Source organism: Arthrobacter sp. efr-133-R2A-63, from assembly GCF_030209795.1.
GTDB lineage: Bacteria > Actinomycetota > Actinomycetes > Actinomycetales > Micrococcaceae > Arthrobacter > Arthrobacter bambusae_A.
Window position 1 is genome coordinate 1 of sequence record NZ_JARVRG010000030.1, and the last position, 56,783, is coordinate 56,783.

At 64.5% G+C, this 56,783-nt stretch carries 55 protein-coding genes (1 of these 55 running past the window's edge); 37 read left to right on the forward strand and 18 right to left on the reverse strand.

Annotation, left to right across the window (positions count from 1 at the left end):
- From QRN45_RS16265 to QRN45_RS16340, 16 genes are all read left to right on the forward strand, one after another.
- The coding region (locus QRN45_RS16265) for an ATP-binding cassette domain-containing protein (RefSeq protein ID WP_284764009.1) at positions 1-566 on the forward strand (566 nt) is incomplete at its 5' end.
- A gap of 31 nt (positions 567-597) precedes the next feature.
- Complete coding sequence (locus QRN45_RS16270; RefSeq protein WP_078106892.1) at positions 598-2,028, forward strand: aldehyde dehydrogenase family protein; 1,431 nt, start codon at positions 598-600, stop codon at positions 2,026-2,028.
- 22 nt (positions 2,029-2,050) lie between these two features.
- Positions 2,051-4,000: a 3D-(3,5/4)-trihydroxycyclohexane-1,2-dione acylhydrolase (decyclizing) gene (gene iolD, locus QRN45_RS16275; protein WP_078106891.1), complete on the forward strand. Its 1,950-nt coding sequence runs from the start codon at positions 2,051-2,053 to the stop codon at positions 3,998-4,000.
- On the forward strand, positions 3,997-4,794 hold the full coding sequence (locus QRN45_RS16280) for an HpcH/HpaI aldolase family protein (protein ID WP_284764011.1): 798 nt from the start codon (positions 3,997-3,999) through the stop codon (positions 4,792-4,794). The genes iolD and QRN45_RS16280 overlap by 4 nt, the downstream gene beginning before the upstream one ends.
- 29 nt (positions 4,795-4,823) lie before the next feature.
- The gene (locus QRN45_RS16285; RefSeq protein WP_284764014.1) at positions 4,824-6,035 is read left to right on the forward strand and encodes a Gfo/Idh/MocA family protein; all 1,212 of its coding nucleotides are present in this window, start codon (positions 4,824-4,826) and stop codon (positions 6,033-6,035) included.
- Between the two features lie 2 nt (positions 6,036-6,037).
- Positions 6,038-7,054: a LacI family DNA-binding transcriptional regulator gene (locus QRN45_RS16290; RefSeq protein ID WP_241707224.1), complete on the forward strand. Its 1,017-nt coding sequence runs from the start codon at positions 6,038-6,040 to the stop codon at positions 7,052-7,054.
- Positions 7,055-7,125: 71 nt separating this feature from the next.
- Complete coding sequence (locus QRN45_RS16295) at positions 7,126-8,058, forward strand: hydroxyacid dehydrogenase (protein ID WP_241707225.1); 933 nt, start codon at positions 7,126-7,128, stop codon at positions 8,056-8,058.
- 91 nt (positions 8,059-8,149) lie between these two features.
- On the forward strand, positions 8,150-9,181 hold the full coding sequence (gene iolG / locus QRN45_RS16300; RefSeq protein ID WP_241707226.1) for an inositol 2-dehydrogenase: 1,032 nt from the start codon (positions 8,150-8,152) through the stop codon (positions 9,179-9,181).
- Between the two features lie 2 nt (positions 9,182-9,183).
- Positions 9,184-9,963 carry an SDR family oxidoreductase gene (locus QRN45_RS16305; RefSeq protein WP_284764018.1) on the forward strand — a complete coding sequence of 260 codons (780 nt, stop codon included), beginning with the start codon at positions 9,184-9,186 and terminating at the stop codon, positions 9,961-9,963.
- Positions 9,960-10,847, forward strand: a complete 888-nt coding sequence (locus QRN45_RS16310; RefSeq protein WP_241707228.1) for a sugar phosphate isomerase/epimerase family protein — start codon at positions 9,960-9,962, stop codon at positions 10,845-10,847. Before QRN45_RS16305 ends, QRN45_RS16310 begins: the two co-directional genes overlap by 4 nt.
- A complete protein-coding gene (locus QRN45_RS16315) occupies positions 10,844-11,869 on the forward strand; it encodes a Gfo/Idh/MocA family protein (protein ID WP_264637204.1) in 1,026 nt (341 codons plus the stop codon). The genes QRN45_RS16310 and QRN45_RS16315 overlap by 4 nt, the downstream gene beginning before the upstream one ends.
- Positions 11,869-13,362, forward strand: coding sequence for a CoA-acylating methylmalonate-semialdehyde dehydrogenase (locus QRN45_RS16320; protein ID WP_284764022.1), 1,494 nt, complete (start codon positions 11,869-11,871; stop codon positions 13,360-13,362). The genes QRN45_RS16315 and QRN45_RS16320 overlap by 1 nt, the downstream gene beginning before the upstream one ends.
- 130 nt (positions 13,363-13,492) lie before the next feature.
- A complete protein-coding gene (locus QRN45_RS16325) occupies positions 13,493-13,948 on the forward strand; it encodes an SRPBCC family protein (protein ID WP_284764024.1) in 456 nt (151 codons plus the stop codon).
- The gene (locus QRN45_RS16330) at positions 13,945-14,487 is read left to right on the forward strand and encodes a GNAT family N-acetyltransferase (protein WP_284764026.1); all 543 of its coding nucleotides are present in this window, start codon (positions 13,945-13,947) and stop codon (positions 14,485-14,487) included. The genes QRN45_RS16325 and QRN45_RS16330 overlap by 4 nt, the downstream gene beginning before the upstream one ends.
- Positions 14,488-14,518: 31 nt before the next feature.
- Positions 14,519-14,722 (forward strand): helix-turn-helix domain-containing protein, encoded by a 204-nt coding sequence (locus QRN45_RS16335; RefSeq protein WP_284764028.1) that lies wholly within the window; start codon positions 14,519-14,521, stop codon positions 14,720-14,722.
- 7 nt (positions 14,723-14,729) lie between these two features.
- The gene (locus tag QRN45_RS16340; RefSeq protein ID WP_241707234.1) at positions 14,730-15,194 is read left to right on the forward strand and encodes a Clp protease N-terminal domain-containing protein; all 465 of its coding nucleotides are present in this window, start codon (positions 14,730-14,732) and stop codon (positions 15,192-15,194) included.
- A 15-nt stretch (positions 15,195-15,209) separates the two neighbouring features.
- Here QRN45_RS16340 and QRN45_RS16345 read toward each other — a convergent pair whose 3' ends face one another.
- From QRN45_RS16345 to QRN45_RS16355, 3 genes are read right to left on the reverse strand one after another with little or no spacing between them, the layout of a single operon-like run.
- Complete coding sequence (locus QRN45_RS16345; protein WP_241707235.1) at positions 15,210-15,611, reverse strand: VOC family protein; 402 nt, start codon at positions 15,609-15,611, stop codon at positions 15,210-15,212.
- Between the two features lie 9 nt (positions 15,612-15,620).
- Positions 15,621-16,988 carry a sensor histidine kinase gene (locus QRN45_RS16350; protein ID WP_284764030.1) on the reverse strand — a complete coding sequence of 456 codons (1,368 nt, stop codon included), beginning with the start codon at positions 16,986-16,988 and terminating at the stop codon, positions 15,621-15,623.
- A complete protein-coding gene (locus QRN45_RS16355) occupies positions 16,985-17,704 on the reverse strand; it encodes a response regulator transcription factor (protein WP_284764032.1) in 720 nt (239 codons plus the stop codon). Before QRN45_RS16355 ends, QRN45_RS16350 begins: the two co-directional genes overlap by 4 nt.
- A 168-nt stretch (positions 17,705-17,872) precedes the next feature.
- On the opposite strand from QRN45_RS16355, the gene QRN45_RS16360 reads away from it, so the two are divergent.
- Positions 17,873-18,385, forward strand: a complete 513-nt coding sequence (locus tag QRN45_RS16360) for a hypothetical protein (RefSeq protein ID WP_241707238.1) — start codon at positions 17,873-17,875, stop codon at positions 18,383-18,385.
- 112 nt (positions 18,386-18,497) lie between these two features.
- Here the strand turns inward: QRN45_RS16360 and QRN45_RS16365 are convergent, their stop codons facing one another.
- Together QRN45_RS16365 and QRN45_RS16370 are read right to left on the reverse strand one after the other, a co-directional pair.
- The gene (locus QRN45_RS16365; RefSeq protein ID WP_264637213.1) at positions 18,498-20,084 is read right to left on the reverse strand and encodes an MFS transporter; all 1,587 of its coding nucleotides are present in this window, start codon (positions 20,082-20,084) and stop codon (positions 18,498-18,500) included.
- A gap of 253 nt (positions 20,085-20,337) precedes the next feature.
- The gene (locus QRN45_RS16370; RefSeq protein WP_284764034.1) at positions 20,338-21,141 is read right to left on the reverse strand and encodes a putative protein N(5)-glutamine methyltransferase; all 804 of its coding nucleotides are present in this window, start codon (positions 21,139-21,141) and stop codon (positions 20,338-20,340) included.
- Between the two features lie 319 nt (positions 21,142-21,460).
- On the opposite strand from QRN45_RS16370, the gene QRN45_RS16375 reads away from it, so the two are divergent.
- Both QRN45_RS16375 and QRN45_RS16380 read left to right on the forward strand, forming a co-directional pair.
- Positions 21,461-21,688 carry a hypothetical protein gene (locus tag QRN45_RS16375; RefSeq protein ID WP_078106874.1) on the forward strand — a complete coding sequence of 76 codons (228 nt, stop codon included), beginning with the start codon at positions 21,461-21,463 and terminating at the stop codon, positions 21,686-21,688.
- Between the two features lie 72 nt (positions 21,689-21,760).
- Positions 21,761-22,021, forward strand: a complete 261-nt coding sequence (locus QRN45_RS16380) for a hypothetical protein (RefSeq protein WP_078106873.1) — start codon at positions 21,761-21,763, stop codon at positions 22,019-22,021.
- Between the two features lie 82 nt (positions 22,022-22,103).
- Here QRN45_RS16380 and QRN45_RS16385 read toward each other — a convergent pair whose 3' ends face one another.
- Positions 22,104-24,578 (reverse strand): ATP-dependent DNA ligase, encoded by a 2,475-nt coding sequence (locus QRN45_RS16385; RefSeq protein ID WP_284764036.1) that lies wholly within the window; start codon positions 24,576-24,578, stop codon positions 22,104-22,106.
- Positions 24,579-24,616: 38 nt separating this feature from the next.
- Between QRN45_RS16385 and ku the strand changes: the two genes are divergently transcribed.
- Positions 24,617-25,507, forward strand: a complete 891-nt coding sequence (ku, locus tag QRN45_RS16390; protein ID WP_078106871.1) for a non-homologous end joining protein Ku — start codon at positions 24,617-24,619, stop codon at positions 25,505-25,507.
- Between the two features lie 230 nt (positions 25,508-25,737).
- Here the strand turns inward: ku and QRN45_RS16395 are convergent, their stop codons facing one another.
- From QRN45_RS16395 to QRN45_RS16410, 4 genes are all read right to left on the reverse strand, one after another.
- Positions 25,738-26,004, reverse strand: a complete 267-nt coding sequence (locus QRN45_RS16395) for a DUF7218 family protein (RefSeq protein ID WP_241707242.1) — start codon at positions 26,002-26,004, stop codon at positions 25,738-25,740.
- Positions 26,005-26,031: 27 nt separating this feature from the next.
- Positions 26,032-26,460, reverse strand: coding sequence for a hypothetical protein (locus QRN45_RS16400; protein ID WP_284764038.1), 429 nt, complete (start codon positions 26,458-26,460; stop codon positions 26,032-26,034).
- A 65-nt stretch (positions 26,461-26,525) separates the two neighbouring features.
- Entirely contained in the window at positions 26,526-26,702 is a 177-nt protein-coding gene (locus QRN45_RS16405; protein WP_234754057.1) for a CsbD family protein, read from the reverse strand.
- 92 nt (positions 26,703-26,794) lie between these two features.
- Complete coding sequence (locus QRN45_RS16410) at positions 26,795-26,965, reverse strand: DUF2207 domain-containing protein (protein ID WP_139359614.1); 171 nt, start codon at positions 26,963-26,965, stop codon at positions 26,795-26,797.
- Positions 26,966-27,294: 329 nt separating this feature from the next.
- Here QRN45_RS16410 and QRN45_RS16415 point away from each other — a divergent pair, with 329 nt between their 5' ends.
- Positions 27,295-27,774 (forward strand): Dps family protein, encoded by a 480-nt coding sequence (locus QRN45_RS16415; protein WP_078106867.1) that lies wholly within the window; start codon positions 27,295-27,297, stop codon positions 27,772-27,774.
- Positions 27,775-27,804: 30 nt separating this feature from the next.
- Positions 27,805-28,758, forward strand: a complete 954-nt coding sequence (locus QRN45_RS16420; protein WP_241707244.1) for a DNA topoisomerase IB — start codon at positions 27,805-27,807, stop codon at positions 28,756-28,758.
- 95 nt (positions 28,759-28,853) lie between these two features.
- Here the strand turns inward: QRN45_RS16420 and QRN45_RS16425 are convergent, their stop codons facing one another.
- The 6 genes from QRN45_RS16425 to QRN45_RS16450 all read right to left on the reverse strand — a co-directional run bounded on the left by QRN45_RS16425 (position 28,854) and on the right by QRN45_RS16450 (position 35,258).
- Entirely contained in the window at positions 28,854-29,132 is a 279-nt protein-coding gene (locus QRN45_RS16425) for an HPr family phosphocarrier protein (protein ID WP_059388405.1), read from the reverse strand.
- Positions 29,133-29,165: 33 nt separating this feature from the next.
- Positions 29,166-30,875: a phosphoenolpyruvate--protein phosphotransferase gene (gene ptsP / locus QRN45_RS16430; RefSeq protein ID WP_284764040.1), complete on the reverse strand. Its 1,710-nt coding sequence runs from the start codon at positions 30,873-30,875 to the stop codon at positions 29,166-29,168.
- 34 nt (positions 30,876-30,909) lie between these two features.
- Positions 30,910-32,937: a PTS fructose transporter subunit IIABC gene (locus tag QRN45_RS16435; RefSeq protein ID WP_284764041.1), complete on the reverse strand. Its 2,028-nt coding sequence runs from the start codon at positions 32,935-32,937 to the stop codon at positions 30,910-30,912.
- Between the two features lie 2 nt (positions 32,938-32,939).
- Positions 32,940-33,947: a 1-phosphofructokinase family hexose kinase gene (locus tag QRN45_RS16440; protein WP_241707247.1), complete on the reverse strand. Its 1,008-nt coding sequence runs from the start codon at positions 33,945-33,947 to the stop codon at positions 32,940-32,942.
- Positions 33,944-34,756 (reverse strand): DeoR/GlpR family DNA-binding transcription regulator, encoded by an 813-nt coding sequence (locus tag QRN45_RS16445; protein ID WP_241707248.1) that lies wholly within the window; start codon positions 34,754-34,756, stop codon positions 33,944-33,946. The genes QRN45_RS16440 and QRN45_RS16445 overlap by 4 nt, the downstream gene beginning before the upstream one ends.
- A 310-nt stretch (positions 34,757-35,066) precedes the next feature.
- Positions 35,067-35,258 carry a hypothetical protein gene (locus QRN45_RS16450; protein ID WP_264637221.1) on the reverse strand — a complete coding sequence of 64 codons (192 nt, stop codon included), beginning with the start codon at positions 35,256-35,258 and terminating at the stop codon, positions 35,067-35,069.
- A gap of 720 nt (positions 35,259-35,978) precedes the next feature.
- Here QRN45_RS16450 and QRN45_RS16455 point away from each other — a divergent pair.
- Positions 35,979-36,716 carry a GAF and ANTAR domain-containing protein gene (locus QRN45_RS16455; protein WP_264637222.1) on the forward strand — a complete coding sequence of 246 codons (738 nt, stop codon included), beginning with the start codon at positions 35,979-35,981 and terminating at the stop codon, positions 36,714-36,716.
- A 9-nt stretch (positions 36,717-36,725) separates the two neighbouring features.
- Here QRN45_RS16455 and QRN45_RS16460 read toward each other — a convergent pair whose 3' ends face one another.
- Positions 36,726-37,157, reverse strand: a complete 432-nt coding sequence (locus tag QRN45_RS16460; protein WP_264637223.1) for an SRPBCC domain-containing protein — start codon at positions 37,155-37,157, stop codon at positions 36,726-36,728.
- Positions 37,158-37,475: 318 nt separating this feature from the next.
- Here QRN45_RS16460 and QRN45_RS16465 point away from each other — a divergent pair, with 318 nt between their 5' ends.
- The 14 genes from QRN45_RS16465 to QRN45_RS16530 all read left to right on the forward strand — a co-directional run bounded on the left by QRN45_RS16465 (position 37,476) and on the right by QRN45_RS16530 (position 55,746).
- Positions 37,476-39,527, forward strand: a complete 2,052-nt coding sequence (locus tag QRN45_RS16465) for a hydantoinase/oxoprolinase family protein (protein ID WP_284764045.1) — start codon at positions 37,476-37,478, stop codon at positions 39,525-39,527.
- 10 nt (positions 39,528-39,537) lie between these two features.
- Positions 39,538-41,211 (forward strand): hydantoinase B/oxoprolinase family protein, encoded by a 1,674-nt coding sequence (locus QRN45_RS16470; RefSeq protein ID WP_241707253.1) that lies wholly within the window; start codon positions 39,538-39,540, stop codon positions 41,209-41,211.
- A gap of 25 nt (positions 41,212-41,236) precedes the next feature.
- Positions 41,237-42,259 carry a sugar ABC transporter substrate-binding protein gene (locus QRN45_RS16475; protein ID WP_241707254.1) on the forward strand — a complete coding sequence of 341 codons (1,023 nt, stop codon included), beginning with the start codon at positions 41,237-41,239 and terminating at the stop codon, positions 42,257-42,259.
- Positions 42,260-42,379: 120 nt separating this feature from the next.
- Positions 42,380-43,906, forward strand: a complete 1,527-nt coding sequence (locus tag QRN45_RS16480) for a sugar ABC transporter ATP-binding protein (RefSeq protein ID WP_284764047.1) — start codon at positions 42,380-42,382, stop codon at positions 43,904-43,906.
- Positions 43,907-43,915: 9 nt separating this feature from the next.
- Entirely contained in the window at positions 43,916-44,899 is a 984-nt protein-coding gene (locus QRN45_RS16485) for an ABC transporter permease (protein WP_284764048.1), read from the forward strand.
- Positions 44,900-45,006: 107 nt separating this feature from the next.
- A complete protein-coding gene (locus tag QRN45_RS16490; RefSeq protein ID WP_264637227.1) occupies positions 45,007-46,371 on the forward strand; it encodes a hydantoinase/oxoprolinase family protein in 1,365 nt (454 codons plus the stop codon).
- Positions 46,356-47,438, forward strand: a complete 1,083-nt coding sequence (locus tag QRN45_RS16495) for a DUF917 domain-containing protein (RefSeq protein WP_241707258.1) — start codon at positions 46,356-46,358, stop codon at positions 47,436-47,438. Before QRN45_RS16490 ends, QRN45_RS16495 begins: the two co-directional genes overlap by 16 nt.
- On the forward strand, positions 47,431-48,987 hold the full coding sequence (locus tag QRN45_RS16500) for a helix-turn-helix domain-containing protein (RefSeq protein WP_241707259.1): 1,557 nt from the start codon (positions 47,431-47,433) through the stop codon (positions 48,985-48,987). The genes QRN45_RS16495 and QRN45_RS16500 overlap by 8 nt, the downstream gene beginning before the upstream one ends.
- Positions 48,962-49,417 carry a GAF domain-containing protein gene (locus QRN45_RS16505; protein ID WP_241707260.1) on the forward strand — a complete coding sequence of 152 codons (456 nt, stop codon included), beginning with the start codon at positions 48,962-48,964 and terminating at the stop codon, positions 49,415-49,417. Before QRN45_RS16500 ends, QRN45_RS16505 begins: the two co-directional genes overlap by 26 nt.
- A gap of 62 nt (positions 49,418-49,479) precedes the next feature.
- Positions 49,480-50,694 carry a metal-dependent hydrolase family protein gene (locus QRN45_RS16510; RefSeq protein WP_284764049.1) on the forward strand — a complete coding sequence of 405 codons (1,215 nt, stop codon included), beginning with the start codon at positions 49,480-49,482 and terminating at the stop codon, positions 50,692-50,694.
- Between the two features lie 91 nt (positions 50,695-50,785).
- Positions 50,786-51,403 carry an alpha/beta hydrolase gene (locus QRN45_RS16515; protein WP_284764051.1) on the forward strand — a complete coding sequence of 206 codons (618 nt, stop codon included), beginning with the start codon at positions 50,786-50,788 and terminating at the stop codon, positions 51,401-51,403.
- Between the two features lie 154 nt (positions 51,404-51,557).
- A complete protein-coding gene (locus QRN45_RS16520; RefSeq protein ID WP_284764053.1) occupies positions 51,558-52,526 on the forward strand; it encodes a LacI family DNA-binding transcriptional regulator in 969 nt (322 codons plus the stop codon).
- Between the two features lie 60 nt (positions 52,527-52,586).
- Entirely contained in the window at positions 52,587-53,324 is a 738-nt protein-coding gene (locus QRN45_RS16525) for an HAD family hydrolase (RefSeq protein ID WP_284764054.1), read from the forward strand.
- Between the two features lie 40 nt (positions 53,325-53,364).
- Positions 53,365-55,746: a glycoside hydrolase family 65 protein gene (locus tag QRN45_RS16530; protein ID WP_284764056.1), complete on the forward strand. Its 2,382-nt coding sequence runs from the start codon at positions 53,365-53,367 to the stop codon at positions 55,744-55,746.
- Positions 55,747-55,821: 75 nt separating this feature from the next.
- Here QRN45_RS16530 and QRN45_RS16535 read toward each other — a convergent pair whose 3' ends face one another.
- Positions 55,822-56,783: the 3' portion of a macrolide family glycosyltransferase gene (locus tag QRN45_RS16535; RefSeq protein WP_284764057.1), read on the reverse strand. The gene runs 328 nt beyond the window's last position; the window shows 962 of its 1,290 coding nt (coding positions 329-1,290); its start codon lies off the right edge, out of view; its stop codon occupies positions 55,822-55,824.

Genomic DNA, 56,783 nt, shown 5'->3' on the forward strand with positions numbered 1-56,783 from the left:
ACTTCTTCCTCGGCTCGGAACTGACCACCGGGTTCGGGCCGTTCAAGTCCATGGATGTCCAGAAAATGAAGGACATCACCCTGAAGGAACTGGCCGAGATGGGCATCGACCTGCGCGATGTGGAACAACCCATCGGCCAGCTCTCCGGCGGTGAACGCCAATGCGTCGCGATCGCCCGCGCCGTGTATTTCGGGGCGAAGGTGCTGATCCTGGACGAACCCACCGCGGCGCTGGGCGTGAAGCAGTCCGGCGTCGTGCTCCGGTACATCCTGCAGGCCCGCGACCGGGGCCTGGGCGTCATTTTCATCACGCACAACCCGCACCACGCCTTCCCCGTCGGGGACCGGTTCCTGCTGCTCAAACGCGGCAAGTCCATCGGCTACTACGACAAGAAGGACATCACCCTGGACGAACTCACCGCCCAGATGGCCGGCGGCGCGGAACTGGCCGAACTCGCCCACGAACTCGAACAACTCGGCGGACACACCCAAGCCCTCAAGGAAGTCCAAGCCGAAGTCGCCGAAGTCACCGACGCGGCATACGAAAGCAACGCCAAGCGCCACTAAGCGCGAACGTCTACAACCTGATGGAGCCACCATGGAAATGCTCATAGCCGGAAACTGGCGCGGCGCCGCCGATGGACGGACCGAGGAAGTCCGCTCACCCTTCGACGGCCGGACGATCGACACTGTCCCCGTAGCGACGGTCCAGGACGCCCAGGCCGCCCTTGACCGGGCCGAGATCGGCGCCCACCTGCAAAGGACCACGCCGGCCCATGTCCGCGTCGACATCCTCCTGCGGGCAGCCGCACTCGCGGATGAACGCGCCGAGGACATCGCCCAGACCATTAGCGCCGAAACCGGGAAGCCCATCACGGAGGCGCGGGGCGAGGCCAGCCGCTCCGGCAACATCATCCGCCTTGCTGCCTATGAGGGAAGCCAGCTGTATGGTTCCACGCTTCCCTTGGACGCAAACGCCGGGACAGGCTTGGACAAGATCGGCTTCACGTTGCGGCAGCCTGTGGGCATCGTCGTCGCCATCACGCCGTTCAACTACCCGGCCCTGCTGGTGTTGCACAAAATCGCACCCGCGCTGGCAGCCGGCAACGCCGTCGTACTTAAACCGGCCCGCGCAACGCCGCTGACGGCGCTGAAGCTGGCACAGTGCTTCGTCGACGCCGGCCTGCCGCCTGAAGCCCTGTCCGTGATCACCGGACCCGGCAGCTCCCTGGGCGACGTGCTGGTGACGGACCCGCGGGTCCGCAAGGTGTCCTTCACAGGCTCCACGAGCACCGGGACGCACATCAGCTCGATCGCGGGCGTGAAGAAGCTGTCCCTGGAGCTGGGCGCTTCATGCCCGGTGATCATCCTGCCGGACGCCGATCTCGAACTCGCCGCCACCGCAGTGGCTGCCGGCGGCTATGTCAACGCGGGCCAGGTGTGCATCTCGGTGCAGCGGGTCATCGTTGACCGTCGCGTCGAGAAAGACTTCCTGGATGCGTTGGTCCCGAAGGTCGAAGCGATTGCCGTGGGCAACCCCAAGGAAGAGGACACCCGGCTCGGCTCGCTGATCTCCGAAGAGGAAGCAGCACGCGTCCACACGTCCATCCTTGAAGCCCGCCATTCGGGCGCCCGGGTCCTCACCGGCGGTGACCGTGACGGCGCCGTGGTGACTCCCGCCGTCGTCGCCGGGGTCGACCCCCGGTCGCCGCTGAGCCGGAACGAATTGTTCGGACCCGCCGTCGCAGTCTCTTCCGCGCAGGACATGGAGAGCGCCATCGCGATGGCGAACGACAACGAGTACGGCCTGGGCGCCGGCATCTTCACGAACGACGTCGCCGGAGCGGTCCAGGCCATGCGGCAGATCGATGCCGGCAACATCCACATCAACTGGTCGCCGCTGTGGCGGGCCGACCTCATGCCCTACGGCGGCTTGAAAGGCAGCGGGATCGGCAAGGAAGGCGTCCGTTCCGCTGTCCAGGAAATGACCGAAGAGAAGACGGTCGTCCTGCACGGGCGCCCCTGGTAACCACGACAACGGGAATAAGGCAATGACCACACCATCGCAGACCATCAGGCTCACCACGGCCCAAGCGGTCATCAAGTACCTGTCCGCACAGTATTCGCTGGCCGACGGCGTCCGCCGCCGCCTGGTCCCCGCAGCCCTCGGCATCTTCGGCCACGGCAACGTGGCCGGCCTGGGACAGGCCTTGGACGAACTGGCCGACGACATGCCGTTCATCCAAGGCCGGCATGAGCAGTACCTGGCCCACATCTCCACCGCGTATGCCAAGGCGAGCCGTCGCCAGGCAGTCCTCGCCGTCACCGCCTCCATCGGCCCGGGCGCGCTCAACCTTGTCACCGCCGCGGGCCTGGCAACCGTCAACCGGATCCCGCTGCTGCTCTTGCCGGGCGACACCTATGCCACCCGGCACCAGGGCCCGGTGCTGCAGCAACTCGAACACCCCACCGAGGCCGATGCCACGGTCAACGACGCGTTCCGGCCCGTATCGCGGTTCTTCGACCGGATCAACCGCCCGGAGCAGCTCCTGACCGCCCTTCCGCAGGCAATGCGCGTGCTCACGAGCCCCACTGACACCGGCGCTGTGGTCATTTCGCTGCCCCAGGACGTGCAGTCCCATGCCTACGACTTCCCGGCCGAATTCTTCGAGCCGCGCGATTGGAAGATCCGGCGGCCGCTGCCGGACCTGGAAGAGGTCGACGACGTCGCCCGGCTCATCCGCTCTGCCGAGCGTCCGGTGATCATCGCCGGCGGTGGCATCCACTACTCCGACGCCCACGCCGCACTCGAGGCGCTGGCGGGACAGACGGGAATTCCCGTCGTCGAGACCTTCGGCGGCAAGGGCGCCGTGACCAAGGACGAATGGTGGCAAGTGGGCGGCGTCGGACTGGAGGGCAACTTCGCGTCCAACACCCTGGTCAAGCAAGCCGACCTGGTCCTGAGCGTCGGCACGCGCCTCACCGACTTCGCCACCGGCTCCCAGTCGATCTTCGAAAACCCGGACGTGCGGTTCGCATCCTTGAACATCGTGGACGCCGATACCCGCAAGCAAGGCGCCACCGGCATCCTCGCGGACGCACGCCTCGGCCTGGAAGCACTTGCCCGGGCCTTGGAAGGGCACAGCACCGCCGAAAACTGGCAGGAAACTGTCCATTCCGAGAAGGCGAAGTGGGCCCCGATCCGATCCCAATGGCTCGACGCCGACACTGCCTACCGCCCCGAAGACCACCCGGACGCGCCGGTCACCGGAGCCGTCCTGACCCAGCCGCAACTGATCGGACTGATGCAGGAGCACGCCCGCTCCGGCGACACCATCATCGCCGCGGCCGGAGGACCCCCCGGCGACCTGCAAAAAGTCTGGGACGCCACGGGCAACCGCAATTGCCACCTGGAATTCGGCTTCTCCTGCATGGGCTACGAAATCGCGGCAGGCATGGGCGTCCGCTTGGCAGAGGGCAACAACGACAACCGCGTGGTCACCTTCATCGGCGACGGCACGTTCCTCATGGCACCCACCGAAATCCTCACGGCGGCCCAGGAAGGACTCAACGTCACGGTGGTCGTCTCCGAAAACCACGGTTACCAGGTCATCCACCGCCTCCAGATGAACCGCATGGGACGCGAGTTCGGCAACGAGTTCCGCTACCGCACCACCGGTGGAAGCGTCGCCGTCGACGACGCCCCCAAGGCGCGGCTGGACGGCGATTACCTCAAGGTGGACCTGCGGCAGATCGCCGAAGGCCTGGGCGCCCTCGCTATCCGGGCAAGCACTGCGGCAGAGGTCCGGGAAGCGCTGGCCTCCACCCGCGACACCCAAGGACCAGTCGTGATCGTGGTGCCAACCGTTCCCCACGTCGACCTGCCCGGCGGCGATGTCTGGTGGGACGTAGCTCCCGCAGAAGTGTCCGGTCAGGAATGGGTCCGCACCCTCCGCGCCGACTACGAGCAGGCAAAGAGCCGCCAGCGGTGGTTCGGATGAGCGCCTCGGGCGGCAGCAATTACGACGGCGGACCGCTCGACGGCGGCCGGCTGCGGCGCCGCTTGGCAGCCGGGGAGGTGACAGTGGGGACCTTCGTTGGCATGGCTTCGGCCACCGCGGTGGAAGTGTGCGCCGCTGCCGGCGCGGACTGGGTCCTCATCGATCTTGAGCATGGTTCCGGCGGTGAAGATGCCGTGCGCGACGGTGTCCTTGCGGCCGGAAGCTACGGCGTCCCCACTCTTGTCCGCGTGGAGAGCGGGGAACGGATCCGCATCGGTCGCGTGCTCGATCAAGGCGCGGCAGGCATCATGGTGCCCCGACTGAACACCGTTGAAGAAGCCAAGCAAACCGTGAAGCACATGCTCTATCCGCCCTACGGCGACCGTGGCGTGGCAACCTACAACCGCTCCTGCCGCTGGGGCATGGACAGGGCTCCGCTGAGCGCGGACCAGCAGTCAACCGTCGGAATCGTCCAGATCGAAACCCTCGACGCACTGGAGCACGTCGAGGAGATCGCGGCGCAGGACGGCGTGGATGTCCTCTTCGTCGGACCGATGGACATGTCCTTCGCCCTGGGTGTGCCGATGCAACTGGATAGCAGCGCCTTCCAAGAAGCACTGCAACGGGTGGTCGCCGCCGCGCAGCTGCACAACAAAGCGGCCGGCATCCTCGCTGTGGACGGCGTGGCGGCAGCCAAGTATGTCCGCCAGGGCTTCCGGTTCGTGGCCATCGGCTCGGACTCCACCATTATGGCGGCGGCGTTCCGCGTCGCTTTTGACACCGCCCGCAACTGACAAGAATTTTCAATGAGAAAGGCAATAACGTGAGCCAAGAATCCCGCGCAGTCGGTGTAGGCCTCATCAGCGTCGGATGGATGGGAAAGCTCCACTCGCGCGCCTACCAGACGGTCCCCTACGCCTACCCGGAGCTCGGCCTGACCACCAAGCTCGTCATCGCGGCGGACACGGCACCGGACCGGGTGGACTACGCCCGCGATGTCCTTGGCTTCGCGGAGGGCACCACCGACTACCACGATGTCCTGAACCACCCGGACGTCGACGTCGTTTCCATCTGCGCCCCCAACTTCCTGCACGCCGAAATCGGCATCGCGGCGGCCAAAGCCGGCAAGCACTTCTGGATCGAAAAGCCCGTGGGACGCGGCTACGAGGAAACCGCAGCCGTGCAGGAAGCCGCCGTGGAGGCCGGCGTCGTGACTTCCATCGGCTACAACTACCGCCACGCCCCGGCAGTAGAGCACGCCAGGAAGCTCATCGCGGACGGGCGGCTCGGCCGCATCACGAACGTCCGCGCCGTGTTCTTCTCCGGGTACGCGTCCGAACCCAACGGTGCGCTGTCCTGGCGCTTTGACCGGAAACTTGCCGGTACCGGCGTGCTGGCGGACCTGTTCAGCCACGCAACGGACCTGTGCCAATATGTAGTTGGGCCGATCGCCGAGGTAACCGCGCTCACAAGCACGGTCTACACGCAGCGCCCCAAACTGGCGATGGGGTCAGGGACGCACTTCGCGGTGATCGAAAACGGTGAAATGGGAGAGGTCGAGAATGAGGACTACGCTGCAGCGCTGGTCCGATTCGGCCCGTCCGCCCGCGGGGCTGGCGCCGTCGGCACCATCGAATCCTCCCGCGTTGCCGTTGGACCCGAATGCGGTTACCAGATCGAGGTCTACGGGACCGAAGGCTCGCTCAAATGGGACTTCGAGCGCATGAACGAACTCAAGGTCTGCCTGGGCCGCAACAACGACGAGCAGGGCTACACCACCGTCAACGCCAGCCCGCGCCATGGGGATTACTCCCACTTCCAACCTGGGCCCGGCAACAGCATGGGGTTTGACGACCTCAAGGTCATCGAGGCCAAGAAGTTCCTCGTTGCCGTCACCGGAGGAGCACAGGAAAACTCCAACATCCACGATGCCGCTTCAGCCGCTGCCATTGTCAGCGCCGCGGAAGCGTCCTCGCTGTCCGGTCAATGGCAGAAGATCGAGGAAATCCACGGCACCACGGCAGCGCGGGCATAACCATGGCACCTCCATCCGCCCGGCGGCCGACGATCATGGACGTGGCAGAACGCGCCGGCGTTTCCAAGTCCTTGGTCTCACTCGTGCTGCGCGACTCACCGCGCGTCAGCGACGAACGCCGCCAGCGGGTGCTCAAGGCTGTTGAGGAGATGGGCTTCGAGTTGAACCTCGCGGCCCGGTCACTGGCAACACGGGACAGCGGAACCATCGGTGTGCTGGTCAGCGACATGCACAACCCGTGGGCCTTCGACGTCGCCGACGCCGCACGGACCGTACTCGAAGAGGCCGGGCACACCGTCCTCTTCAGTGCGGTCACGGCGGCGGGCAGGGGAGTGGACCAGTCCATCCTGCAGGCCTTCCGGGACTTGCGGGTCGCGGGCCTGCTCGTCGTAGGAACCGTGCCTGACAAAGCACCGTTCAGCCGCGCCGTTTCAGGCGGGGCTGTGGTCTTTGCCGGTGGCGGGCCGGACTACATCGACACCGCCGATATCGTGCGAAGCGACGACGCCCTCGGCATGTCCATGGTTGTTGAGCACTTGATCGCCCAGGGACACGAGAACATCGTGCACCTTGGCGGTCTTGGTGGCTCGGTTGGCAGGGAACGCGTGGACGGGTATTCGGCGGCAATGGAAGAGCACGGGTTGGCCCGCTATATCCGCGTGGTCGACGCCGACTTCTTCCAGGAGTCCGGCTATGTTGCCGCGCAACGGGCCCTGGCCTCCCGCTCCGAGCACCAGCGCCCCACAGCGCTGGCCTGCATCAACGACCTCGCCGCATTTGGAGCCATGACAGCTGCCGATGAACGCGGCGTCGAAATAGCCGTCACCGGTTATGACAACATCGCGCTCGGTGCCATGCCGCGCCTTGGACTGACCACCGTCGACCCGGACAGCGCCACCATCGGCGTCACGGGGGCCAAGACCCTCCTGGAACGCATCCATGGTGAAGGCAGCGGGTTCGTCCACCATTCCGTCACGCCCCACTTGGTCGTGCGGAAATCCAGCCTCCTGGGCCTCTAACTTTCTAGACCTATCAGCGGTCGCCATTCCCGGCGCCGCCCACATACCCCTCCACATCTTCAAGGATGACGATGGCTTCCATAACCACACCCCAAATCTTCGTCGCTCTCGGCAGCGTCGAGCCAGACCTCGTGGAACCGCTGCTCTCCGAACACCAGCGGCTCATCCAGGACCCCACCGACGAGGACCTGGCCAACGCCGATGCCGCGATCGTCAGGGCTGCCTACCGCGTGGACCGGGAACTGTTGGACCGCATGCCCGCCCTCAAAGTCATCGCCAGGACCGGCGTCGGAACGGACCTCGTGGACGTCGCCGAAGCGAAGCGACGCGGAATCCCGGTGGTCATCACGCCCGGAAGCAACACCGCCTCGGTGGCCGAAGGCGTGTTCGCCCACCTGCTGGCGCTCGTCAAGAAGCTCTCTCCGCTGACCTCGCTGGTCCGCGAGGGACGCTGGGAGCAACGTGCCGCCGTCGGCGTCGGAGACCTCGAGGGATTCACGCTCGGCATCATCGGTTACGGCCGCATAGGCCGCCGGGTGGCGCGTATCGCCGAGGCCTTCGAGCTGAAAGTCCTGGCCTACGATCCTTTCGCCGAAATCCCCGCCGAGATCCGCTGTGGCACCGTGGAGGAGCTCCTTGCAGGCAGCGACTTCATCACCCTCCACGCGCCCCTGACACCGGAAAACCACAACCTCATCAACGCGGACCGGCTCAAGGCCGTGAAGCCCGGAGCGATCCTCATCAACTGCAGCCGCGGAGGCCTCGTGGAGCTCGACGCCGTCCACGAGGCACTACAGTCCGGGCAGCTCTCGGGGCTCGGCCTGGACGTGTACGATCCCGAGCCGCCCGCCCACCACGCCTTGTTCGACCACGAAAACGTCGTCCTGACTCCGCACCTGATGGGATTCACCCGTCAAGGCATGGCCCACACGGTCAGGGATGCCGCCCAAGGCGCGGTTGACGTCCTCGCGGGCCGCACACCCGCCGCGGTGGCAACCCCGTGACCGCTCTGAAGCTGGGCACGTCCCCGTCCGCCATCCAGAACCAACCCACGTCCGGATTTTCCCGGGCAAACCGCTAGAAAGGACCCCACACATGTCCACTGAACGCCCCCTCAAGGTCGCGTTGTTCGGTTCCGGCCGCATCGGGCAGGTCCACGCCCGGAACATCGCCGAGCACCCGGACCTGGAACTGGCATGGATCGCCGACCCTTTCATTGAAGGAGCCCGCACGTTGGCGGCCGGGACCGGCGCTATCGCCGTCGAGTCAGCCGACGAGGTTTTCGCGAACGGTGACCTTGACGCCGTCGTGATCGGATCGCCCACCAGCACGCACGTGGACCTGATCTCGCGCGCCATGGGGCAAGGCGTGGCAGCTCTTTGCGAGAAGCCGATCGACCTCGACATCGAGCGTGCGCTCGCTTGCCGCGACGCGATCAAGGGCAACAACACGCCCCTCATGCTTGGGTTCAACCGCCGCTTCGATCCCCACTTCGCGGCCATCCAATCGCGCGTCGCCGCGGGGGAAATCGGCCGCCTCGAACAGCTGACCATTATCAGCCGCGATCCCGCACCTGCGCCCGCTGCCTACATCGCCACCTCCGGCGGGATCTTCCGGGACCAGAGCATCCACGACCTCGACATGGCCAGGTTTTTCGTCCCTGACATCATCGAAGTTTCAGCCACTGGCGCCAACATGTTCTGCGACTACATCGAGGAAGCCGGGGACTTCGACTCGGTTGTCATCACCCTCAAGGGCCGCGACGGCGAGCTGGTCACCATTACCAACTCCCGCCACAGCGCCTTCGGCCACGACCAGCGACTGGAGGCGTTCGGCAGCGAGGGGATGCTCAGCGCAGGCAACGTCACCCCGACGACGGTGCGCAAGTATGGCGCCGCGGGCACCGAAGAGTCTGACGCCTACCTGCCGTTCTTCCTGGAGCGTTACGCCGCGGCTTACCGGAACGAATTGGACAGCTTCGCCAAGGCCATCCGCGCAGGCATCCCCTGCAGCCCGGGGTTCGACGACGGCCTGCAGGCACTCGCCCTGGCCAACGCGGCTGAAGAGTCCGCCCGTTCCGGCCGCGCTGTCAGGATCGAAAATTCGGTCAAGATCGGGCAGCTCTAGCCATGCCACTTCTCCAGGACAAAGTCATCCTGATCAGCGGGGGCACGCAGGGCTTGGGCGCCGGAGTCGCGAGACGCGCGGCGGCCGAGGGTGCAGCCGGGATCGCCGTCACGGGCCGGAACGCGGAATCGGGTGAACGGCTCGCCGCGGAAATCACGGCATCCGGCGTCGAAACCCGGTTCATCAAGACCGATCTTGCCGACGTCGAACAAGCCCGGAACTCAGTGCTTGAGACCATCAGCGTCTTCGGGCAACTCGACTGCGCGGTCAATGCGGCCGGCCTGACCACCCGCGGCACCATGCTGGACACGACGCCCGAGCTCTTCGACGCGCACATCGCAGTGAACCTGAAGTCGCCGTTCTTCATCATGGCCGAAACCATCAAGCATCTTTGTAGCAGGGGTGTGCCAGGAAGCATCGTGAACGTCATCTCGATCGCCGAACTCGGCGGGCAGCCGTACTTGGCGCCGTATGTGGCGGCCAAGGCTGGCCTGGCCGGAGCAACCCGCAACGCGGCGCATGCCCACCGTTGGGACAAAATTCGCATCAACGGGCTCGACATCGGCTGGACCGCCACGGACGGCGAAGCCGAAACCCAGAAGAAATTCCACGGCGCGGGGGCGGACTGGCTGGAGAAAACCAACGCATCCGTCCCCATGGGAAAGCTCGGACAAGTGGACGAGATCGCAGAATTCATTGTCTTTCTCCTCTCCGACCGGAGCGGTGTTGTCACAGGCTCGGTCATCGACTGGGACCAAAACGTATACGGAGGATCAGATTGAGCACCATCACCCAGCGTCTTGCCGCAGCACCCATTTCCTGGGGCGTTTGCGAAGTCCCCGGTTGGGGCTACCAGCTTGAGGCCGACAGGGTCTTGTCCGAAATGACCGCCTTGGGGATCAGCGCCACCGAGTTCGGCCCGGCCGGATTCCTGCCCGAACAGGCCGCCCAACGTGCGGAAGTGCTGAAGCGGCACAACCTCCAGGCGATCGGCGGCTTCTTCCCGGTCATCCTGCACGATCCGTCCAGGAACCCTTTGGATGTTGTGTCCGCTGAGCTGGACGCGTACGAAGCTGCCGGGGCCAGCGTCATGGTCCTCGCCGCGGAGACCGGCGTCGCAGGTTACGATCAGCGCCACGAGCTCGACGCCGAAGGCTGGGAGCTGTTCGGCAGGAACCTTGACGCAGTGGTCAAGGCCGCCGCGGACAAAGGTATCCAGGCGGTGGTCCACCCGCACGTGGGAACCATGATCGAAAGCACCTCGGATGTTGACCGGGTCCTCAACGACACCGCGGCGAACCTGTGCCTGGACACCGGCCACCTGCTCATCGGCGGCACCGACCCTGCCCTTCTGGTTCGGGACTACGCCTCGCGGATCGGCCACACCCACCTGAAGGACGTGCGCAAGGCCCTCGCGCAGCGGGTCCAGGCCGGCGAGATCTCCTACACTGACGGCGTCAAGGCAGGCATGTACGTGCCCCTGGGACAAGGCGACGTCGGCATCGCCGGAATCGTCCGGAACCTGCTGGACGCCGGTTACGAGGGCTGGTTCACCATGGAGCAGGACACCATCCTGGATTCCGAACCCACCGACGACGGTCCGGTCGGGGACGTCCGCCAGTCGGTCGCGTTCCTGCGCCAGCTCGAAGCGGAAATCGACCGATGAGCGCCGTCCGCTGGGGAGTGCTGACCACGGCACGGATCGCCCAAGGGCGGTTCCTGCCGGCCATGAGCCGGGCCCGGAATGCCGTTGCCTCGGCGATCAGCAGCCCGAACGGAAAGGCGGCCGACGTCGCAGCGCGCTTCGGCATCCCGTCCGCCTATTCTTCCCACGAGGAATTGCTGGCCGATCCAAGCATCGAAGCCGTCTACCTGCCTTTCCCCAACTCGTTGCACGCCGACTGGATTGTTGCTGCTGCCGAAGCTGGCAAGGACATCCTCTGCGAGAAGCCGCTCGTCGCCAACACCCACGACTACCACCGGGTTCTGGAAGCCTGCGAACGCAACGGGGTTAACCTCATGGAAGCGTTCATGTACCGCTTCCACCCCCAGCACCAGAAAGTCCGTGAGTTCATCGACTCGGGCAAGATCGGCGAGCTGGTGTCCATGCACGCCCGCTTCCATTTCGTCATGGACCGAAGCGAAGGCGAGGTCCGCCTCCAGCCGGGAATGGACGGAGGTGCGCTCAACGACGTCGGTTGCTACGCCGTCGACATCATGAACATGGTCATGGGCCGCGCGCCGGAAACCGTCTTCGGCAAAGGCACAAGCCGCACGGACGCGGTGGAAACCACTATGGCCGCGATCCTGGACTATGGGGACGTCCTGGGAACGCTGGACTGCGGTTTCGAGGGCCCGCGCACCAACACGTTCCAGATCATCGGCACGAAAGGCCAGATCACCCTGGACAAGGCCTTCGACCCGGACCCGGGCGAAATTGCCCGCGTTACGGTGTCCTTCCGCGACGGTCGGACTGAGTCCGTCGACATCGGGGAAGACCCGTTCAAGACCGAAATCGAACGGTTCAGCGCGTGGGTGCGCAACTCCGGACCCGAGCTCGTCCAGAGGGAATTGACCGAACAGAACCTGGCCGTCCGCCTGGCGCTCCAGGAATCACTCGCCACCGGCTTGCCGCGGGATGTCAACGACGTTCATGCCGTGGAGCACCACCTACTACAGGAGCAGTAATGACCATCATCAACCACTTCATCAGCGGAACCGAGGCCGCCGGCAGCGGCACGGGCACCAAGCCTGTCTACAACCCGGCCACGGGTGCCGTGACTGCCGAGTTGCGGTTGGCCAACCGCGCCGATTTGGACGCGACGGTTGCCATCGCCAAGGAGGCCGCAGCGTCCTGGGGCGATATTTCGTTGGCCAAGCGCACTGCCGTGTTGTTCAAGTTCCGTGAGCTCGTCGCTGCCCATGTGGACGAACTCGCGGCCCTGATCACCGCCGAACATGGCAAGGTCATTTCCGATGCGAAGGGCGAGATCGGCCGGGGCCTGGAGGTCATCGAGTTCGCTTGCGGCATTCCGCAGTTGCTCAAGGGGGAGTATTCGGACCAGGTCTCCACGGGCATCGATGTCTTCTCGTTCCGGGAGCCCGTGGGCGTCGTGGCCGGCATTACTCCATTCAACTTCCCGGTGATGGTGCCGCTGTGGATGGCTCCGATGGCGATCGCGACGGGCAACGCCTTCATCCTGAAGCCTTCGCACCGCGTCCCTTCGGCCGCGATGTTGCTTGCGAAACTGTTCCGAGACGCCGGCTTGCCCGACGGCGTGTTCCAGGTCCTGCACGGTGACCGTGATGTCATCTCCGGGCTCCTCACGCACCCGGACGTGGACGCCATCTCCTTCGTGGGGTCCACCCCTGTCGCGAAGCACATCCTGGAAGTGGCGACGGCGCATGGCAAGCGGGTCCAGGCGCTGGGCGGGGCAAAGAACCACGCGATCGTGCTGCCCGACGCCGACCTGGACAACGCCGCCGACCACCTGGCCGCCGCAGCGTTCGGTTCCGCCGGGCAACGGTGCATGGCAATCTCCGTGGCCGTCGCCGTCGGCAATGCCGCGGATCTGCTGGTCAAGAAGGTCGAAGAGCGTGCCCTCGACGTCAAGGTCAAGAACGGTACCGACGCCGACGCCGACATGGGCCCCGTGATCAGCCCCGAGTCCCGGGAGTTCATCGTCAAGACGGTGACCGAGGCGGAGCAGGCCGGTGCCGCGATGGTCGTGGACGGCAGGGACCTCGTGGTTCCTGGGCATGAGGACGGTTTCTGGGTCGGCCCCACCGTGATCGACCACGTCAAGACCGAAATGAGCGCTTATCAGGAGGAGATTTTCGGCCCGGTCCTGGTGGTGGTGCGGGTGGAGGACCTCGATGAAGGCATCAGGCTGATCAACTCCAATCCGTACGGCAACGGGACCGCGATCTTTACCTCCTCGGGGGCATCCGCCAGGAAATTCCAACGTTCAGTTGACGTTGGCATGATCGGCATCAATGTGCCGTTGCCGGTTCCCGTGGCTTACTACTCCTTCGGCGGCTGGAAGGCCTCGCTCTTCGGCGACAAGCACATCTACGGCCCCGAGGGCGTCTCCTTCTACACCCGAGGCAAGGTCATCACGTCCCGTTGGCCCGAGTCCGCCCACGCTTCGGGAGCTTCGTACAACTTCCCGTCCAACTAGTCCCCACCGGCGTGGGCCCAGTCTCCCACCCAACTGGCTCGCAGTTAATGTCGTTTTGGAGCCTCATAACGACAACAACTGCCAGCTAGTTGGGTCGACGGGGGTTTCGAAACGGTGGCAGGATCGAAGCATGACTGTGTCGTTCACGTGCCGTACGCATATTGGAATGGAGCCCGGGGAACTCTTCGATCTCGCCCGCAACGTCGACGCCCACGTTGGCTCCATGGCCAAGTCCCGGGAACGTGCGGTTGCCGGCGTCGTGTCCGGACTGCTCTCGGAAGGCGACGAGGTCACCTGGCAGGCCCGGCATTTCGCGGTACCCCTGCGGATGAGCAGCCGGATCACCCGGTACCGCTTCCCGGAGTCGTTTACGGACGAGCAAGTGCGGGGACCCTTCCGTTTCTTCCGGCACGTGCACGAGTTCCTTCCCGACGACGGCGGCACGCTCATGATCGATCGCGTCGAGTTCGCGGCGCCCTTCGGCGTCGTGGGCCGGCTGGTGGAGAAAGCGTTCCTGGGGCGATACCTGCAGAATCTCATTGGGCAGCGCAACGAATATCTTGCCCGCAACGGTGCCGCCGCATGATCAGGGCGGCACGGCCGGACGAACTTGAACGACTCCGCGGGATCGAATTCGCCGCGGGGGAGATCTTCCGCTCTTGCGGCATGGAAGCCATCGCCGACGACGAGCCCCTGACCGTCACGGAGCTGGCGATCTTCCAGTCACGGGGCGGTGCTTTGGTCTTCGCCGACGCATCAGACGTACCGGTGGGCTATCTCCTGGTTGAACACCTCGACGGAAATGCGCACGTGGAGCAGTTGAGTGTCCACCCGTCGCATGCGCGGAGAGGTCTGGGGAGCGAACTGCTCGACGGTGCCGAAAAGTGGGCGCAGGCCGAGGGCCTGGAGTGGCTCACCTTGACCACTTTCCGCGATGTTCCGTGGAATGCGCCCTACTATCGCCGGCTGGGTTTTGAGGACTTGGAACCGGAGCTGTTGGACGACGGACTCCGGGGCATTCTCGAGTGCGAGGGTTTGGTGGGCCTGAGTCGTTGGCCGAGGATCGCCATGCGGCGGCGCGTCAAGTCAATCCTTGCCCAAGCCGATTTCGTCAGCCTGGATTGACAGATCCATGCTGTCAGTTCAAACTGACAGCATGGATGGTGATGAGCTGACTTCCCATATCGCGGCGGCGGACCCGGCAATTGGCCTCCGCGCCGTTGGCGCCCTGCATCGCCTGGCTGAAAAGGTAGAGGCCGCCAATGTGGCCCTCGCGCGGCAGCAGGGCTGGTCCTGGGAACAAATCGGTGACGCCTTGGGCGTCTCCAAGCAGTCGGTCCACGCCAAATACGGAAAGTGAGCCTGCCATGTTTGAACGATTTGCCGGCGAAGCAAGAACTGCTGTCCATGCCGGCGCCGAGGAAGCCAAACGCCGTGGAGACCGGAGAATCGGAACGGACCATCTGCTGCTGGGGCTGCTCCACGACCCCGAGAGCTGCCGGACTTTGGAGACGGACCTCGAATCCGCCCGCGCCCAGCTCGACACCCTCGACCAGCAGGCGCTGGAATCCGTTGGCATCACGCTGGGGGACTTCGGTGCCCTGAATACGCCGAAGGGAAGCAGCCGGACTACCTTCACCTCGGCAGCCCGCTCAGTCATTCAGGAGTCACTAATACTGACCACCCGGGAGAAGGCCCGCAGGATCACCACGCGGCACCTCATGCTTGCCCTGCTGGACCGGCAGGTACCGGATCCGGCTGCCGTCCTGCTCCATAACCTGGGCGTTGATACGGCGGCCCTCAAGTCCCGGCTCCGGAATCCGGGTTCTTAGGCGAATGCCCCGCCCCTACCCCGCAACCAGCTCAACCTCGTAGCCGTCTGTATTCACCAGATAGGCGGCGTAGTGGTCGGCCCCGCCTGCGTGGGGATACTTGCTTTCGAACATCTCATACCAGCCCGAGTCGGCGCCGAGCTCCCGGAGCCGGTCAACGCTCTCCCTGGTGCCGGCATGGAAGGCGAGATGGTTGAGGCCAGGTTCTGTCCTGCGGTGGGTGCTTCCCGTGAGCGCTGTGGACTGTTCGATCACGATGTACGTGCCTCCGAGTTTCCAGCTACACCCCTCGGGCCACTCCTGGAATTGTTCGTAGCCCAGTTCGGCCAACAGCCAGCCCCACTCTTCCTGCGCACGGCCGATGTGGGGTACCCAAATCTCTACGTGGTGCAGCACACCCACTGGAATATCGGCCATGCGCAGAGTCTACGTTTGCGGGGCGCCCGCGGGAATGCCGGGCAACTCCACCACGAACGCCGCACCGCCCTCAGGCGCCACCCGCACACTGATGCGGCCGCCCACCCGCTGCACGATCCTTGCCGCGATGGACAAGCCCAGTCCGCTTCCAACCGGCCGTTCTCCGCTGTACCTTGCAAAGAGCGCACCGCGTTCGAACGCGACGGCGGCATCCGCCTCCGTGAGGCCAGGCCCGCCGTCGCGCACTTCAACGGTGAGCCCGCTCCCGGTCGCGTAAGCGGCGAGCACAACCGGAGCGCTTTCGGGTGTCACGCGCAGGGCGTTTTCCAGCAGCCCGTCCACCACTTGGCGCAGCCGCTGGCCGTCGCTGCGTACCGGCAATGGCCCAAGAGGCAGTTCGAGCCGCCCCGCGATCCCGTTCTGGATGCACACCGCCTGCCAGGCCTGCCAGCTCTCGCGCAGGATCAAGGACGCGTCCACAAGCTGCAGTTCCACGCGGAAATCATCTGACTCAAGCCGTGCCAATTCCAGGAGGTCGCGGACAAAACGGTCCAGGCGGTTCGTTTCGGCCACGAGGGTCTGCCCGACCCCGCTCACGTCGTCGCCGCTGACCACACCGTCGGCAAGCGCCTCGGCGTAGCCCCGTAGCGCGGTGAGGGGTGTCCGGATTTCATGGGAAATGGAGAGCAGGAACTCGCGTTGGCGCCCCTCGCTGGTCCGGAGTGCGGCGTCGAGGGCAGCCAGTGCCTGCGAAACCTCCACCACTTCGGCCGGGCCGCCGGGCGCCACCGCCACGGATCGTTCTCCGGCGGCAAGCCGATGGGCCGAATGTGCCGTGCGTACCAAGGGCCGGCTCAACCATTGCGCCAGAAGGCCACCGGCCACGATGGCGAACACAAGGCAAACCGCGAGTGCAACCAGCATACGGCTCAGCAGGGGAGCGGCGGCCGCGCGGATTTCGGACACCGGCTGCGCCAGTACCACGCCACCGCCGGCCGCCAACGGCCGGGCCTCAAGGACCACGGTGTTCTGCGGACCGTTCACCGATGTCGAGACCGATTTTCCGGCCAAGACATCCGCTACAGTCTTCGCATCCACCAGCCTCGCCCCGCCGCCACTCACTCGGCCGTCGGTACTGATTTGCGCTAACCTCGCGCCGTGCGTGAGCAGGTCTGCGCGAAGGTCCTGCAGGCTGCCAAGGCTTGATTGCTTGCTCAGGGAATCGGCCTCGACCGCGAGATACTTCTTGGCTTCGTCCACGGCCGTGGCGTTGACCAGTTGCGCCGCCAGAAGGCCGGCAAGCAGGACGGCGACGGTCGCGACGGCGGCGATCACCGCCGTCGTGCGCCCCGCCAGCGTGCCAAACCAGCGCCTCACGTCGGTTCCCCGGCCGAGGGACGGGGGCCGGACGATGGGGAAGCCCCTGCCGAATAGCCGACACCGCGGCTCGTCGCGATGGGGGAGTGCCCGCCGAGCTTGGCGCGGAGCTGCGCGATGTGCACATCCACTGTCCGTCCGGCGGCGTAGCTGGCCTGCCCCCACACGGCGGACAGGAGCTGCTCACGGGAAAAGACCCGGCCGGGCTGGGCCATGAGATAGGCGAGGAGGTCGAATTCGGTGGCGGTCAGCGTGAGTTCCTCGGTTCCCGCGCGTGCGGTCCGGTTCAGCGGATCCAGTTCGACACTGCCCAGCACCAGCGGCTTGGGCCGTGGGGTGCCTTCGGTCCGGCGCAGGACCGCCTTGACCCGGGCAACCAGTTCGGAGGGCGAAAACGGCTTGGTGAGATAGTCGTCAGCGCCGAGTTCCAAGCCAAGGACGCGGTCCACCTCCTCATCGCGGGCCGTGACGAACAGCACGGGCGTCCAATCCTCGGCCTGCCTCAATTGCCTGCAGAGCTCGATCCCGTCCAAGCCGGGTAGCCCGACGTCGAGAATCACCGCGACCGGTTTGAGCCGCTTGATCTGTGCCAGCGCGGAAATACCGTCCCGCTCCACGTGGACGCCGAAACCTGCGCGTCCCAGATAGAGGCGCTGGATATCGGCAATTGCCTGTTCATCATCCGCAATCAGCACCAATCCGCGGCTCTCTTCCATGCGTCCATTCAACAGCAAGGACGGGGTGCCTGGAGTGTCATCGTCAGCCGGCGGGGACGGTTTTACATTCCTCGAACATTGGCCGAACAGTCAGTTCATGCGGCCGGACCAGGGTGTTGTGAAGAGCGCCGGCGGATCGACCACCGGCCGGAACAAAGGACACGAACCATGAACAACACCATCCCGAGCCCCGGTACCCCCGTTGAGGGCCGCAAGCGCACCAAGGCCCGAACCGTCGTCGTCGGCGTCCTTGCGGCAGGCCTCCTGCTGGGCGGCGGCGTGATTGCTGCCAACGCGGCTACCTCAAGCGGCACAAGCACGACGGCGGCAGCTACCTCCCAGCCGACAGCGGCGGCTGCCGTCGCGGCCAAAACGGCACTGGCGCGCCACCCGCTGGCGGTTGGCCTGCGGTTCTTCGTCAATGGGGACAGCAGCAAGCCGACCTACGGCCAGCGCGCCGCGAAAATCGCCACCTTCATCCTCGACAAGCGCCCGAAGCTGGCCGCAAAGCTTCCAGCCGCGCTGCAGGCGGACCTGAAGGCGCTGAAGGATGCGGCGGCGGGCGACCGGGTCGCGAAAGCCACCCACATCAGGGACACCGCATTGAACGGCGGTTACGGCCCGAAGATCCAGGCGCAGGCAAAACGGATGCAGGAGCAGAAGGCCGACCGCAAGGCCTGAAGGACAGGGCCTTGAACGACGGCAAGGCTGGTTGTTTGCAGCGATACCGCTACCAAACAACCAGCCTTGCCCCGCCGGCGCGGGCCGCCCGCAGCCCGCGCCCGCAGTCTGCCTAGGCCGGGACGGGGTCCCTGCCCGAACCCGCCGCCACGAGGTTGCCATCGTCGAACGGCATTTCGTCCAGGTCGATCAACGGGTTGGTGTCCTGGGTGGCCACTAGTTCGCGGGCCTCGGCCGGGGTGTCCACGCTCGGCATGGAGCCCGGGAGCGGGCGCTGCGCGGATTCACGCAGGAAGTAGATGGCGATTGCGCCGACCACCGACGTGCCCATGAGGTAATACGCGGGCATCATGTCGTTGCCGGTGCCCTGGATCAAAGCGGCCACAATGAACGGCGTGGTGCCGCCGAAGATCGCTACGGAGAAGTTGTAGGCGATGCCCATTCCCCCGTAGCGGCTCGAGGTCGGGAACAGTGCCGGCAGTGCAGAGGCGAGGTTTGCCACGTAGAACGTCACCGGGAAGGCGATCAGGGCCAGACCGGCAAGCGTGGACCAAATATCGCCGATGCCGATCAGCAGGAACGCCGGAACAGCGAACACGACCGTGCTGATGGCACCGATCCACAGTACGGGCCGGCGGCCGATCCGGTCGGAGAGCTTGCCCGTCAGCGGGATGCAGACTGCCATGATGACCAACACGGGGATGGTCAGCAGCGTGCCGTGAATGGGGTCGTAACCCTTGGACTCGGTCAAGTACGTGGGCATGTACGAAGTCAGCATGTAGCCCACGGTGTTGGCGGCCGCCGCAAGGATCATGGCGAGGATAATCTGGCGCCAGTAAGCCTTGACGATGCCGATGGGGCCCTTGGCTACTGCGGCGTCGCTGGCTGCGGCATCCGCGGCGAGGGCTTCCTGTGCGTCCAACGTGGCTTGGAACTGGGGTGATTCCTCGATCTTGCTACGGAAGTACACGGCGATGACGCCGAGCGGACCCGCGATGAGGAACGGCAGCCGCCAGCCCCAGTCCTCCATGGCCGACTGGCCGATGGTGAGCTGCAGGATGGACACCAGGGCCGCACCAAGGGCGAAGCCGATGTACGAGCCCATATCGAGGAAGCTCGCAAAGAAGCCGCGGCGCTTGTCCGGAGCGTATTCGCTCACGAACGTGGTGGCGCCGGCGTATTCGCCGCCCGTCGAGAAACCCTGGACGAGTTTCAGGATGACGAGGAGTGCCGCCGCCCAGATACCGATTTGTGCGTATCCAGGCAAGAGTCCGACGGCGAAGGTGCTCGCAGCCATCAGCAGGAGTGTTGTGGCGAGCACCTTTTGGCGGCCCACCTTGTCACCTAACCAGCCGAAGACGACGCCGCCGAGCGGCCGCGCCACGAAGGTTGCGGCGAAGGTTCCCAGTAGGAACAAGGTCTGCACGGACTTGTCGGCCTCGGGCAGGAAGACTGGCCCCATCGTGGTGATGAGGTAGCCGAACACGCCGACGTCGTACCATTCCATGGTGTTGCCGACGATCGTGCCGCCGAGTGCCTTTTTCAGCATGGGCTGGTCAACGACGTTGACGTCGGATACCTTGAGTCGACGGCGTGTGGGAAGTTTCAATTTTGAGGCACCGCGTGGGGCGGTCTTGCTCGTTGCAGCAGCGTTCCTAGCGCCTGCTGAAGAGTCGGTAATGCTTCGGTCTGTGGGCATTTGTGTTTCTCCTAGGGAGATCATTTGCTTGCGACATACAGCTGCTCCGCTCTGGGCAGGGTTTCAATTTTACGCGAGATTCGCCGGATCTTAGAGTCGGGCTCCGAATTTCGGGGCCGTTCCGGGCCCTTTCGGACGCAAATGTCTGACATCCATGTGCCGCCTGCAGCCCCGGAATCACGCGGATTTTCCGTGTTCAGGACTTCGTTACCAAATTGTTTGGTTCAGGACCGCCAAATGCACAGTTTGCTGATCAACCCCGGTGGATTTCCTGTCGTTTTCCGAGCACCACCGTGGCGTCGAATTCTTCGGAATGGACCACCCTCGCGGACAGCCCGGCGCCCCGGAAAAGGGCCGCCGTCGTCGGGGCTTGCCGGACGCTCGTTTCAATGAGCAGCTGACCTCCGGGAGCCAGCCACAACGGAGCCTCCTCGGCGATCCTGCGCTGCACGTCCAAACCGTCCGCGCCGCCGTCGAGCGCCACCCGCGGTTCATGCACGCGGGCCTCCGGCGGCATCATCCCGATCGCCCCCGTGGGGACGTAGGGGGCGTTGGCCACAAGGACATCAATCCGGGCGCGAAGGGCGTCCGGCAGCGCCGAATAGAGATCGCCTTCATGGACATGTCCGCCCGCCGGCCCGATGTTGCGGCGGGCGCAACGGACCGCGGCGGGCTCGACGTCGGCCGCGTGAAGCTCGATGCCGCCCACCGCGGCGGCCAAAGCAGCTCCCACGGCACCCGAACCACAGCAGAGATCGACGACGACGGCGCCCGGCCGGGCGAGGCGGGACGCCTCCTGGACGAGGTACTCCGTGCGGCGGCGGGGGACGAACACGCCCGGGTCCACGGCGATCTGCTGGCCGCAGAACTCAGCCCAGCCCAGGAGGTATTCAAGGGGCAAACCTGAGACGCGCTGCTCGACCAAGCGGTCGAGGTCTCCGGGGGCGTGCGCCGCCGCGATCAAGAGCCGGGCCTCGTCCTCGGCGAAGACGCAACCGGCAGCACGGAGCCGTGCTGCGACGGCGGAATGGGAAGGCCGGAAGGTGGGTGCTGACATGGGAGAGCCTTTCGGGACACCGAGGGGTGCTCTGCGGGTCATGCTAGCCGAGAGGGGACCTGGAGGCCACGAGTGAAACGGCTCCGCCAAAACCGGGGTTCACAAACACGGCCCGGATTGTCTAGGGTGGGTGCATGGGAACACTGATTTTTGAATAGACCAGCGGATCATCGCTGAGTTTGAACCGACAAAAATCCACGCCTGTTGAGGCTTCGCCTCCGCGCCGTTCCTGTTGCTCCCCCCAGAACCAGGGTCTCGCAGCGGACGTCACGTCCCGATACCTCCTCCGGCACATCAAGAGCTTTAAGGAGTCCACTGCATGACACCGAACACACCCGAAACCGACGCCGGGCACGAGCCGGAGGCGCAGGAAACCGACGCCCCGGAAGCTGGGGTCAAATCGAAACTGACTGACGCCCAGAAGGAGATGCTGGCCAGCAAATCCCGCGGCGGGGCAGCGAACAGCTGGCAAAGCACCGGAAAAGGGCACAAGCCCACCCAAGCGAGCGGCAAGCTGGCCAAGTCCGAGAAGAAGGTCCGCTGGTAGAACCTGCAGACAAGCGGACCGCTCCCACCTAGTATGGAAAATCCCTTCGTTTCAATGCAGAAAGGAAGAACAATGGTTGCGAAGCGCGTTGAGCAACAAATCAACTCCGAGGTAGCCAGCCATCTGGTCGAGTCCATGGACAAGGCGCCCATGCCGGCCCCTGAAACTGTGGCCATGACGCTGGGCTCGACCCAAGCACCTGCCTGGCCAGACGGCAGTGGCAAGTCCAAGCACCCCAAGGATCGCGGGGCCAACCACGGCCGCGCGGGCCAGCAGGCTGCGGTCACAGCCGTCCACCGCACCAGCCGTCCCCAACTGCCGCACTCCTCTTAATAAGATTTCGACACGGAAAATGCCCTGCGACACCGGAATTCTGGTGGCGTAGGGCATTTTCCGTGTCGCTGAACTGTTCGGGCTAGGCGCGCTCGACGTCGGCGGGGGACTTGTCGGGGCGCCAGCCGCGCCAGACGGGGTGCCGCATCCTCTCGGTGGCGGTCCAGTCGCCGAACGTCACCTCGCCCACGAGTTCGGGGGAAACCCAGTGCGCAGTGGCGGCGTCCTCGGCCGGGATGTCGTGGAAGGGTGAGTCCGGGCGATCGAGCCCCTGCAAGCGCTTGAGGATGTCGCGCAGTTGCCAGTCTTTGAACCCCGTGCCCACCCGGCCGGCGTAGCGCAGCTTGTCGCCGTCCGGAATCCCCACCAGCAACGCACCGATGGTCCCGAGTCTCGCCCCGGCGCCGGGCCGCCAGCCACCCACCACCACTTCCTGCGTGCGTTCCAACTTGAGCTTGATCCAGGATCTGCTGCGTCGGCCGGGCTGGTAACGGCTGTCGGCGCGCTTGGCCATCACTCCCTCCAAGCCAAGCTCGGCGGCGCTCGCCAGGATGTCGTCGAGGTCATGCTCCAGGACCTCGGACACATGGATAGGGGAGCCCCTCGCCGGCAGTTTCGCGTGGAACGTCGCCAGCCTTTCGCGGCGCTCGCTGAGCGGCAGGGAGGTGAGGTCGGCACTGGCTTGGGAGCTGGCGTCGTACAGGAGGTCGAACACCATGAGCTGCACGGGGACGGACGCCCGGGCACGTTCGACGTCGCCGGGTTTGAAGAGGTTCATCCGCCTCTGGAGCAACTCGAAGCTGGGGTGGCCGTTCTTGCTGAGTGCGACGATTTCGCCGTCGGCCACGAAGTCGTGGTCCGGCCAGTAGCGCGGATCCGCCAGCTCCGGATAGGTGGGTGTCATGTCGATTCCGGAGCGGCTGGTCAACCTGATCTTGCCGCCCGACCCCGATACGATGGCCCGGAACCCGTCCCACTTGAGTTCAAACAACCAGTCGCCGGCGGAGACATCTGCGGTTGTTCCGGAGGTCGCGAGCATAGGTGCGTAGCTGGGGGTTCCGTTCGACTGCGGAGCGGCGTTGGGCAACAGCACCGCCCGGTGGCCCGGTTTGTCCTTCATCAAGTGGATCAGCCATTGCGACGGCGACTCTCCGGTGTGGATGAGCGCGAAACGCCGGGTGCCGTGCAGACCGCCGCCGGGCTTGCCGGTGAGGGTTGCGATGACTTCCTTGCCGTCGCGCCATTTTTCGCATTGGAACTCGCCGCTGTCCCAGATGCTGACCGTCCCCGCGCCGTATTCGCCCTGAGGAATGATTCCCGCGAATTGCGCATATTCCATCGGGTGGTCCTCCGTGCGCACCGCGAGGTGGTTCTTGTCCGGAGTGTCCGGCACGCCCCGCGGCAAGGCCCAGGACGCCAGGACGCCGTCGTGTTCCAGCCGGAAATCGAGGTGGAAACTGCGGGCGTGGTGCTCCTGGATGACGAAGATTCCGCCGGGAGGATTCGGTTCCGCGTCGTCCTGGAGCGGGCGCGAACCTGGTTGGTGTCCGACGGCGGGAAACGGTTCCGGGGTCCGCTGCGGGTCGCGCTTGTCCACGTAGGTGGCCAGCCGCGGATTCACGGCGGTGGCCGCGGCCGTGCTGGTGGGGGTGCCCGCGGCGCTGGTGCCGGCCGCGACCGCGGCGAAGGGGTCGTTTCCCTCTTTGACGCGCCTCATGACGGCTGTGAAGTCCAGATGCTCGAGCTTGGGGGAGGCGAGTTCCCGCCACGTCCTCGGTGCGGCCACCATCGGATGGGCCCGGCCGCGAAGGGAGTACGGGACAATGGTGGTCTTGTTCCCGCTGTTCTGGCTCCAGTCCACCAGCACCTTGCTGTTGCGCAGGGTCTTTTTCATATCACTGACCACGAGATCCGGATGGTCGGCCTCGAGCGAGCGTGCCAGCTCGTGCGCGAACGCGGAGACCTCCTCCCATTTGCGGGTCCCATCGAGGCCGGCGTAAAGATGGATGCCCTTGCTGCCGCTCGTCACCGGAACCGGATCAAGTCCGACGTCCTGCAGGATGCTGCGCGCCAACTTGGCGACTTCGACGCATTCGGAAAGGCCGGTCCCCGGACCCGGATCGAGGTCCAGGACAAGGCGGTCCGGTGGCAACATGGTTCCGTCGGCGTCCACTTTCCATTGCGGCACGTGGATTTCCAAGGCGGCAATTTGGGCCAGCCAAGTGAGCGTGGCGAGGTTGTTGACGAGCGGGTAAACGTTGCTGTGTTCCCTGTGCTGGATGGTGACCCTGGGAACCCATGACGGCGTGGAGTCGTCCAGGTTCTTCTGGAAGAACATCGGCCCGGGATCGGCCGTGGTCCCTACTCCGTGCACCCAGCGCTTCCGGGTGGCGGGCCGGTTGGCGGCGGCCGGGATCAGGAACGGGGCCACGGCGGCATAGTATTCGAGCACTTCGGCCTTGGTGGTGCCAGTCTCCGGGTAGATGATTTTGCCCAGGTTGGTGAGGGTCAGTTCATGGCCTTCAACGTTGACGCGCTCCCTTTGGCTGGTTGCCACCTCTTCACCTCCGCCTTGTTGTGATGTTCACTTAGTGCATGAGGGCCATATGGAAGGGTTCTATCGCGTTCGGGCTGGTCAACGTACCCGTCAAGCTCTACAGTGCCACCGAGGACCACGATGTCAGTCTCCACCAGGTCCACAACAAGGACGGAGGCCGCATCCGTTACCAGCGGAAGTGCGAAATCTGCGCCTCTGTTGTGGATTACGAGGATATCGACAAGGCCTACGAAGAGGAAGGCCGCACAGTTGTGCTGTCCGCGGCCGATTTGAAATCGCTGCCCGCGGAGAACAGCCGCGAAATCGAGGTGGTGGAGTTCGTTCCGGCCGAGCAGTTGGACCCCATCATGTACGAGCGGCCCTACTATCTCGAGCCGGATTCCAAGTCTCCCAAGGCGTACATGCTGCTTCTGCGCACTTTGCAAGACACCGAACGCGTCGCCATCGTGCAGTACGCGCTGCGTCAGAAGACCAGGCTGGGCGCGCTGCGGGTACGGGGTGACGTTCTGATGCTGCAATCGCTGCTCTGGGACGACGAGGTCCGTGAAGCCAACTTCCCGTCGCTGGAAACCGACGTCAAGATCTCGGACAAGGAACTGGAGATGTCCTCGGCACTGGTGGACTCCATGGCCCGCGACTTCGAACCAGAGCAATACACGGACAACTATCAGGTTCAATTGCGCCAACTCATCGCAGCCAAGCTCGAAAAGGGCGATTCCATCGACACCGAGGAGACGTTCGGCGTGGCAGCCAGCGAAGGAGAAGGCGGCGAGGTCATCGACCTTATGGAAGCCCTCAAACGGAGCCTCGACAAGAAGCGGGGCAAGGCATCCGCTGGATCGGCCGCTGCGTCGTCCACCGAAGAGTCCGACGACGGTGCCACCGCCAAAGTGGCCAGCAAGCCCCGGGCGAGGGTCAAGAAAGCCTGACGCACCGCCGTCGTACGCTCCACGAAGACCGGACATGTCCCTCCGTGCGTGCGCGGGAGCTTATGCACATGTCCCTCCGTGCGTGCGCGGGAGCTATGCACATGTCCCTTCTGCGAAGCGGGGAATGGACATGTTGCGATTATGTCCATTCGTGGCTCTGGGCGGAGGGCATGTCCCTTGTGGGCGTGGGTGGTTCTTCCCACGAAAACTGGACATGTCCCTCGGAGGGCCTAGTGGTTTCGCAGCGCCGAGATCAGCTCGGCTTTTTTCTTGCCTGAGTACCCGGTGAGCCCCAGTTCCTTGGCGCGCGACCTTAGTTGGGGCACGGTCCAGTCCTCATAGTCGCCCGAAGTGCCGCCACGATGGCCGATTTCCTTGCGGCCTTCCTTGGCAGCGGCATTCGAGATCCTCGCGGCCTTTTCCTTCGAGGCGCCATCTTCCCTGAGGGTTTCGTAGAGTTCGGGATCCTTGAGGCTGGGATTTTTCTTGCTCGGCATGGGTTCCTCCTCCGGTCGAGCCCCTGGTTAGGACGGAAGCTCCATCCGGAACCCGCAGCGGCACTGCAACACCTTTGTCGCGAGATACACGTCGAGAAGGTCGACGGTGGGATCCTCAGTGGACATCGGCGCATACACGCTGTGGAATCCGGTTCCTGAAATTTTCATGGGTTCGCCGCAGTGGATGTACTCACCGCCGAACTGCAGCACGCCTGACACCGTGCCCCGTTGGTTCAGGATGGCCGCGACATCCTGGAACGTCGCAGGATGGGCATAGAACGTATCGCATTCAACGCACGTGTAGGCGACATCCACGAGCCCTGTTACTGGTGGTTTGAGAGGCTCGATGGAATCCATGATCACGTGCTCGGCAGTGCGGCAATTGCCGCACCAGATTCGTTCCGCCCGGGGGTGAGACGCGCCGTCGGGAACGATCGGGTCAGAGATAGTCGGCATCGACTTAACTCCTTGAAGCGGAAGTGCGGCTCCCGCGCGAGGCGGAAGCCGCACTTCGAGCGGATTTAATCCTTCTTGAAAGCGTCCTTGACCTTTTCGCCGGCCGACTTCAGGTCGCTCTTGCTCTGATCCATCTTGCCTTCGGCTTCGAGCTTCTCGTTTCCCGTCAGCTTTCCAGCCGCTTCCTTGGATTTGCCTGCAAGCTTTTCTCCGGCATTTTGGATCTTGTCATCTGCGCCCATGGACGTACTCCTTTTGCTGGTAATGGATTTACTTCGTTCCGCCAAACGTGTGGGGCCTGGCCACTGGGCAGGCCTCGGAATGTCGTGGTCGGTCAGACGCCGTGCGACCTTCGGCCGGACATGAAGCTGAGAAGCCAGCCGATAGCCGCGACGATCAGCAGGACCACGCCGACCCAGAGGAGCCAGCTCACGGCCTGCGAGAAACCTCCGACGAGCAGAAGAACGATTGCCACAACGCCTGCAATGATCAGAAGAGTGTTCACAGTGACACATTCCTTACTTCAGCGGGACCGCTGGCAAGCGCCCGGGCCCCTTGCGATGTATTCGGTTGTCAGTTCGCTTGCGAACTGTTGTTCCCCACCAGGCCCCCAGACCCCATGCGGGGTCTTGTTACAGCGGATGCCACCCGTTTCCCGGAATATTCGTCCGGTACGAACCGACATCGACTGCATCCATCGTACTACTAAGCACGCTTATCAAATCAAGTACTAAGTACACTTACAAAGATTTTTGGGTTTAGTCGTAGGCTAAACCCAAGGTCGTGCGTCGGTTCCCGGCGCTCGCATCGGACGGTCGTCTAGGAGGAGAAAACGTGAAAGCATCGCAAACCCTGGCAGATAATCTCCAGCTGGTCCTGACGGATCTGATTGAACTCCAGCTCCAAGGAAAACAGGCCCATTGGAACATCGTCGGGGCCAATTTCCGGGACCTGCATCTGCAACTTGACGAACTCGTCGCAGCCGCCCGGGAGTTCGCCGACGAAACCGCCGAAAGGATGCGTGCGCTCCATGCCCTTCCGGACGGCCGGAGCAGTACCGTCGCTGCCTCAACCCGGCTGGAGCAATTCCCGGCGGGATTGACGAAGACCAAGGATGCCGTGCAGCTCATCACCGACCGCCTTGAGCGGACCGTCCAGACGATGCGCGATGTCCACGACGAAGTAGACGAAGAAGACCCCACGACGGCGGACCTTCTCCACGCCTTCATCGCCCGTTTGGAGCAGCTCGCCTGGATGATCAGTGCCGAGATCATGTCAGCGAGCGCGTCCGTGGCAGACCCACAGGAAGCTTAGGAAACCGGATAGCGAAGTACGGCGCCAGGCATGCCACGGCTCCGCCGCAGCAAACCCGGCACTCCAGGGATTTCCCGGCGAAGGTCCGGCCGCGGATTCAGCTATTACCATACGGACGGATCGCTTATCGCTGGTGGGGATCGCCAGCGCCTTGACGCGCTGGCGATTCCTCCCGCATGGGCCGACGTCTGGATATGTCCGTTCGAGAACGGACATATCCAGGCAATGGGAGTGGACGACGCCGGCCGGAGCCAATACATCTACCACCCGGAATGGCGCGCTCGTCAGGACTCTGAGAAGTTTGCCCGGGCTGCGCGGCTCGGAGCCCTCCTGCCGCAGGCACGCCGCCTGGTCTCCCGGCACCTGCGGGAGTCTCCTTCGGAGAAGACCAAAACCTTGGCCGCGGCCGTGCGGCTCATGGATCTCGGCGCGTTGCGCGTTGGTTCCGATGGCTACACGCGCCGCAACGGCTCATACGGGCTCACCACGCTCAGGTGCAAGCACGTGCAGGTCAACGAGGATACGGTTTCCCTGAATTTCCCCGGGAAAAGCGGTCAAACCTGGGATTCGACCATCGAGGACCCTGTCCTGGCCCGATTCCTGGGGCCTTTGGCAGGCAGACCCGGCAAGGAATCCCTGCTGGTCTTCGATGAGGGTGAGGGACCGGTCTCCCTTAATGCCTCGATGGTCAACGAGTACCTTCGCAAAATCACCGGCGGCGACTACACGGCCAAGGACTTCCGCACCTGGAAAGGCACAGCAGCGGCCGGCATGGCGCTCGCAGGCCCTGCTTCAAAAATGCCGCCCCGCCAGCGGGTCCTCGAGGCCATCAAGCAGACCGCTGAAATTCTCGGCAACACTCCAACGGTGGCCCGCGCGGCCTACGTCGATCCCCGCATCGTGGAGGGATTCCTGGCCGGTGACCTCGAACAACTCAAGGCCCGCGAGTCGGATATCGCGGCCTACCTTGGGTCATTGCCCTGATTAAACAAAGGAGCATGCTCTCCGTTGGCTACCAGGGTTGGACATAGTAGGAATATGTCCGTCCCCGAGTGCCAACGGAGAGCATGCTCAGTGGGTTATTCGGCGTCGTGGTCCGTTTCGAGGATCTTCACGAGGCGGTCCAGGGCTTCGTCGGCCCCGGCACCTTCGGCGCGCAGGACGACGACGTCCCCGAATGACGCTCCGAGGCTCATGAGGGAGAGGATGCTGGCGGCGTCCATGGCGTCGTCGGCGGGCTCGCCTTCGCGGGCGATCGTGACCTCGATGTCTAGTTCGCCGGCGGCTTCGGCGAAGATGGCTGCCGGGCGGGCGTGCAGGCCGACGCGGCTGGCGATGGTGGCGGTACGTTCGGACATTGTTGCTCCTTCGATTGTGGGCTTGGGAAAAGTCTAGAGACCCAGCTCGTCCAGGATAGGCAGCTGGGCGCGAACGGCTTGCCGCGCGGCGGATGCACTCGGTGCGGCCAGCGCCGCCGTCGCGAGCTTTTGGGCCTGCGACACAGTGACGGTTGCCAGGACGGCGGAAACGGCGGCAAGAGCGCGTGCACTCATCGAGAGCGTAGCGACGCCCAGTCCAACGAGTACGACGGCGAGGGCCGGGTCAGCGGCTGCCTCGCCGCACACTCCCACGGGCCGGGCAGCCCCACCCGCGCTGGCGGCAGCAGCTCCGTCGGCGGTCAACTTCACGAGCTGAAGCACGGCCGGCTGCCAGGGGTCGTTGAGTGTGGCTAGCGGGCCGAGTTGGCGGTCGGCGGCCATTGCGTATTGGGTGAGGTCGTTGGTTCCGAGCGAGGCGAAGCTGACTTCGCGCAGCACGGAAGCGGCAGTCAGGGCAGCCGAGGGGACCTCCACCATGACGCCGGGAGTCTTCAATCCGGCGGCGGAGCAGAGGGCTGCGAAATGCGCGGCTTCCTCGGCGGTGGAGATCATCGGGGCCATGACCCACACTTCGGCCTGGTTGGCGGCCTCTGCCGCGGCGATCGCGGCGAGTTGGCGTTCAAGCACGCCGGGGGACGTGAGGTCGGTGCGGTAGCCGCGGACGCCTAGCGCAGGGTTCGGCTCGTCCGCGTTGGTGAGGAACGGCAGCGGCTTGTCCGCTCCGGCGTCGAGGGTCCGGACCACCACCTTCTTGCCGGGGAACGCGGCGAAGACGGCGCCGTAGGCGGCGATCTGCTCCTCGACGGTGGGTTCGTCGTCGCGATCCAGGAAACAGAATTCGGTGCGCAAGAGACCGACGCCCTCGGCACCGGCGTCGGCGGCCTTGACCGCGTCGGCACCCGTGCCGACGTTGGCGAGCAGCGGAACCCGGAACCCGTCGGCCATGGCGTTGCTCCCGCTGAAGGCTGCGACGGTGGACGCTTGGGTGGCCCAAACCTTGGCCGCCAGGCGGAGTTCCTCGCCGGGGTCAACCGTGATGGTGCCGGCAGCACCGTCGAGGTAGACCTCGGTGCCGTCCCCGATCTCGTCGACACCCGCGGCGGCGACGATCGCGGGCAGGCCGAGGGCGCGGGCCAGGATGGCGGTGTGGGACTGCGGGCCGCCGCTTGAGGTGATCAGCGCGATCACCTTGGCGGGGTCCAGGGTAGCGGTGTCCGCCGGGGCGAGGTCCTCGGCGGCCAGGATGAACGGAACGTCCGACGCCGGGATGCCCGGCGCGGGCAGTCCGCGCAGTTCAGAGACGATGCGGGCGCGGACGTCAAGGACGTCCGCGATGCGCTCCGCCATGTAACCGCCGAGGGCCTTCAACGAATCGGCAACCGTGGCAGCTGCCTCCCAGATGGCCCGTTCGGCGGTGCGTGCGCCGCCCGGGGCCTCGGGGGAGAGGAGCCTGATGGCCGATTTCACCAGCATGGGATCGGCGGCCATCAGGGCTGTTGCTTCCAGGACCTCTTTGCCTTCGCCGGACGCCGTCGCGGCCCGGGCACGGAGTTCCGCCTGCACGGCCTTGGCGGCATCCTTGATGCGCTGGCCCTGCGATTCGACGGTAACGTCCGCAGGAATATTGACGTTCTCGTGGGGCTCTTGAACCGGCTTCGGCATCTGCCGCACCGGCCCCAGAACACGCCCGGGGGCAACGCCTACTCCTGAAAAGGTCTGCATGGATTTGTCCTCTACTTGCTGATTGGCGGGTTGTTCAGACTGCGACCGGAACAGGAACCTGCTCTGCCTCAACCGGCTTCCGGACTGCCCAACGCTTGAGCGCGAGGAGGACCAGGGCGGTGATAACCATGCCGACGATGATCGAGATGACGAACATGGCCAGGTTTCCGATCGCGAAGAAGACGAAGATGCCACCGTGAGGGGCTTGCGAAGTCACGCCCGTCGCCATGCACAGCGCACCGGTTACGGCGCCGCCCACCATGCTGGCGGGGATGACGCGGAACGGGTCGGCAGCAGCGAAGGGGATGGCGCCTTCGGAGATGAAGGACGCGCCCAGCAGCCAGGCGGCCTTGCCGTTCTCGCGCTCGGCCAGGCTGAAGCCCTTCTTGTTAAGCGTCGTGGCCAGTGCCATGGCAAGCGGGGGAACCATGCCGGCGGCCATGACCGCAGCCATGATCTGGAGCGGTGCAGGGTTGGCCAGGCTACCGGCACCCAGTCCGGCGACGGCGAAGGAGTAGGCAACCTTGTTGACGGGGCCACCGAGGTCGAAGCACATCATGAGGCCGAGGATGATGCCGAGAACGACGGCGGACGCGCCGGTCATGCCGGTCAGCCACGTGTTGAGCTGCAAGGTGACCCACGCGATGGGACCGCCGAGAACCAGGAACATCAATCCGGAAGCGACGATCGATGCCAGCAGCGGGATGATTACTACAGGCATGAGGCCACGCAACCAGCGCGGAACCCTGAACGTGCCGATCCAGTGCGCGGTCAGGCCGGCCAGCAAACCGCCCACCAGGCCGCCCAGGAAGCCCGCGCCCATGAAGCCGGCAACAGCGCCGGCCACGAAACCAGGCGCAATGCCGGGCCGGTCGGCGATGCCGAAGGCAATGTAACCTGCCAGGGCAGGGACCAGGAAGCCGAGGGACAGCCCACCGATCTTGAAGGCCACCGTTCCCAAGTAGAGCGCAAGGTTGCCGTTGGGAAGATTGAGCAGCGTGTTGTGGGCCAGAATGTCATTGGCCTTCGTTCCCAAGGCAATGTCGTAACCCGCCAGGAGGAAGCCCAAGGCAATGAGCAGGCCGCCACCGGCGACGAACGGGATCATGTAGCTGACGCCGGTCAGAAGGACCTTCTTGACCTTGGTGCCGAGGTGCTCGCTCGCAGCCTCCGACGCCTGCTCGGCGCTCTCTTCGGCGCCGAAATGCGGGACACGGTGGGCGTGCGGGTCGGTCGCGGCGGCGAGGGCTTCCTGGACCATCTTGGCCGGCTCGTCAATGCCGCGCTTCACGGGCGCGTTGATGACAGGCTTGCCGGCGAAGCGCTCCTTGCCACGGACATCGACGTCAACCGCGAAGATCACGGCGTCTGCGGCAGCGATGACCGACGGGTCCAGCGCGGTGAATCCGCCCGAGCCTTGGGTTTCCACCTGAAGGTCGACGCCCATTTCCTTGGCCGCGGCCACGAGGGAGTCGGCAGCCATGTAGGTGTGGGCGATGCCGGTGGGGCAGGCCGTGACGGCGACGATGCGCTTCGGTCCAGTCGACGAAGCGGCGCCGGCGGACGCCGGGGCGGCCTCGGCAGCCGACCCTGCGGCATGCGCAGCCGGCTTGTCGGCCAGGGCGCCTTCAACCAGGTCGACGATGTCCTGCCCGGTGGCAGCCGCGCGCAGCGCCGCTGTGAAGTCCTTCTTGATGAGGGAACGGGCCAGCTTGGAGAGCAACTTCAGGTGCTCCTGATCCGCTCCTTCCGGGGCGGCGATGAAGAAGATGATGTCCGCGGGGCCGTCCTTGGCGCCGAAGTCCACCTTGTTCGAGAGGCGGGCCATTGCCAGGGCGGGCTCCGTTACGGCAACGGAGCGGCAGTGCGGGATGGCGATGCCGCCGGGTACGCCCGTGGCAGTCTTCTGCTCGCGGGCGAAGGCGTCCGCGAAGAGCCCTTCAACCTCGGAGGCGCGCCCTGCTGCGGCAACTTTGCCCGCCAGGAAGCGGATGACATCGGCGGGGGAATCGCCGAGGTTCTGGTCAAGGGAGACCAGTTGGGGGGTGATGAGCTGGGTCACTGTTAGTCCTTCTGAAGGGCCGTGATGGTTACGGCGTCGGGAGTTGTTTGGTGGACCGCCGGGACAGTGGAGCCCGGCAGCGAAGCAGCGGCGGCACCATGTGCCACAGCCTGACGGAGGCAGTCCTGCGAGGTTCCGCCTTTGGTGGCGGCCAGCAGATAGCCAGCAAGGGATGAATCGCCGGCACCAACTGTGCTGACGGCTTGGATCGGCGGATGCGTGGCGAGCCACGCGCCGTCGGCGGTTACCAGGACGGCGCCCTTCGAACCGAGTGTTGCGAGTACTGCACCCACACCGCTTCCGACGACGGCGGCGGCGGCCCTGGCGGCAAGGCCGGGGTCCGCTTCCAGTTCGTCAGCCGTGTGGACGTCTGTGAGGCCGGCTGCGGCGGCCAGTTCGGCCAGTTCTTCCGCATTGGGCTTCAAGAGATCGGGCTTGCCATTGATGTTGCCGAGTGAATCGCCGGTGATGGCGGCAATCAGCGGAGCCCCGGAGGAGTCAATTGCTATAAGCGGCGGTCCGCCGTTTGCAGGATCGTGGTGCGTGGAGCGGAGCCGGCGGGCGACCGTGGCGTAGAAATCCGCCGGAACTCCTGGTGGGAGCGATCCGGCCAGTACCACCCAGCTCGCGCCACGGGAGCGGTCCAGCAGCAGCCCGATCAGGGCTTCCTGCTCGTCCAGGCTCAACTCCGGGCCGGGTTCGTTGATCTTGGTGGTGACGCCGTCCGGTTCCGTGAGCGTCACGTTGCTGCGCAGCGGCTCGCTGATGGGAAGCGCTGCGTAGGGGACGCCGTCGTCGAGCAGCCCGGCCAGGACGGGATCGGAGTCTCCGCCCGGAAGGACAGCAACGGTGTCCAGGCCCGAGGCGACCAGTGCCCGGGAGACGTTGACGCCCTTGCCGCCCGAGTGTTGGTGGACAGCGACGGCGCGCTGCACCTCGCCCCGGGCCAGAGGCGCAGGGAGTTCGACGGTACGGTCAAGGCTCGGGTTGGCGGTCAGGGTGACGATCATGCGATCACCACGTCGACGCCGGCCTCCGCCAATGCGGCGGAGAGCTCTTCTGAGGGTTCGTGGTCAGTAATCACGGTGTCCACATCCTTAAGGGCAGCGAACTGGATCAGGGTTTCCGCGTCCAGCTTGGAGGAATCCGCGAGGACGACGACGCGCCGTGCGGACGTGACGAAGGCGGCCTTGACGGCGGCTTCTTCGGGGTCAGGGGTGCTGAGCCCGAACGTGGCGTGGATACCGTTGGCGCCGACGAAGGCGATGTCCGGGCGGAGCCGGGAAGCGGCCTCGACCGTGGACTGGCCGACGGCGGCCTGGGTGAGCCCGCGGACGCGGCCACCCAGGATCTGGAGCGCGATGTGCGGGTTTCCGGAGAGCTGTCCGGCGATGGGAATGGCGTGGGTGATAACCACCAGTTCTTCCCGCGGGCCGTTCCCGTTGGAAGAGGCGGCGCGCAGCGCGGTGCGCTGGTCCAGCAAGCGGGCGAGGGCTTCCGTGGTGGAGCCGGCATCGATCAGGATGCTGCCGGCTGCGTTCTCGGGGATGAGCGCAAGGGCGGCCTCGGCGATCCGGACCTTTTCCGGTTGGCGCTGGATGGCACGCTCAACCACGCTCTCCTCGCGGGTGCTGAGGCGGTCCGACGGGACTGCCCCGCCGTGCACGCGGCGAAGGTTGCCGGCGGATTCGAGGACAGCAAGGTCACGGCGGACAGTCTCCGTGGTGATGCTGAACCGATCCGCAAGGTCAGTGACGCTGACCCGTCCACGCTCGGCGACGAGCTCGGAGATCAGCTGTTGGCGCTCCTCGGCAAACACATACCCTCCATTGCGTACAAGCTCCAGGTACATCAGTGACTGCGATCACATGATGTGGAATTGCTTGACTCTATCTTTGTTCATGTTGGTCTGTCAACAGAAAACAACATAAACAAAGATTTTGGCTTGGGTTGGGGCTGATTTTGCTTGGATGAGGCGACGGATCCGGCGTCGAGCGGGCGGCGTCGAGCGGGCGCGGCGGAGGGCGCGACGGCGCCAACGTCTAACCGGTCCGACGCAGGGTGGCTAGTCCCGGAAGGGGGTAGTCGGAATTGGGGCTGACCGCCCTAGCGCCGGACCGGAGGGTTCCCTACGGCCACTCGATCTCCCGAAGGGCGGGGTAGTCGATGGGGAGGTTGTCCGGGTCGGGAGGGTCGGGCAAGCGGGACTGGGTGGAGGAATCCGCTTCGTATCGGTTCTGGTTTCGCTTCCGGTCGAGCTCACCCGAATCTTGCCGGGAGTCGTCTTCGGGTCGTCGCTGTTGTGCGCTTTCTAGCTTCATGGTGCTTCCTTCGGGTAATGCTGCAAGTCGTGGCTAAGCAGGTATTTCCAACTCGAATCCGCAACTGCATCTCAAGACCTTGGTGGGGAGAAGGGCTTCGGGGGGCGAGCTGCGCGATCGGGGCCTGCCCGTCTGCGGTACTCCGAAGCGCCGCTGTGCGGTTTTCACTTCACGGAGGGGTCCGCTGCAGTGGAAATAGTGGCTTCCAAACTCCAGGAGGCCATCCTGAATCCCCCGACGATTCAGGATGGCCCCCGCCTGCTGGACGGTGGCCGCGTGGCTGTAGGAAGACCCGCAAGAAGTGCACGTGTAGAACACGGCAATCTGTTGGGAAAACCTTGGAGCCTGGGCCTGGATTGATTCGATGATCAGGTGCTTGTCTGTTCCACAACCGCCACACCAAAGGGGAGAGGCCCCTGGATGATGCGGTTCATGAGGAATCGCGGATTCGGAGACGGTCGACACCGACTAGCCCCGTACCGGTAACAGGCATTTGCTCATCAGGCAGCACCTTCACGTTGAGTGACATGGCGCCCGGCTGCTTGAGCGAAAACAGGCCGAAGAGTTCGGCCCTGTCCGGAATTCTGCACGGACTGTAGAAGAATTCTGCACTGCGCATCTCCGGTGCGCAAGACCGTCGGGGATTTTGTCCAAGTGGTGGACGTTGTTTTGGGGCGCTCTTTTTCCTCCATTTCCGGCCCGCTGCTCGTAGACTGAGCCATGGACGAAATGGGCCTGAATGCCTCCGTAGTCGGACAACTCCAGGATTTGGTCATCGACAGTGAAGACGTCGGCGGCTTCCTCGAAGACCTTGCGGTATTCACGGCCTCGTCGGTGTCCGCTGCGCGCGGCCAGGATGTCCTGTGCGGGATCACGTTGAGCCGGCGTCGGCGGTCCATGACGGTTGCAGGAAGCAGCCACGAAGCCCGCCTCATTGACGAAGTGCAGCAAGCCTACGGAGACGGGCCGTGCCTGGAAGCGATGAGAACCCGGAAGCCGGTACTCGTTTCCGACACCTCCACCGACTCGCGGTGGCCTGAATACTGCGGCACCATTGCGGAGCGCGGGCACTTGGCCGTGCTTTGCGTGCCTTTGGGCCTGGAAGAAGGCGCGACGGCGGCGATCAACCTTTTCGCCCCCCAGGGCGATGCCTTCGATGAGGCCTCCATCCGCAGCTGCGAACAATTCGCAAGCCAGGCAGAGAAGGCCCTGCGGCTCGCGGTTCGGATCGGCGCCAGGCAGCAGCGTGCCGAGGACCTCGAGCAGGCCATGCGTTCACGGACCGCCATCGATCTGGCAACCGGCGTCATCATGGGCCAGAACAAGTGCAGCCAGGAGGAGGCCTTCAGGATTCTGACCAAGGCCTCAAACGGCAGGAACCAGAAGCTGAGGGATGTTGCGGAATCCCTTCTCCAGTCCTTGACGAACGAAACGCCCGTCTTGCACTTCGAGCCTTAAGCGACTCGGCTAGCTGCGCTCGGATATTTCCTTGACGCTTGCCACGAGGCTGTCCCACATGCCCTTCGAATGCGCGGCTCCCTCCGGGCTCGCGTTGTTGTCCTGGGCCAAAGTCAGCCTGGTCATCCCGTCTTCAGGCTCCAAGGTCCACGTCAGCGTGTGGTAGTTCTCCGGGGCGTCGACGTGGCCCGACAGCGGGCTGAAATGGGTGTTCACCAGCCGCTTGCCGGGCTCGAATTCGAGGATGACTCCCTTGTCCTCGTACTCCTTGCCTTGCCACGTGCCACGCCAAACAATAGGTCCGCCAACCGTCCAGTCGGTGGCAACCTCGGCTCCGAACATGAACTCCTTGACGGCCCGGGGGTCGGTGAGCACTGACCACACCCGATTGGCGCTTGCCTGGATCGTGATGGTTGAACTCGCGATGAAATTTCCTGTCATGTCAGTCTCCTTTGCCACGTGGTCGGCATCCGGGCGCCGGCGCAACAGAGTCTACGCCCGGGAGTGACGGCCGGCGGAGCCGTTCGGAGTTGCGCTTTCGGTCCCGTCAAGATACTCATGGCGTTTTCTCTTAGGCTCGCAGCACGTCTCGGAATTGTGGCTCTGAACTGCGGCGATAGTCGGAGTTCGATGGTCGTTAGGCAGTTCGCCCTCGGGGTGCATGGACCATCGTGCAGTTTGCCCACGTCCGGAAAAGCCGGGTCCGTAGCGTGATGTCTCACACATCGAGTTCCCATACAGAACCATGAGGAGACATACATGCCGAACTACAGGGTGTCCATGGACATCGGCGGAACGTTTACCGACATTGTCGCTTACGATCAGCACGCCGGAACCTATACGGCCACCAAATCATCCACGACACCGGGGAACCTGAGCGCGGGCGTCATCGCCGGCCTTGAGTCCATTGTCGACGACCTGTCCGACATCGAGTTCCTGGTCCACGGCACCACCCAGGGATTGAACGCCTTCCTTGAGCGCCGCGGCGTACCGGTGCTGCTGCTGGCCACCGCCGGCGTCGAAGACACCTATCACATTGCCCGCGGCCCACGCCTTGAGCTCTACAACGCCCAGTACCGCAAGCCTTCACCGCTGCTCGAGCGCAAGGACGTCATCGGTGTTGGAGGACGCCTGGATGGGCAGGGCCTTGAGATCAGGCCTTTGGACGAAGTTGCCGTCCGTCAGGCAGGCCGTCGGGCGGTTGCCGAAGGTTACGGCGCAGTCGCCGTCGCATTCCTGTTCAGCTACAAGAACCCCGCTCACGAGCTTCGGGCCCGGGAAATCCTGCTCGAAGAACTAGGCGAAGATTTCACCGTTTCACTTTCCCACGAGGCCGCGAAGGAATGGCGCGAATACGAGCGCACTTCATCCGCCGTCGTCGAGGCCTATACCGGACCAGTGGTCCGCAACTACCTCCTGGACCTCGAAAAGAAGCTCGGGGACCGCGGGGTGGAAGCCCCGCTGCACATCATGCAGTCCTCCGGCGGGGTACTCACCGCCGAGTCCGCACGGAAACGCCCGCTCCAGACGCTCCTCTCGGGCCCGGTCGGGGGCGCCATGGGAGACGTCGAACTGGCCGGCGTTTCGGGAAACCGCAACCTGATCGGCGTCGACATGGGCGGAACGTCCTTCGATGTCTCCCTGGTAGTCGACGGCAAGCCCGATGTCTCCACGGAGGCACATCTTGAAGGCCTTCCAATGCTCATGAGCGTGGTCAACATTCACACCGTGGGCGCCGGCGGGGGCTCGGTCGCCTGGCTCGAAGCCGGTGGCCTCAGGGTCGGCCCGCGTTCCGCGGGAGCCACTCCCGGACCTGCCTGCTATGGACGTGGAGGCACGGAACCCACCGTCACCGATGCCAACCTGGTGCTGGGGCGCGTGGACCCGGACTGGTTCGCAGGCGGACAGGTCTCCTTGGACCGCGAAGCGGCGATCGCCGCCCTGAAAACGGTTGGCGACCAGCTCGGCCTGGACCCCATTGCCATGGCCGAGGGGATCTGCGACGTCGCCAACTCCCAGATGGCCCAGGCGATCCGGACCATCACGATCTCCCGCGGGATCGAACCCCGGGACTTCGCCCTCGTCGCATTCGGGGGCGCTGGTCCCATGCACGCAGTCTTCCTCGCCAAGGAACTGGGCATCCCGGAAACAGTCGTCCCCCGGTTCCCCGGAGCGTTCTCGGCCTGGGGCATGCTGCAGACCAACATCCGCAAGGACTTCTCGGAGCCGTATTTCTACCTCGACGAGGATATCGACGTGGCCCACATGGCCGGCGTGCTGCGGTCGATGGAGACTGAGGGCCTGAGCTCCCTAGCCTCCGAGGGGGTGCCGGAGGACAGCCGCCTCACCAATGCATCAGTGGATGTCCGCTACCAATCGCAGGAATTTGCCCTGAACGTTCCGCTAACCTCCGCTGACGAGCCGGAATCCACCGACTTCGTTGCCGCGTTGGCCACGCGTTTCTCAGCGATGTACCACGAGCGCTATGGGCATTCCAACCTCGGGGCGCCCATCGAAATCGTGGCGCTACGGACACAGGCCGTCGGCGACCTGGGCCGTCTTGATGCGCCACGTTTCGCCACCGCACAGAGCGCTGAGTTCAAGCATGAAATCCGTCCGGTGGTGTTTGAGCACGTCGAACACCAGACCACCGTGGTCCGCCGTGACGACTTGGCCGCCGGCCATGCCTTCGAAGGCCCCGCCATCATCGTGGAACAGACGGCCACAACGGTGGTGCCCCCCGGCTTCGACGTCACCGTCGACGAATTCGGCTCACTGATCATCCGCACTCAAGACGTCGAAGGAAACTGAGGTACCACCAATGACAATCACAGCAGTCAAGACCCTGGATCCAGTCACCGTGGAGATCATCCGCAATGCGCTTACCAGCGCGGCGGACGACATGAACGCCACCCTCATCCGCTCCGCCTACTCACCCATCCTTTACGAAGGAGGGGACTGCGTCGTGGCCCTCCTGGACACCGAGCACCGCGTGCTCGGACAGTCCGCCGGGCTGCCACTGTTCTTGGGCAACCTGGAAACCTGTTCCATCGCGGTCGAAGAACTGTACGGCCGCGACGTCTGGAAGGAAGGGGACGTCTGGATCCTCAACGATTCCTATCTTGGCGGAACCCACCTGAACGACGTCACCATTTTTGCCCCGATCTTTGACGATGGCGCTGTGGTCGGCTTCGCAGCCACCCGTGCGCACTGGATGGACATGGGCTCCAAGGACGTCGGCGGTTCCATGGATGCGACAGACATCTTCCAGGAGGGCTTCCGGATGGGCCCGGTCAAACTGATCGAGGCAGGCATTGAAACCTCCGTCGTGGATCTGATCCGAACCAATGTCCGCTTCCCCTACCAGACCATCGGTGACATGCACGCGATGATCGCGGCCCTTCGGATGGGCACCACCCGGATGAAGGAACTCGTGGGCCGTTACGGGATGGACCAACTGGATGCTGCCCGTGATGAGATCTTCCGTCAGACGGAGGAAATCGAGCGTGAAACCGTCCGCAACATTCCCGACGGCGTCTACGAAGCCGAAGGCATGTTGGACAACGACGGCATCAACCTAGACACTCCGATTCCGATCAGGCTAAAGATCACTGTCTCTGGCGACACCGTTGATTTCGACGTAACGGGATCGGCTGACCAGACCATGGGGCCGGTCAACTGTGGCGCCGCCCAGGCCGTCTCCGCACTACGGGTCGGCTACAAGCTCCTTGTCAGCCCGGATTCCAACTCGAACGGCGGGTCCTTCCGGCCGTTGACCACCCAGGTGCGTTCAGGTTCAGTTCTCGGCGCGGTGGCGCCAGCCCCGTGCCAGTGGTACTTCTCCCACCTCGGACTACTGATCGACCTGGTTTCCAAGGCCATGGCGCCGGCTATGCCCGAGCGGGTTGCCAGCGCCAGCCACGGCGACTCGATGATCATCACTGCAGCCGGTTTCGATCCGCGCTTCGGCCGCAACTTCGTGACGATGGAGGCCACACTTGGCGGTTGGGGAGCCTGGCAAGGCACCGACGGCGAGTCCGCCATGATCAACAACGTCAACGGCTCCCTCAAGGACCTGCCCATCGAAATGATGGAGACCCGCTACCCATTCCGCATCAACGAGTACTCCATCCGCCCCAACTCAGGCGGCCCCGGCCAGTGGCGCGGCGGCAACGGAGTCATTCGTGAATACGAGTTCCTGGCCGACTGCGTCGTGGGGCTCTGGTTCGAAAGGTCCAAGACCCCGGCCTGGGGACTCTTCGGCGGCTCAGACGCCCAAGGGCCCGAGGTTGTGTTCAACCCAGGCCGCAGCGATGAGGTCCGCACCCTGAAAGCCAACGCCCGCAAGGTCAAGGCCGGCGACATCGTCCGGCTCGCAGTCGGCGGCGGCGGCGGCTTCGGGGACGTCTCCCAACGCTCCCGGGACGAGATCACCTACGACATCGTCAACGGCTTCATCACCGAAGACTTCGCCAAGACCCACTACGGATACTAAGCCCCGCCCACAGAAAGACACCCCAATGAAGAACATCAAGAAATCAGCCGCAGCCGCGGCGCTCATCGGGCTAGCGCTCCTGACGTCAGCCTGCTCCCCACCCACGCAAGCGGCCGCAGGACCAGCTTCGACGGCCGACGCCGGCAAAACCCTCAACGTCGGATTCTTCGGCTTCGCCAAGTCCAACGGCTTCGCCCAGGGAACCTTCCTCGGGGTCCAGCAGGCGGCCAAGGCCAATAACGCCACCGCCACGTTCGTGGACCCCAACTTCAACGCCCAGACCCAGGTCCAGCAGATCCAGGACGCAGTCACCTCAAAACAGTTCGAGGTGATCGTTGTCCAGGCGAACGACAACCAGGCCCTCATCGCACCACTGCAGCAGGCCGTCCAGGCTGGCATAACGGTGGTGGTCGAGTTCTCCGTTATCGGTCCGAAGTTCGACACTATCCAGCCCCAGGTCCCGGGTGCAATCAGCATCGTTGACCTTCCCACGAGCAACGGCAAGATGCTCGGCCAAATGGGCAAGGATGCCTGCGCCAAAGTCTCCAAAGACACGTGCAAGGTGGCCTACCTCGAGGGATTCAAGTCCCTGCCGCTGGATAACGCCAGGACCGAAGCGGTAAAAGCTGAGCTGGCCACTGATCCGAAGATCAAGCTGGTGGCCAGTGTCGAAGGCGGGTACACCCAGGACAGCGGCCGGCAGGCGTTCCAGAACGTTTCCCAGGCCAACCCGGACGTCGATGTCGTCATCGGCGCATCCCAAGCGATCACGGGTGCGGCCGCTGCCGCTGGCAATAGCAACATCAAGTTCATTGGCAACGGCGCATCCACTTCGAATGTCGAGGCCGTCCGATCCGGTAAATGGTTCTCCATCTACGTCAGTGACGTGGTGGCGAACGGCGCCAAGGCCACGGAACTCGGCCTTGCCAAGGCCCGGGGACAGCAGGTGGAAACGGCAGTGGACGAGGCGAGCCTGGCTCCCAACAAGGGCAACGGTACGAAGGAAGCCCTCGACGCCGTGAACTACGTCTCGAAGTACTCGGACTAGCCGGCTTACCCCCCCCTCGTGGTCCTGTCCTGCCGGGGCTGAAAACCCGGCAGGACAGGAGCCCCCGCCCCGGTCCCGGCAGGACCGGCCAAAACGTCCATTCCATCTCCCGAGGTCAAAATGGCTATACAACAGTTGGATACACCCGAGCGAGTCAATCGGAGTTCCGCTCCGGAAATCACCCTCTCCGGAATCGGAAAGCGGTACGGTGCCAGCACTGTGCTCCGCGATATCACGTTGTCGGTGGCTCCGGGGGAAATCCACGGCATCATGGGGGAAAACGGTGCCGGCAAGAGCACGCTGCTGAAGATCCTCGGCGGCGCAATCGGGGCAGATTCCGGCGTCGTCAAGCTTGACGACCGGGAGGTGAAGATCACCGAGCCCCGGGACGCCATCGCACAAGGAATATCCCTTATATCCCAGGAGCTGGCACTCATTCCTGGCCTTTCAGTGCTGGAGAACGTCTTCCTGGGCCGCTGGGCCAACACCGGAAGCCTGCTCCGTTCGGGGCGGGACGCCGATCACTTGGAGCGCCTCCTGGCCCAGACCGGCTTTGAGCTTGACCCCCGGGCGATGGCAGGGGATCTGCCCATCGGTCAGCAGCAGCAGGTCGAAATCCTGAAAGCCCTCGCCCGTGGCGCAAAGGTGCTGTGCATGGACGAGCCGACGGCGGTCTTGAACGAGGCCGAGAAAGCAAAGCTATTGAAGGTGATCAGGAGCCTCGCGCGTTTAGGCACCACCGTGATCCTCGTATCGCACTATCTGGAGGAAGTCCTCGGTTTAGTGGACCGAGTGACCATCCTCCGTGACGGACAGCACATCACCACGGAGGCCGCCTCGAGGCACACGCCGGAGTCCCTCGTCGGCCTGATGGTCGGCAGGGAGGTCGATTTCCTCATTCCGGAGGTCCCGCCGGTACCTTCGGAAGCAAAAACGGTGGTCCAGGTGGCGGGACTGAGCAGCTCAAGAGTGAAAGACGTCTCCTTCACGGTCCGCCAAGGCGAAATCCTGGGTATCGCCGGCCTGGTGGGCAGTGGCCGCAGCGAGACCCTGCTGGCCATGTTCGGTGCTGATCGAACCACCAGTGGATATGTCCGGATCAACGGCCGGCGCCTCCGTGCCAACTCCATCCGGGAAGCCATTAAAGCCGGAATGGCCCTCGTCCCCGAGTCGCGGAAAGAACAGGGCCTGGTCATGTCCCGGCCTGTGGACGAAAACATCGCCCTTTCCACCTTGTCGGGCCGATCACTGGGCGGTTTCGTCAGGGTAGCCCGGGAAAAGGCAGCCGTGTCCGAGATCAGCCATTCCGTCGACCTGCGCGGCGCCCGCCGCGGCTCGCTGATTGGCGATTTGTCCGGAGGAAACCAGCAGAAGGCGCTCTTCGCCAAGTGGCTGCTCAATCCTCCGGCGGTGCTGCTAGTGGACGAACCCACGCGTGGTGTCGACATCGCGGCCAAGGCGCGCATCCACGCCATGATCGCCGACCTCGCAGCAAAGGGCACGGCTGTCGTCGTCGTCAGCTCCGAACTCGAGGAAGTCATCGGTCTATCCCACCGAATCCATGTCATGAGGCAAGGCCGCATCGTTGCTGAATTCGACCGGAACGCCTCCCGCGATGAAGTCATGACTTCCGCATTTCTGAAATAGGTGAATCAAATGACCACAGTTACCGTTGCCGTGTCCAAGCCGGCCCAGAAGAAATTCAAGCTCAATGTCAGGGATTTCGGGATCGTCTTCGGACTGATCGCCATCATGCTGTTACTGACCCTCAATACCGGAACGTTCCTGACCGGCCGGAATTTCATCAACCTGTTCGACCAAGCTGCCATCGTGGGACTGTTGGCCGCTGCCGCCACACTGTGCATCGTCAGCGGTGTCTTCGATCTGTCCTCCACCGCAAACTTGGCTGTATCCGCCATCGCCGGAGTGATGATCACCCAGCACTTAGGGGTGATCGCGGGATTCGTCGGCGCCTTGGTGGTGGGGGGCGCCCTGGGAACCGTCACCGGCCTGATCGTGGTCGGCACGAAGGTGAATTCCTTCATAGGCACGCTGGCGGTGAGCATCATCTATCGCGGCCTTGCCATCGTGATCACGGGTGGAGCCATCGTCGCGCCGCTGCCCGAGCAACTTGCCTCCTTCCAGACGTGGACCTGGCCCAGCCTCTTTGGCCTCACTGCGGGCTCCGTGCTCATGGTCGCCATGACGATCGTCCTAGGCATCGTCCTCTGGCGCACGACGTTTGGGCGCAGGATTTACGCCGTGGGCGGCAACAAGGAAGCGGCACGCCTTAGCGGTATCCGCACCGGTTCCATCCACGTCGCCGTCTTTGCCATCAGCGGCGTGTGCTCCGCGATGGCCGGCATGATTCTTGCTTCGCGCGCAGGCTCAGCCCAGCCAGCCATGGCCCTCGGCGTCGAACTCACGGCCATTGCAGCCGTGGTCATCGGAGGCACCAGCATTCTCGGCGGACACGGCGCTATGTGGCGGGCCTTCGTCGGAGTCATGATCCTGACCGTCATCGGCAACGGCTTCAACCTGCTCCACTGGGACACCACCTACCAGCAGGTTGTCACCGGCGTCCTCATTCTGCTGGCAGTCGCCGCGGACGGATTGTTCTTCCGCAAGCGCGCCGGCTAGGCCCTATCGGAGGACGCTATATACGCCCTATCGGAGGACGCTATATACATGGAACATGGTCATGATTTGGTGAGGGAACTGCAGCAGGCTGAACAGGAGGCCGAACAATGCGCATAGGACTGCGGTTGCAGGGAACAAGCTGCCGGGCGTTGGTGCTGGACGGGCACAGCGTGGTGGCCGCTGCGGCTGCGGTGCGATGCACCACGCTTGCGGAGGCAGTCGACACCACCTTCGAAGAGCTTCGTCACGAGCTTGGTACGGAAATTACGAAAGTAACGGACATTACTTCCGACGCCGGACGAGTCCTCGCTGCACGGAAACCAGCCTCGGTCATCGCGATCCGGATTTCGCCCCGCCCGCCTGCCGACGCGTTCCACGTGACTGGGCTGCCTGCACTCGTCGAACCAGTGGTGGCCAGGACCGTCCACGTCGGCGGAGGCCACGACCTGCGGGGACGCCCCCTCGCTCCGCTAGGTTTGGAGGCTTTCCTTGCCGAACTTCCGGGCATCCTGTCCGGAGAGGTAAGGAACATTGCGATCACCTCCGTGGGGTCGACGGCGTCGAAGGATCACGAAACGCGCATTGCCGATGCCATCCTGTCCAGTGACAGCGAAATGCGCATCAGCATCTCCAGCGACTTCTATTCCAGTGTTTTCCGCGACCGTGACTACACAGCCATCCTGAACAGCGCCCTCATGGAAACAGGGGAGGACCTGGCCGCGATGCTGGATGCATCGGGACGGCGGCATTTTCCCTCCGCCACGATGTGGTTCGCCAAGAACGACGGCGGCCGCGCGCCGCTTGCGCGGCTGGCGGTGATTCCGATTCACGGGTTGCGACCCGAACCCGCTATGCAGATCCTCGGCGCGGCTACCTTGGCCGGCGCCCCGGACGGGGAGGTGGTCATCTGTGCGGACTCCGGGGTCACCGTGGGCCAAATCCGAGGGGGCCTCCCTGCGACGCGAAGCGTCATCCGCCAAGGGTATGAGGCGAGCCTCGCCAGCAACGCCGCCGTCGTCGAACCGTACACGGCCGACCACCCCGTCCGCCCTGCGGTCCCCTCGGTGATTGCCGACCTCCGAAGCGGACAGGACACCCCGCTCCCGTTCGGGCTGGTTCCCACGCTGGCAGCTGCGCACGACGCCGGACAGGTGGGGTCCGCCGTCGCGCCCCTGACCGCCTGGATCGACAGGTTGGAGACGGTGAGCGGGCGGGCGGACCTCCAGTTGGTGCAGCGTCGCGCGGAAGAAGATGCCGAGTCGGCAGCCGTTCAGTTGGGGGCGAGCCCCGGGCTCACGCGGATCATTGAATCGAACGTCTATGCGATGCCCTATGGCAACCCCGGCATCGTGCGGATCAGGGTCCAAGCCGCCGGTGAAGTCTCCGGGGACACGATTGAAGATGCCGCCGAAATTCACGTACGGACACCCTTCGGGGCGGGAGAGGGTGCCAGCCGATGGGCGCCCTGCTGACGGCAGAGGATGTCCGGCATCTACGAACCGGCGCACACTTCCTGGCCTGCACCATCGACCCGACAGCCATCTACGTTTACGCGGAAATGATCGAAAAGGCCATGGAAAACCGCGCTTTGGAGCTCATCTCGATTGACGAGCTGGCCCCCGATGACCTCGTGGTTGCGATCGGAATGGTCACCCAGGGCCTCTTCATCGCGGATATGCCTCCGGTAGGCGATGAGTTCATCGGGTGCATCCGTGCCATCGAGGCCAACCTCGGCCGACAGGTGCGGGCGATCTACTCGCTCGCCGCCGCCAACATCAACGGAATTGTTCCCCTCATGGTCGGGCTGCAGTCCTCGCTGCCGGTGATTGATTCCGACCCCATGGGCCGCGTTTTTCCATTGATCAGCCAAACCACCCTGAACATCGGCCACGTCCCCATCAGTCCGATCGCCCTCATGGGAGTGACCGGCGAACGGGCAGTGGTGGAGGCTCACAACCCTCAGCGGGCCGAAACCCTGGTGCGGGCCCTCGTCACGGAGATGGGTGGGTGGGCCGCTACAGCCATGTATCCGTGCTCAGCGGGCCAAATGCGCGAGCACGGAGTCCACGGCTCCATCAGCCGGATGATCCGAATCGGGGAGATCCTCGACGCTGAAACCTCGGTTGACCGCAAGTTCCAGCAGCTCGCTGAATTTCTTGGTGCTACCCGGATTGCCCGGGCCCGGGTGAGTCACGTCGAAGGACTGTCGCGCCCTTCGGACCTGGGCCTTCCGGCGCTGCCGTCCAGCGTGACGCTCGTGGACGAACGATCCGGGCAGATCATCCGCTTGGAGATCCAGAACGAAATCTTGCTGGTCCTGGTTGATGGCGCCATCGCAGCGGCCGTCCCGGACATCGTCTCGCTGCTCAACTCCGAGCACGGCACGGTCGTCAACATCGACGATGTGCGAGTGGGCGATGTCATTGACGTCCTGAAGATCACGGCTGCGGCGCAGTGGTACTCGAAGGCAGGCCTCGATCTTGCTGAACCGAAGGCCTTTGGTATTCCGATCGAACACCCAAGGCGGCACCATGCGTAGATCGAAAAGCGAGAACCATCTGGATGTCGCAGGGCTCCTGGCGCACGGCTCCCTCCGCGGCACCACCCCTCTGTATCTCACTCCGTCCAGTGCGGCAATCGACGGCGTCGTTCTTGTCTCCCAGCTCGATGCCATCCAGCGGGTGCGGCCCAACACCGTCATCGTCCTTTCCGCGGAGATGGGCTCCGGCGGTTGGCTGGTGTCCGCAGCCCTGCGGCACGCCTGGGAGCGGAAGGCCAGCGCCGTCGTCGTCGCTGGAAGTACCTACTCCAGCGCTGTGATCGGCCTCGCCGAGCGGCTGGGTATCACCTTGCTGGCTGCCGAGGGCGACACATCCGGCATAGCCCTCGCACTGGCCGCTGAAATCGGCGCTGCCCTTTCCGTGGTGGACGCCGAGCTGGCGCGGTTTGCCCGGGCGGTCGCGAAGGACACGACCTTGGGAGCCGTCCTGAAGACCATCTCCAGGGAGCTGGACGGTGTTGAAATCCTGCTGGAGTACGACGGCGTGAGCCTGGCGTCCGCGGGAACGCCCACCCGGGAGGCAGCCGAAATCATCACCGTGGATGTTCGCGGTTCGAATAGCTCCGTCCCGTCCAGGCTCACCGCAAGGGTGCCAAGATCCGGAGTCCACAACCTGCAGCTCGTCCGGTCGATCCTCGAGGTGGCCACGCCGTCGGTAAACGCTGCGTGGCTGTTGGGAGATGTCCTCGACACGGCGCGTGCAGTACCCACGGCGGCCCTGGTCGGCTTGAACCACGACCCCGGCTCCTCCTGGACCACGTTCGTGGAACGTCACCGGCACTTGCTCTTTCAGCTGGGCTGGCGTGGGGAGGAACAATATGTGGCCGTGTGGATCCGCAGGGCGTCGTTGGAAGCTCATCGTCCGGAGCTCACAGCGGTGCTGCGGCTGCTCTGGCGGAAAGTCACAGTCCGCAGCCCCCTGGCCGAAGTCCACGGTGGCTGGCTCGCTCTTGTTCCCGTCGGATACCAAGAGGCGGCGGACCAGCTCGAAGCGCGGATCCGGGTCCGTCTCGGGAAGTCATTGGAGGAACTGGGTCTGGGGGCAGGACTCTCTCGGTGGCGCGAGGAACCCGCCGCGCTGCCGAATATCGTCCGTGAATCCCGTTTGGCCGCTGAATCCGCTCTCTCGACGGGGCCCGGCACCGTGGCAGGCTTCGCCAATCTCGACGTTGCGGCGGCCGCGACGTTCGTCGATGAGGACTCGGTCCTGCTCGTGGCCGAACTGACGCTGCCGCTGCTCATGGCCAGCCCGGACAGAGACCTCGTCATTGCGGCTGCAGGGGCCTTCCTCGACCACCACGGCTCCGTCAGCCTCGCAGCAAGCTCCCTTGACCTGCACCGGAACACCCTGCAGACCCGGCTCAACCGTGCCCGCGAACTGGGCGTCCCCCTCGACATCCCAGCCAAGCTCTTGTCCGTCCATCTCATCCTCAGCACGCTTCGCCGCTCAATCCATAACAAGACGAGTACCGCCAATCCCGGCCAAACCAGAAAGGACTCCCATGAGTTCCCAGTTCGAAAACTTTGACGATGTCCATGCCGCCGCACAGGAAACCCCCGGCGTCATCCTGTTCACCGCTTCCGTCGTCGCCGACGCAGGCACCAGCATGGCGCGCATCTATACGAGCCACCCTGGGGTCTACCCCGTCGGCGGAAGGAAGACCCTGGACGGGGACACCAACCCGGTGTGGCTCGAGCAGGTCCTCAAGGGCCAGCAGCCGTTCCTTGGGGTGGATAAGGAAGCAGTCCGGGCATTCTTCTTCGACTCGGCAACCATTGAGTCGCTGGGTTGTGGTGCCATCGTCAACGTTCCGGTGGTAAGCAACGGTGAGACCATCGGATCCATGAACTTCCTTGCCCCTGAGGGTAGCTACGGGCAGTCATCGGTGGATGCGGCCGTGGAGATCGCCCAGCGCTCCGTGCCGCTGTTCGAACACGCGCTCGCCACCACCAACTAATCCTTCGCGGGCGGCCGCCACGGAGCGGCGCCCGCGAAAACAGCAGAAAGGAATCTCCACACGTGACCACTACGCCGCCGGGAACACTGACCATCCGGAACGCCCTCATCTTCGATGGCGAGGCCAGGAACCTGATCGAAGGTTCCATCACGGTCCGCGAAGGCCGGATCACGGAAGTGGGGCGAGACGTGGAAGAGGCCGGGAAAATCGTTGACGCCGACGGCCGTACCGTGATTCCCGGGCTCATCGATGCGCATTTCCATGCCTACGCGCTCAGCCTGACCGCCGCCAAGAACGAAACGGGGCCATTGAGCTACTCTGCGCTCGCAGGGGCCCGGCGACTTGAGGCGGCCTTGAACCGGGGCTTCACGAGCGTCCGTGACGTAGCGGGAGGAGACATAGGGCTTGCCAATGCCATCGACGAAGGCTTGTACGCAGGTCCGAGGTACTTCTTTACCGGCCCAGCCCTGAGCCAGACAGGCGGCCACGGTGACATCCGGGCCGCGGACGACGGCGGTTGCTTCCATGGCGGCCACATGTGCGAAGTGGTGGACGGCGCGGATGAGCTGCTGCGGGCCGTGCGGAACCGCTTCCGCACCGGAGCCACGGCCATCAAGCTCATGACGTCCGGCGGAGTCATTTCGCCCGTCGACCCCATCAGGGTTCCGCAGTACAGCTCGGCCGAAATCCGCACTGTAACCGAAGAGGCGTCCCGCCGGGGCAGTTATGCGACGGCCCACGCATACTCGCCCGAGGCCATCCGTCATTCGGTACTCAACGGGGTGCGCTGTATTGAGCACGGCAATCTGCTGGATGCCGAAACTGCCCGCTTGATGGCCGACAATGAGGTCTACCTGGTACCGACTTTGGCGACCTACGACGCGATGGCACGACGCGGCGAAGAAATCGGTCTCACGGAGATAGGGGCGGCCAAGAACCGGGAAGTGCTGGATGCCGGCCGGAACGCCGTCGTGTTGGCACGCGACGCGGGGGTCCGGATTGGATTTGGTACGGACCTCATGGGGGAACTGGAGGATGAGCAACTGGCCGGGCTCCGCCTGCAATGCGAAGCACTGGGTGTCTACGATGCGCTCCGCTCGGCAACATCGACCAACGCAGCCTTGTTGCGTCGCGATGACCTGGGCCGTATAGCCGAAGGAGCCTTGGGAGACCTGGTCATCCTGGACGGAAACCCTGTCGATGAACCGCCGGTGCTCTGGGACGAAAGTCGCACACGTATGGTCATCAAGGCCGGACAGGTCATCACTGGGCATTAGCCCGCCGCGCAGGCGGCCGGGGCTTCACGCCGGGCTCCGAAGCCCGTGTGGTCCAACATGCCGCGGTCCCGGCCCCACTAAGCTGTGGCCCATGGAAACAGTCGTCTGGTCCAAGCCGGAAAACGAACGTGCCGGGACGCCGCTCCTCGTGATGATGCACGGATACGGCACGGACGAGCAGCGAATGGTGAATCTCTTTCCGCAGATCCCGGAAGAATTCACCTGCGCCGCGCTTCGTGGGCCGATGCCGATCGGCGACCAGTACGGCTGGTTCCTGCTGGACTACTTCCTGGCCAACGACTTTGCGGACGTCATCACCGCCACCAACAAGGTGTTCGCCTGGATTGAGTCGATCAAGCGCAACCACAGCAGCGTCAGCCTCCTGGGCTATTCCCAAGGCATGGCCATGGCCAGCACGCTCCTGCGGCTGCGTCCGGATGGCTTCAAGGCGACCGTGGGCCTCTCCGGATTCGTGTTGGAAAACGACCTTCTGGCGCTCAGCGAGTCCTTCGATTCCCCGCCTCCGTTCTTTTGGGGGAGGGACAAAGCGGATCCGGTGGTCTTCAGGGACGCCATCGAGCACACCGAGGAATGGCTCAACAAGAACATGGCTCTCACCGCGAGAACCTACCCCGGCATGGGCCACCGGATCGAGGCCCGGGAAATGGCGGATGTCAGCGCTTTTCTGCGGTTCTACGTCCTTCGCTGAAGTGAGGCCTGCGTCACATTCGGGAGTGCTGGAAAAAAACTCTTGATTGCCAAAATTGTAAGCGCTTACACTCTTCTTCGGCGGTGCAAGGATGTGCCGCCGAAGACAGAAGATGAAAGGGTTGAGGCCGTGTTGAATGGTTAAGGCTCACCGCGTGACAATCCAGGACGTTGCCGTCCTCTCGGGCCTGTCAATATGCACCGTTTCACGCGCTCTGCGGAACCTGCCGAACGTGTCCGAAAAAGCCCAAGCGAAAGTGGCCGACGCCGCCGCCAAGCTCGGCTACAAGGCATCCTCCGCGGCCGCCCGGTTGGCCGGCGGAAGTACCGGCTCCATCGCCATCATCGCCCCCACAGCCACGGCCTGGTTCTTCGCCCAGGCCGTCGAAGCGGCCGAGGAAGTCTTCGGTGACAGCGGTTTCGACACCGTCCTGATCAGCCTGCGGGGCAAGTCGAGCGTCAAGCTGAAGATCTTCGGCGATCTCCTTGGGCTGTCCCAGCGCGTGGACGGAGTGCTGCTCCTCAACGTCGATTTGAGCGAATCGGAGGTTGCCCTCCTGGCCGCGTCGGGCCTTGCAGTTGCGAGCGTGGGGATGACTTCCGTACCGTGGGACAACGTAGGGATCGACGACGAACTCGCGGCTTGGCAGGCCACGTCACACCTGCTGGGGCTGGGCCATTGGGATCTGGCGGTGCTGTCCGGCCGCGAAACGCGAGAGAACTCGGTATTGACGGCCAGCGACAGGCTCAAGGGATTCGGCCGCGCATTGAAAGACCATCACCTGACCGTTCATCCGGACTTGGTCATCAACTCGGACTCCACAATCGACGGCGGACGCAAAGCCATGAATGAACTCATTGCCCACCGAAGCCTTCCAACGGCTGTGTTCGCGGACTGCGACGAGGCGGCTTTCGGGGCCCTCATGGCCATGCGCGAGCATGGATTGTCCGCACCGAAGAATGTCTCCGTGATCGGAATCGATGACCACCCCATGAGCTGGTTCCTTGGCCTGAGCACGGTGGCGCAGCCAGTAGCGGACCAAGGTGCCTTCGCAGCCAACCTCCTGGTGGAGCGGCTCCAGAACGCCGACGCCCCCCAACGAACCCTCCCACCATTTCCTTGACACGAAACTCATTGAACGCAAAACCACGCGCCGCCAGCGCTGAACGGACCACTCCCCACCATGACTGATACCCGAGCCACCCAGAAGACCGCCTGGACGGGCGCTACCGCGCTTCTTTTCGACCTCGACGGCGTGCTGACGCCAACCGCCGTCGTGCATGAGCAGGCTTGGCAGGAACTCTTCGACGGATACCTGGCCGAAACCGGCCATCCGGACGGTTACCAGGAGAGCGACTACTTCGACCACATCGACGGCAAGCCGCGCTTCGATGGTGTCCGGGATTTCCTCACGTCCCGTGGCATCACGTTGCCGGAAGGACCCACCGACGACGATCCCGCCAACACCAGCGTGCAGGGCCTGGGCAACCGCAAGAACCGGATCTTCAACGAGATCGTGGATTCGCGCGGGGTGGAGCCCTACGCGGGCTCTGTCCGTTTCATCCACGCCGCACTGGAGCTGGGACTCAAGCTCGCCGTCGTATCCTCTTCCCGCAACGCGCCCGCTGTCCTGAAGGCGGCGGGACTGGATGGCTACTTCCCGGTGGTGGTCGACGGCCAGGTGGCTGCCGCCGTCGGGCTCCCCGGCAAGCCGGATCCGGCCACGTTCCGTTACGCAGCCGAGTTGCTGGACGTGCCCGCCGAGGGCTGCGTCGTCGTCGAGGACGCAGTGTCCGGTGTGCAGGCCGGCAGCGCCGGGAACTTCCGCGCAGTGATCGGGGTGGACCGGGGGGCGGGTCACCAGACCCTGCTCGACGCCGGAGCGACATTCGTGGTCGACGACCTCGACGATCTTCTCTAACCAAGCCGTTTCACCAGAAACAGAAGGAACCCAACAGTCCATGGCACTCATCAGCTCCGACCGGCTGCGCTTCCCCTGCGAACCGTGGAAGCTCGTGGAGAGCATCCACGTTCCCGGCGATGCCGGTACGCTTGAAACCCTTTTCAGCCTCGGCAACGGCCACCTGGGCATCCGTGGCGCCCATTGGGCGGGGGCGGACGCTGAACTCCCCGGCACGTTCATCAACGGTTTCCACGAAACGTGGGACATCAAGCACGCCGAGAACGCTTATGGCTTCGCCCGCACGGGACAACGGATCGTCTATGTTCCGGATGCCAACAACTTCAACATCGTCATCGACGGCGAGCAGCTGAGCCTCACCGAGTCCGCAGTGCAGAATTACCGCCGCAGCATCGACTTCGCCACGGGCGTGTACGAATGCGCCGTGACGTGGGAGTGCCGTTCAGGCGCCATTGTCACCACGGTGGAGCGCCGCGCCGTCGGGATCGATTCCAGGGGTTCCCTGGGCATCGAGCTGAGCCTCATCGCAGACCGCCTGGTTTCCGCCGACGTCACCTCCTTGGTGATCAATCGGCAGGACCAGCCTGTGGAGGACCACTCGGCCCACGATCCGCGGCGTTCCGGCCGCCACGCCGGCAGGGTGTTGCTCCCGCTTCACCTTCAGGGCTCCGACGGATCCCTGCGCATGGCTTGGGAGACCGCAGAATCCAGGCAGCGCATCGGCATGGCCGTGGATCACTGGATTTCCGCCGAAGGCCAGCCTTTCGAGACCGTGGTGGGGGAGGACGAGTCCACTGTCCGCTACGTCATGGCCGTGAATGAGGGCGAGACGTTCCGCTTGGAGAAGAGCGTGAGCTACGTCGTGAACAGCGCCGATGCAGGCGCAGCGGACCCCGGCGAGATCCTTGCGTCGGACGCGGAATTGGGACTCGTGCCGTTCGACGCGCTCCTGGCCGAAGGTGCGGCGCACTACCGCGATTACTGGTCCACCGCGGACATCACCATTGGCGGCCAGCCCGAACAGCAGCAGGCCGTTCGCTGGAGCCTGTTCCAGCTCGCCCAGGCCACCGCGCGCGCCGGCGTCGCCGGCATCCCGGCGAAGGGTGTCAGCGGCTCAGGCTATGAGGGCCACTACTTCTGGGACCAGGAGGTGTACCTGCTGCCGTACCTGACGTACACCAACCCGGCCGCGGCCCGCCAGGTGCTGGAATCCCGCCATGCGATGCTTCCGGACGCCCGGATCCGGGCCAAGGAACTCAGCGTGGACGGTGCGCTGTTCCCGTGGCGCACCATCAACGGCCTCGAGGCCAGCGCCTACTACGCCGCCGGCACGGCGCAGTTCCACATCGCCGCCGCCATCTCCTTCGCCGCCAACCGCTACCAGTGGGCCAGCGGCGACGCGAGCTTCCGCGCCGAAGTGGGCGCCGACCTGTTGATCGAAACAGCGCGGATGTGGGCGTCGCTGGGCTTCTTCGGCAAGGACGGCCTGTTCCACATTCACGGCGTCACCGGCCCGGATGAATACACGGCCGTGGTCAACGACAACCTTTACACCAACGTCATGGCCCGCTTTAACCTGCGGGCCGCCGCGGCACTGGAACACCCGGACGTCCCGGATACCGAGCGGATGGTGTGGCAACAAGCCGCCGCGCGCATGTCCCTTCCCTACGATCCGGACATGGAGATCTACAGCCAGGACAACGACTTCATGACCCTGGAGCCGTGGGATTGGTCCACGCCGCGCTCCAAGTACCCGCTCCTGCTTAACTTCCACCCGCTGGTGATCTACCGGCACCAAGTCCTCAAGCAGGCGGACACGGTGTTGGCGATGTTCCTGCAGTGGCAGGACTTCACGGCCGAGGAAAAGCAGCGCGCGTTCGACTTCTACGATCCCATCACCACCGGCGACTCCACCTTGTCCGCTTGTGTCCAAGGCATCATGGCGGCCGAGGTGGGCTACTCCGACATCGCGCTCAAGCACTTCACCGAGGCCTTGTTCATCGACCTGGACAACACCCACAACAACACCGTTGACGGCGTGCACATCGCGTCCACCGGTGGCATCTGGAGTTCATTGGTGTGCGGGTTCGCGGGCATGCGGGACCAAGGCCACGTCCCGCACTTCGATCCGCGGCTGCCGGCCGAGTGGGACAGCCTGTCCTTCCGGCTCAAAATCCGCGGGCGGCTCTTGTCCGTCGAGCTGCGGCCAGGGTCCATCAGCCTTTCGCTCGTTGCGGACGCAGGTTCAGCGCCCGACGCCGGTAGGGAACCTTTGGAGGTCAGCGTGCGCGGCGAGCGGCTCGTCGTCGGCGTCGAGACGGTCACTGTGCCCCTCGACGACGTGCCGCACCCCGCGCCGTCCGTCTTCCCGAGCCTCTTCCCGACGGCGGGACTTCCCGTGATCGGAAGCGCGCGGGCCTAAGCCATCGACTGCTGAGTAACTGTCGTTCTGGGCGCTCAGAACGACAGTTACTCAGCAGCGGATGCAAGCCGCAGGCTACCCAGCATGTGGCGGCACCGGAAGGCCGATGGCGGGGCCGCGCAGGAAGTCCTCAATCGCGTCGGCGGCTGCGGAAGCTCCCCCGGAGCCGCGGACGCGTGCGCTCATCGCCTCAAGGTTGCCCCTGATCGCCTGGTCGCCGCTGACGTCAAGGACCGTGTCGCGGATCAGCTGCGGGGAGAGCCCCTCCAGCCGGAGCCGCCGCCCGAGTCCAAGATCCTCCACGCGGCGCGCATTGGCTCCTTGCTCAGGCTGCAGAGGGAAGGCCACCAACGGCACCCCGAAATAGAGGGCCTCCATGGTCGAGTTCATCCCGGTGTGGGAAAGGAAGGCGGAAGCGTGCGGCAGGACTTCCAGCTGCGGAAAGAAGGGCCGTACCTCAAAGTTCTCCGGGATGTCTCCCAGCTCCGACTCCTCGACGCGCTCTCCGATTGCCATGGCAACTTGCCACTCGGTGCCCGCGAATCCTTCCAGGCACATCCTGAAGAAATCCAGGCGGTCATTCAACGGGGTTGTGCCCAGAGAGACGAACAACAGTGGACTGTCCTTCACCCGGGGTTGCCAGGCCTCCTCGTTGCCTCGCAAGCCAAGGCAAGGGCCCACGAAGTGGAACCTGGCATCGAAAGTCTCTCCCGAGGGCTGGAATTCCCTTGGGATGAAGGAGATGTTCAACGACGCAGGCGGGCCTCCCATGAATTGCAGATGGCCCACGCCATGCTCCGCGGCGAAATCATGGATCCGCTGGCCGACCTGTTTCCAGGCCTCCACCATGCCTGGCGGCGGCGGGCCCGGCATGAGATCCCGCATCGAGAAATGTTCATTGGTGGCGTAGCTCGGAAGCAACGCAATATCGGGCAAGGCCAACTTCGCGGCAGCCATCTTCCCGGAGAGCGTCATGGCATCGTAGGCCAACCCGTCCGGCGGATCCTCGGCCAGTCGGGCCAGCAGCGCCGGGAACT

Excerpts from the sequence above, each read along its gene's own strand:
- QRN45_RS16270 (WP_078106892.1), top strand. The coding sequence starts at position 598 with ATGGAAATGCTCATAGCCGGAAACTGGCGCGGCGCCGCCGATGGACGG.
- iolD (WP_078106891.1), top strand. The coding sequence starts at position 2,051 with ATGACCACACCATCGCAGACCATCAGGCTCACCACGGCCCAAGCGGTC.
- QRN45_RS16280 (WP_284764011.1), top strand. The coding sequence starts at position 3,997 with ATGAGCGCCTCGGGCGGCAGCAATTACGACGGCGGACCGCTCGACGGC.
- QRN45_RS16290 (WP_241707224.1), top strand. The coding sequence starts at position 6,038 with ATGGCACCTCCATCCGCCCGGCGGCCGACGATCATGGACGTGGCAGAA.
- QRN45_RS16295 (WP_241707225.1), top strand. The coding sequence starts at position 7,126 with ATGGCTTCCATAACCACACCCCAAATCTTCGTCGCTCTCGGCAGCGTC.
- iolG (WP_241707226.1), top strand. The coding sequence starts at position 8,150 with ATGTCCACTGAACGCCCCCTCAAGGTCGCGTTGTTCGGTTCCGGCCGC.
- QRN45_RS16305 (WP_284764018.1), top strand. The coding sequence starts at position 9,184 with ATGCCACTTCTCCAGGACAAAGTCATCCTGATCAGCGGGGGCACGCAG.
- QRN45_RS16315 (WP_264637204.1), top strand. The coding sequence starts at position 10,844 with ATGAGCGCCGTCCGCTGGGGAGTGCTGACCACGGCACGGATCGCCCAA.
- QRN45_RS16320 (WP_284764022.1), top strand. The coding sequence starts at position 11,869 with ATGACCATCATCAACCACTTCATCAGCGGAACCGAGGCCGCCGGCAGC.
- QRN45_RS16325 (WP_284764024.1), top strand. The coding sequence starts at position 13,493 with ATGACTGTGTCGTTCACGTGCCGTACGCATATTGGAATGGAGCCCGGG.
- QRN45_RS16330 (WP_284764026.1), top strand. The coding sequence starts at position 13,945 with ATGATCAGGGCGGCACGGCCGGACGAACTTGAACGACTCCGCGGGATC.
- QRN45_RS16335 (WP_284764028.1), top strand. The coding sequence starts at position 14,519 with ATGGATGGTGATGAGCTGACTTCCCATATCGCGGCGGCGGACCCGGCA.
- QRN45_RS16340 (WP_241707234.1), top strand. The coding sequence starts at position 14,730 with ATGTTTGAACGATTTGCCGGCGAAGCAAGAACTGCTGTCCATGCCGGC.
- QRN45_RS16345 (WP_241707235.1), bottom strand. The coding sequence starts at position 15,611 with ATGGCCGATATTCCAGTGGGTGTGCTGCACCACGTAGAGATTTGGGTA.
- QRN45_RS16355 (WP_284764032.1), bottom strand. The coding sequence starts at position 17,704 with ATGGAAGAGAGCCGCGGATTGGTGCTGATTGCGGATGATGAACAGGCA.
- QRN45_RS16360 (WP_241707238.1), top strand. The coding sequence starts at position 17,873 with ATGAACAACACCATCCCGAGCCCCGGTACCCCCGTTGAGGGCCGCAAG.
- QRN45_RS16365 (WP_264637213.1), bottom strand. The coding sequence starts at position 20,084 with ATGCCCACAGACCGAAGCATTACCGACTCTTCAGCAGGCGCTAGGAAC.
- QRN45_RS16370 (WP_284764034.1), bottom strand. The coding sequence starts at position 21,141 with ATGTCAGCACCCACCTTCCGGCCTTCCCATTCCGCCGTCGCAGCACGG.
- QRN45_RS16375 (WP_078106874.1), top strand. The coding sequence starts at position 21,461 with ATGACACCGAACACACCCGAAACCGACGCCGGGCACGAGCCGGAGGCG.
- QRN45_RS16380 (WP_078106873.1), top strand. The coding sequence starts at position 21,761 with ATGGTTGCGAAGCGCGTTGAGCAACAAATCAACTCCGAGGTAGCCAGC.
- ku (WP_078106871.1), top strand. The coding sequence starts at position 24,617 with ATGAGGGCCATATGGAAGGGTTCTATCGCGTTCGGGCTGGTCAACGTA.
- QRN45_RS16395 (WP_241707242.1), bottom strand. The coding sequence starts at position 26,004 with ATGCCGAGCAAGAAAAATCCCAGCCTCAAGGATCCCGAACTCTACGAA.
- QRN45_RS16400 (WP_284764038.1), bottom strand. The coding sequence starts at position 26,460 with ATGCCGACTATCTCTGACCCGATCGTTCCCGACGGCGCGTCTCACCCC.
- QRN45_RS16405 (WP_234754057.1), bottom strand. The coding sequence starts at position 26,702 with ATGGGCGCAGATGACAAGATCCAAAATGCCGGAGAAAAGCTTGCAGGC.
- QRN45_RS16420 (WP_241707244.1), top strand. The coding sequence starts at position 27,805 with ATGCCACGGCTCCGCCGCAGCAAACCCGGCACTCCAGGGATTTCCCGG.
- QRN45_RS16425 (WP_059388405.1), bottom strand. The coding sequence starts at position 29,132 with ATGTCCGAACGTACCGCCACCATCGCCAGCCGCGTCGGCCTGCACGCC.
- ptsP (WP_284764040.1), bottom strand. The coding sequence starts at position 30,875 with ATGCAGACCTTTTCAGGAGTAGGCGTTGCCCCCGGGCGTGTTCTGGGG.
- QRN45_RS16440 (WP_241707247.1), bottom strand. The coding sequence starts at position 33,947 with ATGATCGTCACCCTGACCGCCAACCCGAGCCTTGACCGTACCGTCGAA.
- QRN45_RS16450 (WP_264637221.1), bottom strand. The coding sequence starts at position 35,258 with ATGAAGCTAGAAAGCGCACAACAGCGACGACCCGAAGACGACTCCCGG.
- QRN45_RS16455 (WP_264637222.1), top strand. The coding sequence starts at position 35,979 with ATGGACGAAATGGGCCTGAATGCCTCCGTAGTCGGACAACTCCAGGAT.
- QRN45_RS16460 (WP_264637223.1), bottom strand. The coding sequence starts at position 37,157 with ATGACAGGAAATTTCATCGCGAGTTCAACCATCACGATCCAGGCAAGC.
- QRN45_RS16465 (WP_284764045.1), top strand. The coding sequence starts at position 37,476 with ATGCCGAACTACAGGGTGTCCATGGACATCGGCGGAACGTTTACCGAC.
- QRN45_RS16470 (WP_241707253.1), top strand. The coding sequence starts at position 39,538 with ATGACAATCACAGCAGTCAAGACCCTGGATCCAGTCACCGTGGAGATC.
- QRN45_RS16475 (WP_241707254.1), top strand. The coding sequence starts at position 41,237 with ATGAAGAACATCAAGAAATCAGCCGCAGCCGCGGCGCTCATCGGGCTA.
- QRN45_RS16480 (WP_284764047.1), top strand. The coding sequence starts at position 42,380 with ATGGCTATACAACAGTTGGATACACCCGAGCGAGTCAATCGGAGTTCC.
- QRN45_RS16485 (WP_284764048.1), top strand. The coding sequence starts at position 43,916 with ATGACCACAGTTACCGTTGCCGTGTCCAAGCCGGCCCAGAAGAAATTC.
- QRN45_RS16490 (WP_264637227.1), top strand. The coding sequence starts at position 45,007 with ATGCGCATAGGACTGCGGTTGCAGGGAACAAGCTGCCGGGCGTTGGTG.
- QRN45_RS16495 (WP_241707258.1), top strand. The coding sequence starts at position 46,356 with ATGGGCGCCCTGCTGACGGCAGAGGATGTCCGGCATCTACGAACCGGC.
- QRN45_RS16500 (WP_241707259.1), top strand. The coding sequence starts at position 47,431 with ATGCGTAGATCGAAAAGCGAGAACCATCTGGATGTCGCAGGGCTCCTG.
- QRN45_RS16505 (WP_241707260.1), top strand. The coding sequence starts at position 48,962 with ATGAGTTCCCAGTTCGAAAACTTTGACGATGTCCATGCCGCCGCACAG.
- QRN45_RS16515 (WP_284764051.1), top strand. The coding sequence starts at position 50,786 with ATGGAAACAGTCGTCTGGTCCAAGCCGGAAAACGAACGTGCCGGGACG.
- QRN45_RS16525 (WP_284764054.1), top strand. The coding sequence starts at position 52,587 with ATGACTGATACCCGAGCCACCCAGAAGACCGCCTGGACGGGCGCTACC.
- QRN45_RS16530 (WP_284764056.1), top strand. The coding sequence starts at position 53,365 with ATGGCACTCATCAGCTCCGACCGGCTGCGCTTCCCCTGCGAACCGTGG.